63 protein-coding genes and 3 tRNA genes (2 of these 66 running past the window's edge) are annotated in these 54,321 nt (G+C 48.9%); 16 read left to right on the forward strand and 50 right to left on the reverse strand.

All coding sequences use genetic code 11. From position 1 onward, the window contains the following. Positions 1-888: the 5' portion of a phage portal protein gene (locus ROJ03_RS04740; protein ID WP_313725850.1), read on the reverse strand. 1,083 nt of this gene lie to the left of the window's left edge; the window shows 888 of its 1,971 coding nt (coding positions 1-888); it begins with the start codon at positions 886-888; its stop codon lies off the left edge, out of view. Between the two features lie 160 nt (positions 889-1,048). Between ROJ03_RS04740 and ROJ03_RS04745 the strand changes: the two genes are divergently transcribed. Continuing rightward, on the forward strand, positions 1,049-1,762 hold the full coding sequence (locus ROJ03_RS04745) for a hypothetical protein (protein ID WP_313725851.1): 714 nt from the start codon (positions 1,049-1,051) through the stop codon (positions 1,760-1,762). Between the two features lie 460 nt (positions 1,763-2,222). Here ROJ03_RS04745 and ROJ03_RS04750 read toward each other — a convergent pair whose 3' ends face one another. The 12 genes from ROJ03_RS04750 to ROJ03_RS04805 form a co-directional block, all read right to left on the reverse strand. Beyond that, positions 2,223-3,959, reverse strand: coding sequence for a terminase large subunit (locus ROJ03_RS04750; RefSeq protein WP_313725852.1), 1,737 nt, complete (start codon positions 3,957-3,959; stop codon positions 2,223-2,225). Beyond that, entirely contained in the window at positions 3,956-4,375 is a 420-nt protein-coding gene (locus ROJ03_RS04755) for a phage terminase small subunit P27 family (protein ID WP_313725853.1), read from the reverse strand. Before ROJ03_RS04755 ends, ROJ03_RS04750 begins: the two co-directional genes overlap by 4 nt. Continuing rightward, entirely contained in the window at positions 4,359-4,853 is a 495-nt protein-coding gene (locus ROJ03_RS04760) for an HNH endonuclease signature motif containing protein (protein WP_313725854.1), read from the reverse strand. The genes ROJ03_RS04755 and ROJ03_RS04760 overlap by 17 nt, the downstream gene beginning before the upstream one ends. Then, positions 4,850-5,230, reverse strand: a complete 381-nt coding sequence (locus tag ROJ03_RS04765; protein ID WP_313725855.1) for a hypothetical protein — start codon at positions 5,228-5,230, stop codon at positions 4,850-4,852. The genes ROJ03_RS04760 and ROJ03_RS04765 overlap by 4 nt, the downstream gene beginning before the upstream one ends. Then, entirely contained in the window at positions 5,212-5,421 is a 210-nt protein-coding gene (locus ROJ03_RS04770) for a hypothetical protein (RefSeq protein WP_313725856.1), read from the reverse strand. The genes ROJ03_RS04765 and ROJ03_RS04770 overlap by 19 nt, the downstream gene beginning before the upstream one ends. Further along, positions 5,421-5,717, reverse strand: coding sequence for a hypothetical protein (locus tag ROJ03_RS04775; protein WP_313725857.1), 297 nt, complete (start codon positions 5,715-5,717; stop codon positions 5,421-5,423). Before ROJ03_RS04775 ends, ROJ03_RS04770 begins: the two co-directional genes overlap by 1 nt. Next, complete coding sequence (locus tag ROJ03_RS04780) at positions 5,714-6,424, reverse strand: ATP-binding protein (RefSeq protein ID WP_313725858.1); 711 nt, start codon at positions 6,422-6,424, stop codon at positions 5,714-5,716. The genes ROJ03_RS04775 and ROJ03_RS04780 overlap by 4 nt, the downstream gene beginning before the upstream one ends. Next, positions 6,421-7,359 (reverse strand): hypothetical protein, encoded by a 939-nt coding sequence (locus tag ROJ03_RS04785; protein WP_313725859.1) that lies wholly within the window; start codon positions 7,357-7,359, stop codon positions 6,421-6,423. Before ROJ03_RS04785 ends, ROJ03_RS04780 begins: the two co-directional genes overlap by 4 nt. Further along, positions 7,356-7,613, reverse strand: coding sequence for a hypothetical protein (locus ROJ03_RS04790; protein ID WP_313725860.1), 258 nt, complete (start codon positions 7,611-7,613; stop codon positions 7,356-7,358). Before ROJ03_RS04790 ends, ROJ03_RS04785 begins: the two co-directional genes overlap by 4 nt. After that, positions 7,610-8,074 carry a recombination protein NinG gene (locus tag ROJ03_RS04795; RefSeq protein WP_313725861.1) on the reverse strand — a complete coding sequence of 155 codons (465 nt, stop codon included), beginning with the start codon at positions 8,072-8,074 and terminating at the stop codon, positions 7,610-7,612. Before ROJ03_RS04795 ends, ROJ03_RS04790 begins: the two co-directional genes overlap by 4 nt. Continuing rightward, positions 8,058-8,510: a single-stranded DNA-binding protein gene (gene ssb, locus ROJ03_RS04800; RefSeq protein ID WP_313725862.1), complete on the reverse strand. Its 453-nt coding sequence runs from the start codon at positions 8,508-8,510 to the stop codon at positions 8,058-8,060. Before ssb ends, ROJ03_RS04795 begins: the two co-directional genes overlap by 17 nt. Before the next feature lie 21 nt (positions 8,511-8,531). Continuing rightward, a tRNA-Ser gene (locus ROJ03_RS04805) sits at positions 8,532-8,615 on the reverse strand. A gap of 272 nt (positions 8,616-8,887) precedes the next feature. Between ROJ03_RS04805 and ROJ03_RS04810 the strand changes: the two genes are divergently transcribed. Beyond that, entirely contained in the window at positions 8,888-9,136 is a 249-nt protein-coding gene (locus tag ROJ03_RS04810; protein WP_313725863.1) for a hypothetical protein, read from the forward strand. On the opposite strand, the gene ROJ03_RS04815 is transcribed toward ROJ03_RS04810, so the two are convergent. The 6 genes from ROJ03_RS04815 to ROJ03_RS04835 form a co-directional block, all read right to left on the reverse strand. Next, complete coding sequence (locus tag ROJ03_RS04815) at positions 9,114-9,506, reverse strand: hypothetical protein (protein WP_313725864.1); 393 nt, start codon at positions 9,504-9,506, stop codon at positions 9,114-9,116. The two genes, ROJ03_RS04810 and ROJ03_RS04815, sit on opposite strands and share 23 nt — an antisense overlap. Before the next feature lie 249 nt (positions 9,507-9,755). Next, positions 9,756-10,457 (reverse strand): DNA methyltransferase, encoded by a 702-nt coding sequence (locus ROJ03_RS04820; protein ID WP_313725865.1) that lies wholly within the window; start codon positions 10,455-10,457, stop codon positions 9,756-9,758. 32 nt (positions 10,458-10,489) lie between these two features. Continuing rightward, a complete protein-coding gene (locus ROJ03_RS04825) occupies positions 10,490-10,627 on the reverse strand; it encodes a hypothetical protein (RefSeq protein WP_313725866.1) in 138 nt (45 codons plus the stop codon). Further along, positions 10,624-10,812 (reverse strand): helix-turn-helix domain-containing protein, encoded by a 189-nt coding sequence (locus ROJ03_RS04830; protein WP_313725867.1) that lies wholly within the window; start codon positions 10,810-10,812, stop codon positions 10,624-10,626. Before ROJ03_RS04830 ends, ROJ03_RS04825 begins: the two co-directional genes overlap by 4 nt. Positions 10,813-10,909: 97 nt before the next feature. Continuing rightward, a complete protein-coding gene (locus ROJ03_RS13045; protein WP_409530490.1) occupies positions 10,910-11,095 on the reverse strand; it encodes a helix-turn-helix domain-containing protein in 186 nt (61 codons plus the stop codon). After that, positions 11,092-11,322 (reverse strand): hypothetical protein, encoded by a 231-nt coding sequence (locus ROJ03_RS04835; RefSeq protein ID WP_313725868.1) that lies wholly within the window; start codon positions 11,320-11,322, stop codon positions 11,092-11,094. Before ROJ03_RS04835 ends, ROJ03_RS13045 begins: the two co-directional genes overlap by 4 nt. 102 nt (positions 11,323-11,424) lie before the next feature. Between ROJ03_RS04835 and ROJ03_RS04840 the strand changes: the two genes are divergently transcribed. Together ROJ03_RS04840 and ROJ03_RS04845 are read left to right on the forward strand one after the other, a co-directional pair. Continuing rightward, positions 11,425-12,141, forward strand: a complete 717-nt coding sequence (locus ROJ03_RS04840) for a S24 family peptidase (RefSeq protein ID WP_313725869.1) — start codon at positions 11,425-11,427, stop codon at positions 12,139-12,141. Positions 12,142-12,258: 117 nt separating this feature from the next. After that, positions 12,259-14,205 (forward strand): hypothetical protein, encoded by a 1,947-nt coding sequence (locus tag ROJ03_RS04845; RefSeq protein WP_313725870.1) that lies wholly within the window; start codon positions 12,259-12,261, stop codon positions 14,203-14,205. Positions 14,206-14,309: 104 nt separating this feature from the next. On the opposite strand, the gene ROJ03_RS04850 is transcribed toward ROJ03_RS04845, so the two are convergent. From ROJ03_RS04850 to ROJ03_RS04895, 10 genes are all read right to left on the reverse strand, one after another. After that, positions 14,310-15,350, reverse strand: coding sequence for a DUF4238 domain-containing protein (locus ROJ03_RS04850; protein ID WP_313725871.1), 1,041 nt, complete (start codon positions 15,348-15,350; stop codon positions 14,310-14,312). Then, entirely contained in the window at positions 15,350-16,297 is a 948-nt protein-coding gene (locus ROJ03_RS04855) for a BsuBI/PstI family type II restriction endonuclease (protein WP_313725872.1), read from the reverse strand. The genes ROJ03_RS04850 and ROJ03_RS04855 overlap by 1 nt, the downstream gene beginning before the upstream one ends. Beyond that, on the reverse strand, positions 16,290-17,768 hold the full coding sequence (locus ROJ03_RS04860; RefSeq protein ID WP_313725873.1) for an Eco57I restriction-modification methylase domain-containing protein: 1,479 nt from the start codon (positions 17,766-17,768) through the stop codon (positions 16,290-16,292). Before ROJ03_RS04860 ends, ROJ03_RS04855 begins: the two co-directional genes overlap by 8 nt. A gap of 71 nt (positions 17,769-17,839) precedes the next feature. Continuing rightward, positions 17,840-18,670 (reverse strand): DNA adenine methylase, encoded by an 831-nt coding sequence (locus ROJ03_RS04865; RefSeq protein ID WP_313725874.1) that lies wholly within the window; start codon positions 18,668-18,670, stop codon positions 17,840-17,842. Between the two features lie 62 nt (positions 18,671-18,732). Then, positions 18,733-20,238, reverse strand: a complete 1,506-nt coding sequence (locus ROJ03_RS04870; protein ID WP_313725875.1) for a hypothetical protein — start codon at positions 20,236-20,238, stop codon at positions 18,733-18,735. 105 nt (positions 20,239-20,343) lie between these two features. Next, positions 20,344-21,501: a tyrosine-type recombinase/integrase gene (locus ROJ03_RS04875; protein WP_313725876.1), complete on the reverse strand. Its 1,158-nt coding sequence runs from the start codon at positions 21,499-21,501 to the stop codon at positions 20,344-20,346. Positions 21,502-21,639: 138 nt separating this feature from the next. Continuing rightward, positions 21,640-21,723 (reverse strand) — tRNA-Leu (locus tag ROJ03_RS04880). 45 nt (positions 21,724-21,768) lie between these two features. Beyond that, the gene (gene ispF, locus ROJ03_RS04885; protein WP_313725877.1) at positions 21,769-22,239 is read right to left on the reverse strand and encodes a 2-C-methyl-D-erythritol 2,4-cyclodiphosphate synthase; all 471 of its coding nucleotides are present in this window, start codon (positions 22,237-22,239) and stop codon (positions 21,769-21,771) included. Then, positions 22,236-23,045 carry an IspD/TarI family cytidylyltransferase gene (locus ROJ03_RS04890; protein WP_313725878.1) on the reverse strand — a complete coding sequence of 270 codons (810 nt, stop codon included), beginning with the start codon at positions 23,043-23,045 and terminating at the stop codon, positions 22,236-22,238. Before ROJ03_RS04890 ends, ispF begins: the two co-directional genes overlap by 4 nt. A 1-nt stretch (position 23,046) precedes the next feature. Continuing rightward, positions 23,047-23,550 (reverse strand): CarD family transcriptional regulator, encoded by a 504-nt coding sequence (locus ROJ03_RS04895; RefSeq protein ID WP_313725879.1) that lies wholly within the window; start codon positions 23,548-23,550, stop codon positions 23,047-23,049. A gap of 105 nt (positions 23,551-23,655) precedes the next feature. Between ROJ03_RS04895 and malQ the strand changes: the two genes are divergently transcribed. Then, on the forward strand, positions 23,656-25,179 hold the full coding sequence (gene malQ / locus ROJ03_RS04900) for a 4-alpha-glucanotransferase (RefSeq protein ID WP_313725880.1): 1,524 nt from the start codon (positions 23,656-23,658) through the stop codon (positions 25,177-25,179). Here malQ and ROJ03_RS04905 read toward each other — a convergent pair. Next, positions 25,176-26,138, reverse strand: coding sequence for a lipoate--protein ligase (locus ROJ03_RS04905; RefSeq protein WP_313725881.1), 963 nt, complete (start codon positions 26,136-26,138; stop codon positions 25,176-25,178). The genes malQ and ROJ03_RS04905 overlap by 4 nt on opposite strands. Positions 26,139-26,185: 47 nt before the next feature. Between ROJ03_RS04905 and ROJ03_RS04910 the strand changes: the two genes are divergently transcribed. After that, positions 26,186-26,902, forward strand: coding sequence for an RsmE family RNA methyltransferase (locus ROJ03_RS04910; RefSeq protein ID WP_313725882.1), 717 nt, complete (start codon positions 26,186-26,188; stop codon positions 26,900-26,902). Between the two features lie 59 nt (positions 26,903-26,961). Further along, positions 26,962-27,783 carry an FAD-dependent thymidylate synthase gene (gene thyX / locus ROJ03_RS04915; RefSeq protein ID WP_313725883.1) on the forward strand — a complete coding sequence of 274 codons (822 nt, stop codon included), beginning with the start codon at positions 26,962-26,964 and terminating at the stop codon, positions 27,781-27,783. On the opposite strand, the gene ROJ03_RS04920 is transcribed toward thyX, so the two are convergent. Both ROJ03_RS04920 and ROJ03_RS04925 read right to left on the reverse strand, forming a co-directional pair. Next, positions 27,776-28,678 carry a 2-oxoacid:acceptor oxidoreductase gene (locus ROJ03_RS04920; RefSeq protein WP_313725884.1) on the reverse strand — a complete coding sequence of 301 codons (903 nt, stop codon included), beginning with the start codon at positions 28,676-28,678 and terminating at the stop codon, positions 27,776-27,778. The genes thyX and ROJ03_RS04920 overlap by 8 nt on opposite strands. Positions 28,679-28,763: 85 nt before the next feature. Then, complete coding sequence (locus ROJ03_RS04925; RefSeq protein WP_313725885.1) at positions 28,764-30,035, reverse strand: SPL family radical SAM protein; 1,272 nt, start codon at positions 30,033-30,035, stop codon at positions 28,764-28,766. Between the two features lie 59 nt (positions 30,036-30,094). Here ROJ03_RS04925 and uvrC point away from each other — a divergent pair, with 59 nt between their 5' ends. Beyond that, positions 30,095-31,942, forward strand: a complete 1,848-nt coding sequence (gene uvrC / locus ROJ03_RS04930) for an excinuclease ABC subunit UvrC (RefSeq protein WP_313725886.1) — start codon at positions 30,095-30,097, stop codon at positions 31,940-31,942. Here uvrC and holA read toward each other — a convergent pair. From holA to hprK, 4 genes are read right to left on the reverse strand one after another with little or no spacing between them, the layout of a single operon-like run. After that, positions 31,939-32,970, reverse strand: coding sequence for a DNA polymerase III subunit delta (gene holA, locus ROJ03_RS04935; RefSeq protein WP_313725887.1), 1,032 nt, complete (start codon positions 32,968-32,970; stop codon positions 31,939-31,941). The genes uvrC and holA overlap by 4 nt on opposite strands. Further along, positions 32,967-33,587 (reverse strand): transcriptional repressor LexA, encoded by a 621-nt coding sequence (gene lexA, locus ROJ03_RS04940; protein ID WP_313725888.1) that lies wholly within the window; start codon positions 33,585-33,587, stop codon positions 32,967-32,969. Before lexA ends, holA begins: the two co-directional genes overlap by 4 nt. A gap of 2 nt (positions 33,588-33,589) precedes the next feature. Further along, on the reverse strand, positions 33,590-33,853 hold the full coding sequence (locus tag ROJ03_RS04945) for an HPr family phosphocarrier protein (protein ID WP_313725889.1): 264 nt from the start codon (positions 33,851-33,853) through the stop codon (positions 33,590-33,592). Continuing rightward, the gene (gene hprK / locus ROJ03_RS04950) at positions 33,853-34,836 is read right to left on the reverse strand and encodes an HPr(Ser) kinase/phosphatase (RefSeq protein ID WP_313725890.1); all 984 of its coding nucleotides are present in this window, start codon (positions 34,834-34,836) and stop codon (positions 33,853-33,855) included. The genes ROJ03_RS04945 and hprK overlap by 1 nt, the downstream gene beginning before the upstream one ends. Before the next feature lie 235 nt (positions 34,837-35,071). On the opposite strand from hprK, the gene ROJ03_RS04955 reads away from it, so the two are divergent. Continuing rightward, positions 35,072-35,368: an HPF/RaiA family ribosome-associated protein gene (locus tag ROJ03_RS04955; protein WP_313725891.1), complete on the forward strand. Its 297-nt coding sequence runs from the start codon at positions 35,072-35,074 to the stop codon at positions 35,366-35,368. A 64-nt stretch (positions 35,369-35,432) separates the two neighbouring features. On the opposite strand, the gene rpoN is transcribed toward ROJ03_RS04955, so the two are convergent. Genes rpoN through ROJ03_RS04985 form a run of 6 tightly spaced genes read right to left on the reverse strand, consistent with a single transcriptional unit; the run spans position 35,433 to position 40,006 of the window. Further along, positions 35,433-36,815, reverse strand: coding sequence for an RNA polymerase factor sigma-54 (gene rpoN, locus ROJ03_RS04960; RefSeq protein WP_313725892.1), 1,383 nt, complete (start codon positions 36,813-36,815; stop codon positions 35,433-35,435). Beyond that, positions 36,815-37,561, reverse strand: a complete 747-nt coding sequence (gene lptB, locus ROJ03_RS04965; RefSeq protein ID WP_313725893.1) for an LPS export ABC transporter ATP-binding protein — start codon at positions 37,559-37,561, stop codon at positions 36,815-36,817. Before lptB ends, rpoN begins: the two co-directional genes overlap by 1 nt. Further along, a complete protein-coding gene (locus ROJ03_RS04970) occupies positions 37,554-38,186 on the reverse strand; it encodes a hypothetical protein (RefSeq protein WP_313725894.1) in 633 nt (210 codons plus the stop codon). The genes lptB and ROJ03_RS04970 overlap by 8 nt, the downstream gene beginning before the upstream one ends. Then, positions 38,183-38,722, reverse strand: a complete 540-nt coding sequence (gene lptC / locus ROJ03_RS04975; protein WP_313725895.1) for an LPS export ABC transporter periplasmic protein LptC — start codon at positions 38,720-38,722, stop codon at positions 38,183-38,185. Before lptC ends, ROJ03_RS04970 begins: the two co-directional genes overlap by 4 nt. A 59-nt stretch (positions 38,723-38,781) precedes the next feature. Continuing rightward, positions 38,782-39,192 (reverse strand): SoxR reducing system RseC family protein, encoded by a 411-nt coding sequence (locus ROJ03_RS04980; protein ID WP_313725896.1) that lies wholly within the window; start codon positions 39,190-39,192, stop codon positions 38,782-38,784. Positions 39,193-39,196: 4 nt separating this feature from the next. Further along, positions 39,197-40,006 carry a TIGR00282 family metallophosphoesterase gene (locus ROJ03_RS04985; RefSeq protein ID WP_313725897.1) on the reverse strand — a complete coding sequence of 270 codons (810 nt, stop codon included), beginning with the start codon at positions 40,004-40,006 and terminating at the stop codon, positions 39,197-39,199. A gap of 135 nt (positions 40,007-40,141) precedes the next feature. Here ROJ03_RS04985 and ROJ03_RS04990 point away from each other — a divergent pair, with 135 nt between their 5' ends. Beyond that, positions 40,142-42,229, forward strand: coding sequence for a glycoside hydrolase family 3 N-terminal domain-containing protein (locus tag ROJ03_RS04990; RefSeq protein ID WP_313725898.1), 2,088 nt, complete (start codon positions 40,142-40,144; stop codon positions 42,227-42,229). 64 nt (positions 42,230-42,293) lie between these two features. On the opposite strand, the gene ROJ03_RS04995 is transcribed toward ROJ03_RS04990, so the two are convergent. After that, positions 42,294-42,367, reverse strand: a tRNA-Arg gene (locus tag ROJ03_RS04995). A 231-nt stretch (positions 42,368-42,598) separates the two neighbouring features. On the opposite strand from ROJ03_RS04995, the gene ROJ03_RS05000 reads away from it, so the two are divergent. Next, positions 42,599-43,156, forward strand: coding sequence for a hypothetical protein (locus ROJ03_RS05000; RefSeq protein WP_313725899.1), 558 nt, complete (start codon positions 42,599-42,601; stop codon positions 43,154-43,156). Here the strand turns inward: ROJ03_RS05000 and ROJ03_RS05005 are convergent. Beyond that, positions 43,153-43,479 (reverse strand): hypothetical protein, encoded by a 327-nt coding sequence (locus ROJ03_RS05005; protein WP_313725900.1) that lies wholly within the window; start codon positions 43,477-43,479, stop codon positions 43,153-43,155. The two genes, ROJ03_RS05000 and ROJ03_RS05005, sit on opposite strands and share 4 nt — an antisense overlap. 107 nt (positions 43,480-43,586) lie before the next feature. On the opposite strand from ROJ03_RS05005, the gene ROJ03_RS05010 reads away from it, so the two are divergent. After that, a complete protein-coding gene (locus ROJ03_RS05010) occupies positions 43,587-44,498 on the forward strand; it encodes a hypothetical protein (protein WP_313725901.1) in 912 nt (303 codons plus the stop codon). On the opposite strand, the gene ROJ03_RS05015 is transcribed toward ROJ03_RS05010, so the two are convergent. Together ROJ03_RS05015 and ROJ03_RS05020 are read right to left on the reverse strand one after the other, a co-directional pair. Then, positions 44,499-45,428, reverse strand: coding sequence for a YitT family protein (locus ROJ03_RS05015; RefSeq protein WP_313725902.1), 930 nt, complete (start codon positions 45,426-45,428; stop codon positions 44,499-44,501). 37 nt (positions 45,429-45,465) lie between these two features. Further along, the gene (locus ROJ03_RS05020; protein ID WP_313725903.1) at positions 45,466-46,047 is read right to left on the reverse strand and encodes a TIGR00730 family Rossman fold protein; all 582 of its coding nucleotides are present in this window, start codon (positions 46,045-46,047) and stop codon (positions 45,466-45,468) included. A 187-nt stretch (positions 46,048-46,234) separates the two neighbouring features. Between ROJ03_RS05020 and ROJ03_RS05025 the strand changes: the two genes are divergently transcribed. From ROJ03_RS05025 to ROJ03_RS05035, 3 genes are all read left to right on the forward strand, one after another. Beyond that, positions 46,235-47,401, forward strand: coding sequence for a hypothetical protein (locus tag ROJ03_RS05025; RefSeq protein ID WP_313725904.1), 1,167 nt, complete (start codon positions 46,235-46,237; stop codon positions 47,399-47,401). 198 nt (positions 47,402-47,599) lie between these two features. Continuing rightward, positions 47,600-48,352, forward strand: coding sequence for a Fic family protein (locus tag ROJ03_RS05030; RefSeq protein ID WP_313725905.1), 753 nt, complete (start codon positions 47,600-47,602; stop codon positions 48,350-48,352). A gap of 137 nt (positions 48,353-48,489) precedes the next feature. Further along, complete coding sequence (locus ROJ03_RS05035; RefSeq protein WP_313725906.1) at positions 48,490-49,515, forward strand: 2-hydroxyacid dehydrogenase; 1,026 nt, start codon at positions 48,490-48,492, stop codon at positions 49,513-49,515. On the opposite strand, the gene ROJ03_RS05040 is transcribed toward ROJ03_RS05035, so the two are convergent. After that, complete coding sequence (locus ROJ03_RS05040) at positions 49,496-50,125, reverse strand: CpXC domain-containing protein (protein WP_313725907.1); 630 nt, start codon at positions 50,123-50,125, stop codon at positions 49,496-49,498. The genes ROJ03_RS05035 and ROJ03_RS05040 overlap by 20 nt on opposite strands. Before the next feature lie 169 nt (positions 50,126-50,294). Between ROJ03_RS05040 and ROJ03_RS05045 the strand changes: the two genes are divergently transcribed. Continuing rightward, on the forward strand, positions 50,295-50,495 hold the full coding sequence (locus ROJ03_RS05045; protein ID WP_313725908.1) for a hypothetical protein: 201 nt from the start codon (positions 50,295-50,297) through the stop codon (positions 50,493-50,495). Positions 50,496-50,576: 81 nt separating this feature from the next. On the opposite strand, the gene rlmKL is transcribed toward ROJ03_RS05045, so the two are convergent. The 3 genes in view from rlmKL to ftsH are tightly spaced (at most 16 nt apart) and all read right to left on the reverse strand, a layout consistent with a single transcriptional unit that may run on beyond the window. Further along, a complete protein-coding gene (gene rlmKL / locus ROJ03_RS05050; protein WP_313725909.1) occupies positions 50,577-52,802 on the reverse strand; it encodes a bifunctional 23S rRNA (guanine(2069)-N(7))-methyltransferase RlmK/23S rRNA (guanine(2445)-N(2))-methyltransferase RlmL in 2,226 nt (741 codons plus the stop codon). A 16-nt stretch (positions 52,803-52,818) separates the two neighbouring features. Continuing rightward, complete coding sequence (locus tag ROJ03_RS05055; protein WP_313725910.1) at positions 52,819-53,742, reverse strand: Hsp33 family molecular chaperone HslO; 924 nt, start codon at positions 53,740-53,742, stop codon at positions 52,819-52,821. A gap of 11 nt (positions 53,743-53,753) precedes the next feature. Next, positions 53,754-54,321: the 3' portion of an ATP-dependent zinc metalloprotease FtsH gene (gene ftsH / locus ROJ03_RS05060; protein ID WP_313725911.1), read on the reverse strand. Its footprint extends 1,409 nt past the window's final position; only the last 568 of its 1,977 coding nucleotides appear in the window; the start codon falls outside the window, past its right edge; its stop codon occupies positions 53,754-53,756.

Raw genomic sequence — 54,321 nt, forward strand, 5'->3', positions numbered from 1 at the left:
CAGGTCGATCCCGCGTTGCTCTGCATTGGCATAGGTTTCCTTCACCGATCCACCGGCGAAGGCCTCGGGTACACCGAAACGCCTTGCAACCTCGGCTACCGTCCATCTCTGGGCTTCCTGGAATTCGGCGCTCTTGCTGTCGATCTTCACCGGTTCATAGGTCGTGTTGTCGGGGATGACCGCTGTCTTGAATGAGTTGCCGCTTCCCCCAAACCCTGTCTGGAAGGATGTGCGGATCTCATCCTTGGTCTCCTTGCTCGTATTGGCAGGGACCTTGACGATACCACCGAGCATGGTGCCACGTGAAAACCAGTTGGTCTGCATGGTCTTGGCAGCGTTCGAGACAGCGAGGTCCTGTTTGACGTAATCAAGAGGAGCCAAGGGCATGATGCCGTTGGTCGTGAGGTTCATCACCACCAGCATATCTTTTCGGCTGATGTATTCACCTGTTGTCGAATAGAGGTAGCAAAGTGAGCCGTCCTTGACCGTGGGCTGTACCAACGTAGGGGCTATGGGATAGAGGGCTATGGGCTTGCCGGTGGTGGACCGGCCTATCTTGGCATAGGCCACCCCGTAGAGCTCGAAGTTCAGGCTCATGGCGAAACGGAACGAGTAGGGGTTCATGTGGGGGCAGGGATGGCGCAGGAGGATTGCCTCGGCTGAAGCAGTGTCCGTCTTTCGTGACCCGTCACTGTTTCTATTGTAGGTGTGAATGGGAAGCGCCCCGAAGGTCCTGGCAAGGTTTACCAGGCAGATCCAGAAGGCACTGTTCTCCAGCGCCTTCTCGCGGTTGAAGGACATGAGGTCGGTCCAGTCCAGGCTCTTGCCCACTGAGACGGATACCGCGTCCTTAATCTTGTTGAAATGAAACAGCTTTCCCAATCCCATGATGTAAGCATAGAAAAAGTCCTGCTTTCATGCGATTGAAACTAAACGGTATTTTTGGGTACACAGAATCTTTTTGGGAATATATGATCACCTGTGGAAATATTTGTTGACATAATTTTTTTTAGGTAACTATAATTTCTTTAGGTAAAGGGGGATAAAGATGTCATTTATAATTTCAGTATATGTCAATGGAGGTATTGTCTTAGCAAGTGATAGTAGGATTTCTTATAACGAAACAAAAACTGACGGTAATTCAAAAACTGTTCTTGTTGGTGTCCATAATTCAGATACTATGGATAAAACTTTTATATGCCCTAACAATATCGGCATTTCAACTTGTGGAGATGCTTCAATAAAAGGAATACCCATTACTGGATATATCGAAGATTTCATCCGAACCAACATTACAGATCAAACTGATATTGATATTTTACCAAACCTTATTATCCTATATTTTCAAGGACTTGACCCGAATATTCGCGTGCATTTTCTGATTGCTGGATACAAAGATGAAGGTGGTAAATTGATACAAAAAATCTATCAAGTCCATACCAATAATAAAATGATCCTTCCCATTGATACATCAAATCAAGGGGCAAAATGGGACGGTGAAACTACAGTGTTTTCAAAGATAGTTCAACCTACTGCTATACTTAATGCGGATGGTACATATTCAAACCTTCCCTTCTTTGGAATACCTTTTAATTTGTTTACACTGCAGGATGCAATCAATTTTGCTAAATACGCCGTTGACGTGACAATACAGACCATGCATTTCCAAAATATAAATGAAACGGTTGGAGGTCCGATAGATATTTTGGTTATAAAACCTGATGAGTCATTCTGGATAACACATAAGAAACTACACATTTGAGTAAAAACCAAGAAAGTCTTTTTTAAATACTTAAAACAAGAAACCTCTTTGCTTTTCACAAAAGAATCCAAAGAGGTTTTATAAAATTCTTATATTCTAATAAATAAGAGAAAAAGTGAATTAGTAAAATAGAGCGGAGAGTTGGGATTCGAACCCAAGACATTTAACCCTTCTACATTTTAGTTCATCTCATTACTCTTGTGAGGTAACGCTCCCCGCAAATGCCCAGTCCCGCCAAACAAGTACTTATAATAGCAATATTTTTCATCATCTTACCTCCATTAAATTCAAAATCAACCTTTTTCGAAACCACTTTTGAAGGTTCTTTCGAATGGTTTTCCAACCTTTTAGAGTAGGATGAGAATCGTAAAGCCACACAAGATAATAACGAAATCCCCAAAATGCCAATTGAAGGCTACTATACGTTAACAATATGCATCTCATTTTTTCTTTGTGTCAATTAAAAAAACAAAAAATCTTCCTTTGCATTGATATTCTCCTGGCCTTCGTTATCAACTGCGGTATTATAGCTCATGATTGAGGCTATCACCCCGTCAATTCTGGTCTTCGATCGTTCCAACTTCGGCTTGACCAACTTTGTATTACCGTTCGAGTCTGTAGAGCTTTCCACGCAGTCCATCATCCATGTCTGGATAGGATTTCCTCCGCACGTAATCCTTCCAGTAAGATAGGCTTCTTTGTATTGGTCCACAGGAAGGAACATGTTCTTCATCCCCTGGCTGAATTTGGCCGCGATGTTCTCGAACCAATCACCGACCTTGCTGGCGAACAGTTCCAGTTTCCAGGCATCGCAGGCAATGAGCCTGAGGTCATAGGTCCCCATGCAGCCCTGTATGAAATTGCCCACATTTACATAATCAACGACAGGCCCAACCGGGGCCCGCATCAAGCCCTTGGCAACCCAATCCTGCAGGGGTTTTCTCAATTGCCTGGACAATGCCACCACATTGTCCCCAGGGACCCAGAACATGTAGAGCTGCTTCCATTTCTCCCCTTCGGTAATAGGCGGAAACGTGAGAACGAAAGCTGTGAAGTCACTGGTACTTGAGAGGTCGAGCCCTCCGTAACAGGTACGGCCCTTGAGTTCCTCTGTATCGAAGGGATCACAACAACGCTCGAGCCAGATGTCCATGTTCGCCCATCTTGTCGATCCCATGACCCACCGGTCCATGTTCTTGATCCTGAAGTCCACCAGGTCAGATTCAGTGAGTTTGCATTTATCGTAGCGGTCCTGGAGCATCCCTGTGTTGACCGAAACCCCCATGTTGGGGTTCGCCTTCTCCCAGGATACAGGGTCATCGTCCTTGTCCCCATCGTCAGGCTCGTAGATGCTGATCCAGTAGCGGTCGGAAGTCTCGGCCCCCATGAGGATCTGCTTGCACTTCTCATATTCCTGGTGACAGACACCCCCAAGCTCCACTCCAGCAGTGGTGATGATCAGCATCAATGCCGTAGGGTCTGCGACACGCCCAGAGTCGATCGAGTTGTACAATTGTTTGTCCACGTGCTGGTGGTATTCGTCAAGGAGCAGGCCATGGGGGAGCTTTCCGTCCTTCGGGTTCGCACTGATTCCTTTCACGAAGGCCTTGGTACCGTTGAGATCCACCTGCTTGTTGTTCTTTGTATTGGAGACGACTACCTTGCCCTGGTACCAGCCCAGGGTGAGCATGCCACTTGCAGCCCCGAAGGATTCCTCGCACTGATCCATCGAGGATGCGGCTATATAGACACGTGCATCAGGATAGTCATCCCCGAATGCAAGGTAGTCTGCTATACCCCCACCTATGGTACTCTTGCCGTTTTTTCTTGCCACTTGCCAGTAGGCAGTGGTAAAGCGCCTCTGTCGTTTATCAATTTTTGATATCCAGCCGAAGAGGGTAGCAATGTCGAAAATCTGCCAGCCTTCGAGCAACAATGCCTTACCCTGACAGAGCCCTGTGGGGAACTTGAGGTTTGCCTGCATCCAGCAGAGGGTCTTGTGGGCGGTGGCCCAATCGAAAACCCATTCCCAGTCGGTCCTTTCCAGATCCTTCAGATGGCGGTCTACCTTCTGGCGTTCTGCAAGACCCGCATTCCTGGTTCCCGATACCACTGCATTGACATATCCTTCGAAAAGCTCTTTCTGCCGTGCCTCCAGCTTTTGCCTTAGGGCTAGGGTCAGCCGTTTCCCACTCAAAGGCCGAGTTCCTTGCCAAGAGGATCTTCGTCATCAGGACTGCCTTCCCTGGAGGAAAGCTTCATTACATGGCGAGCTGCCGGTGTGGCCCCAAACATCCGGAGAATCTTGGTATATTGGTCAAATGCCTTGTTCAGCGTGGTCAGTTCGCCCTGTTTCTGGCTGTTGCCACCCCGTTCCTCGATGTATTCAGCCATAGTTCTGGTGCCGTTTGCAGTTATTGCATCATACATGTCACGGTATATCCCATAGTTCATGCATGCCCCCTCAACCACATTCAGGTCAAGGGTTGTGACCAGCTTATCTTCAACCAGTATCTTGAGTAATCTTGTCCATTCAGCCTTTGCATTTTCCCCGAAATACTCGGGAGCTCGGGGGATTTTGGCCAGAAGCCCGGCCTTATTTTTCTTGGCCATCGAGCGGGACCCCCTTATAAAAACCTCCGTGTGTGTGGACAGGACTAACCGGCGCGGTCGTGGGTAGGGGGCCGTTTTTTTGACCCTCCCCCCCGGGGTAGCCATTTGCTTTGCGTGCAAAGTATTGCTCTACCTTTTCCTTGTCTTCCTTCGCCTTTCGCGTGTTGCAACTGGTACATAGTGCCTGGTAATTCAAAGGGTCGAGATCAAACCGTCCGTACAGGTCGAGCATGATCTCGGCCGGGGTGTCACGGTGGTCGGTGACCGTAGCAGGGGCACCACATATGGCGCAGGTAGGGTGGAATGCAAGGAACTTCTTGGAAAACTCACGCCACTTGTAGTTGTAACCACGGGTGTTGGATGATTCCCTGCCGTCGGTATAGTCGACTGCATGCTTGCGCGTACAGTCGTCGCAGTAGCCGCTCTTGTTTACATGAAGGTTCGCACACCCGAATGTCTTACATCGTCTTCTGATCATCTCTCACCTTTCCCAGCTCTGGTACCAACGTCTCGACTGCAAGACGTACCCTCGGTGGCAACTGGGCCGCATTGCCTTGCTTCCATATCTCCATCAACTGGGCCCTTGCACATTGGCGCTTCGCCGCCGATCTCTTCCGTCCCGGTCTTGGGACAACTTCCCTTTTCATCCAAACCTCCTATGATGATGCGAGTCCTGTCCAGAAGGACTTCCCTCATGATGATCCGTTTGTCCTCATCCCTACGGAGAAACAGAAACGTACCATCGTGCCTTATCAGCACTGTGGATATCTTCCATATCTTTTCGTCGGTGGAGTAGCGTCTCCCGACCAGCTCACTGCATAGAACCTTGAGATCATTCACTGGATGCCTACCCATTTTCCGTTCCTTTTCCTGACGACCAGGGCTTTCTCCTCACCAATGAGCAGAAGGTATTCCCCCGCCGGTTGTTCCCTGAAACCCTGCCCAACGATCGAATGGATTGTAGCCAGGGTGTTGCGTATCTTCCGCTGGCGGGCACCCCGTACCCTAAAATCCAGCTCTACTACCGTCATCAGATAAGCACCCATCAGTCGTTCCTCCTTATCTCAATGTTCGAGTAGTCTGGCCGTATCCTCGAGATCCCTTTCCTGTGTTGGAATACCATGTACTGTTCCTGGACCCCGGCAATCCTTGCCGTAGTGGCCGTCACCGACAGGCCTACCTTGGCAGCAAGTTCCGGGTAGCTGATCACTTCTGGCCAGAAAGGTATGTTCTCTGCAATCCTCTTGTTGATTCCCTTGGCAACCTTTGCAATCTGCTTTCTCATGGGGGTGGTGCTTCTTGAGTTCACCCGTTCACCCCGTAGCTCCAGTTCCTCGCTCATGCCAATGCCCTCTGCCTGTAGTCCTCACCGGAAAGCTCGATGATTGCACCGTCACCGGCAACCCTTGAGAGAGTAGAGGTACCGATTACTGATACCAGGTCGGCCTCATTTGCATTGGTGATCAATACGGTAGGGAGCATCATGTTGTATCTTTCGTTGACCAGGGCATACAGATAGACGAATTCGGTCTGGCTCCCGAATGCCTTGTCGACTTCATCGATCACAAGATACCCGACTTGGGCATAGCGCTTCATCACAGATGCGGTTGTATCATCCCTGAACGATCGTTTGATCTCAGAGAAGAAATCAAAGGCAAGCACATAGCATGAGCTCACCCCGTGCTCCACCTGGTATCGGATGGATGCAAAAGCCAGGTGGGTCTTCCCCAGGCCGTTCCCACCGTAGATGATGGTGCTCCTTCCGGTTTTCAGATGGGCAACAGCCTCCCGTTGGATTTGGGAGAGGCAGCGATAGTTGTCAAAGCTTTTTCCCGTGAACCTTGGGGGGATGCAGGAAAGTTGCTCAGTCCTCCATTTGCGGAATTCGAAGGCTTTCTTCTCTGCGGCCTCATTCTCCGCCTGACTGTTCTGTGCTGCTTCCAAAGCAATGCGTTCGGCATTGGATAGTTCATGTCCGTACTGCCCGATTTCCCGTTCCCTTCGCTTGGCTTCCAGGTTCAGGATGAAACCCTGTTCAAGTCCGTTCATTTCGTACCCCCGATCTTGTTCCACCCCGAAAGAGGAGCTGCTGCATGACCTTCGCTGTGATAGCGAGCTTTTGTGGATCCTTGACTAGGTCTACCAGTGTTGTTGAGGTTCCGCTTGCGGGCATGCTCCCAGGTGCGGATTGCGGCCTGCCAATCTTTCATTGGGGTCTTGGTGTTTCCCACCAGCCATCCCTTCGTCTCGTTCGAATCGAAGAATTCCTGGGCATCGATGCCGTTTGACCGTTCCTGGCAATAAGCTGCAATCTCTTCGACCGTTGGTTTCATGAACCGAGGTCTTGGGGTCTTGTCCGTTTCTGCACATTTTCCCCCGATGGGGGTAGGGGGTTCTTTAGGAGTCTTATCTGGTAAGTTAGTTCTTCTGGTAAGAGAGTCTTTTGGTCGCCCATTTTTGTCCGACCCCGTCTCCCAATTCTGTCCGACCCCCTCACCCAACTTTGTCCCACCGTAGGACAATTCTGTCCCTTGTCCAGTTATGTTTGTTATGGAAGCTGGGTACCTATCAATACATCCACCATCGTACCCCTCGGACAATTCTGTCCTAGGGTCGGACACTTTTGTCTTTCCCTTTTCGGTTGTGTCTTGGGTATCGGAAACAAGGGCAGTATAGATCTTCTCATTGAGCCTGAAGCAGCTGAAGGTCCCTCCTTCACGTACAGTCAGGTGATCAAGCACCCCGGATGCCTCAAGCTTTGCGAACCTTCTTGCAATGGTCTTCTCGGATCCTCCGGCTATGGGTATGTCCTCAAGTACACCTGCATAGTTGACCCAGTACCATCCCTGTCCATCAACAATCATGGAGCGCATCCTGCCTGAACCCTGGAACGTTACGAACCAATCCAGCACCAAGGCTTCCTCGGTACCTAGCCCAAGCTTGAGCAGCCCCTTTTGGCTGAACCCAAATATCGTATATTTCATGCTACCGTCTCCTGTGCCTTGCCGTTCCGCTTCAATTCCCTGTAATAGAGGCTATCGCTGGGCTTGAGTACCCGCACCCCGTAGATGTTTGCCCTTTCCCGCAATCGTCTGAGAACCGTCGCATCAAGGGGCCTTTTGGTCTCTCCGCTTGCCTTGAGCTTCTTGATCACCATCTTGTGGATCTCATACCCGTAGAGGGCCGTCCCTGGACCCCATTCCTTCAACACTTCGGTCACCGCTTGTGTAGTTGTCATGAAACCTTCTCCTTCTGCAGTATCCTGGTCTGTGCCCTGAATCCCGATGCAAGGGCCTCATATTCGGCCTCGGTCCTTTTCCTTACCGTTGACCGCCTATCTTCCCCACTGAGCCTCTGGTAGGCTTCCTCGTCGCCCTCTGAGGCATTGGCAAGGTCCTCTATCCTTTGTACCCGTACCACCCCGATGAGCTTCACTAGGTTGGAACGGTATGCGATCACATTCCCTGACAGGGGACCGTTGCAGCGAGGGCATTGGGGCCAGACGTTATCCGGTTCAAGTTCTGTTGCCCGTACCCGTCTGCTAACCAGATGTCCTCCCTGGGCTTCCTTCACATTCATGAGCTTCCCGCAGGATATGCACTTCACATACCCGTTCGGGGTGGCTGCCTGATAGCGCCTCAGTTTCTGGAATGCCGTCAGGGCCTTTTCCCTTGGTTTTGCCTTAGAATGGAATTTCATCATCATAGTAGCTCTCCGGGCCTTGGGCTGGCTGGGGTGGGTTTGAACGTGTCTGCGGCTGTTGCTGGGGAGGCTTGCTGGTATTGTTGGTCTGCCTGTTCTGGTTCTCGTCCTTGGAACCCATAAGGGAAAGGGAAGATACCACTACCACGACCCGGCTGTAGTTCTGTCCGTCCTGGGTCCAGCGCTCTTGGCGCATCTCCCCCGAAAGGGCAACTTGCTTTCCCTGTACAAGGTATTGTGCAAGGGCTTCTGCAGCCTTCCCGAAATAAGCACATTCGAAGAACGATGCTTCGTCCACCCATTTGTCACCCTGTTTCTTGTTTCGGTTCACTGCTAGCGAGAATTTCCCGATAGGTGAACCAGAGGAGGTGTACTTGAGCTCCATTGCCCTGGTCAGCCTCCCGGTAAGGGATACGATGTTGATGTCTTTCATTGCTACTCCTTTCTTGATCAACGGAGAGTGGGGGATTCGAACCCCCGGGACTATTCGTCCTCCCGTTTTCAGGACGGGTACCTTCGGCCACTCGGCCAACTCTCCAAAATGCCCAATCCCGCTCAGGCTAAGGATTGGACGCTCCCGACTTGTGCCATTTCTGGCTATGGGACTGGCAGGAATCGAACCTGCGTCCAGAAGCTCTTGCTTACCTGTAGGACTCAAACCACAGCGTTTACCATTTCGCCACAGCCCCTTAAACCTGCTGTTTGAAGGGACAGCAGAACCCTTTGCCAACTAATTACTGAAACCCTCCCCCAACTTGTGATATGCTCTCTGTAACTTGAAACAAGGCTTATCAGGCCGAAGGAAAATTGATGGAAAAACAAACTAAAGGTCTCTTCTTCTGCGATGCTGTCGCATGCCCCCACTGCGGTAAAATTCTTGAACCGGTAACTGTAGACTATCTGGCGGATCGTATCACCGAGTGGAAAACGAATGATCAGGATGAGTGGATGATCAAAACAGCCAATGATGGCAAATATACCAATTTCACTGCTATAGTCTGTCGAGATTGCCTCAAGGTCGTCGGGATCTTGCCGTTCACTCCTCCTGTGGAAATTTGATCTTGTCACAGACCCAGATCATCTTCTCGTGACCTGCAGCATCCCGAATGATTTCCTGATGCTTTGTACTTATCTGTTGTATTTCATTAATACGGTAGATGGGCTTCGAGGCATCAGGAATTATCTGGTATCTCCGGTCGGGGAGTATTAAGTTTATGAAAAGACTCCCGTCGGAAGATAGCTTAACTCTGCATTCACTCCCTGACGTGAGGGCATTGGCTTTTGCTAAGAACTCCTTGAAATATTCGGTGATTGCCTCTGGAGGCTCTATTGCTACTGAACAAAAACCACTGAATGGGGTATTCAGAGAGACCATTCTTGTCTCTGGCGCCGATTGTTGAAGATGATCCAATGCTATAATAGTAATCATTTAAATCCTTCCTTGATCTTGGGCAGGTCCCATTATTCTTTATCTGAACAGTACGTCCAATTCTTGATTGGACCCGGTAGGATTCGAACCTACATTCGGGATGCTTGGTATTCACCCCGCGCTACCGTTGCTTACGGACCCGGCTTGCCACTCGACTGTGTAGCCCAGGGCTGTTTCGCGATCTCCCGGGAACCATCCGGTCATCAAGGAGGAGGAGTAACCCCCTGCCGCTATATCTATAAGCAAGGCTCATGCTGCCTGCTGATTTACATGGTTGGAAAATCTCTTGTCCTGGGATTCCCAGTAGATCCTGTCGATCTCACATCCTTCGAACTCGAATCCCATGTCGTGGCAGGCAATCCTACTTGACCCGCTTCCTACATGTGAATCAAAGATCATGTCTCCTTCCTTGGCATATTTCCCAAGCAGCCACTTGTATAGTGAAACGGGCTTCTGGGTGGGATGGATCCTGGGGTTCTTCTTTGTTCCCTGGGGAGCAGCATCAAAGACCTTTGCGTTGGAGTTGAAACTCGTCCAGGCATATTCGGCCATTGCCATTGAGAAGGTTTCGCTGATAGTGAGCTTTCTCCAGACTACGAAACAGCGGGTAGGGGGAAGTCCGAAGTAATTCCCTCCCCATATGATCTGATTTTGGGAAATTCTGAATAGTTCATCGAAATATTCCGAACTCGGTGCATAATCCCAGTTACTAATATCAGTGCCAGGCTCGCCTTTAACCTTGTGTTTGTTTACCCAGTCTCCACCAGTCCGATGGACTTTGATTTCAGGAAAACCAGGGGCCCCCTGCATATCGTCGGTAGTGATATGATATCGATCAAAGTGTCCACCAAACCGTCCGCGTTTCTTTCCCGCCCAGGTATCCTTTCCACCTCCTCCGTACGGAGGATCAACAATGGCGAGCTGATAGTGGTTGTCTGGAATCGCTTTCATGAATTCCAGACAATCACCTAAATGAACGATATTCACCTTCGTCCCTGTCCTTTCGGCCCATGGCCGTATTCCTTTCGTTTTTCATCGCTCATGCCCTGGACTCCAGCGACTGCAACAATCGCCATCAGTAAAATGGCTGCTACGATAACCTTCAAAATAGTTCCAATCATCCATGACCTCCTGTTCCTTTGACATTGATTTTCTTATCGGCAATCCATTTCTCTAGATCGTTATCATCAATCCGCCAGCATCCTGAAAACCTGTAGGCAGGTATCCCTCTTGTTTGGATCCAGAGGAGCACCGTCCTTCGATTTACTCCAAGGCGCTTGGCGGCATCAGCAGTTGTTATGAGCATGAACCCTCCGTCTCTTGTGAATGGATGGTGCGGTTTCCCGCACCACTCAAATTGCAAACCTTTGTATTATTAAAAATCAACCGGCCATGCCGGAACTCTACCGTTGTGAAAGCCATTCCTTTATTTCTTCAGGATCAAGAACAACCTTTCCACCAATATGATGAGAGGGTAGGTGGTCATGACTGGTCTTAGGGCGGGCAATAAGATCCCTTACTTTGCGATCTGAAATTGAAAGTAGTTCAGCTGTTTCTTTGACTGTTATGAGGCGGTTTGGAAAAGTCATTTGGCATCCTTTGTTTTTATTCTGCTATTTTGGGAGTCGATGATTGTTGTCGGAGTGATATTCTCAGTTTCCGATTGTTCAATTAAGAAACCACGCAATGCCTTGTCATACAATTTATTTAGAGTAATTCCGTGTTCTGCTGCATACTTTTTAACTGCTATGTGGGTCTCCCTTGGGAGTTTTCCACCAAAATGGACAAGTAATTGTTTGTTAATTACGGTATTCATACTGCTATTATACCTTAAACAACATAATAGTCAATCAACAAATCAAATTTTGTACTAAATATATGTTAAACGCGGTATCATATGTTATATGAGGGGTAAACTATGTTAATGATAGAGTTTTGGAATCGAGTTGAGAATCTTAGAAAAGTTACTAGCCTTACCCGAAAAGAACTTGGGGTAAAAATCGAGGTGAGCCCAAAAACAATCGACAACTGGGTAGCAAGAAACATCGTCCCTGCGGGTGATAAATGCTTTGCTATAGCATGCGCAATGGATACAACTGTTGAATACCTTTTCACAGGTGAAGAATTACCATTACCTGATGATGATTATGTTAATGAGAAAAAAATTGAAACAATTCAAACTCCAAACGGCCGGACTTTTAGCCCTCATAATAACGAAGAACCAACCCTACTAATTCCTATAGCCCCTCAGAGAGTTTCTGCTGGACTTGGACAAGAATTCCTACCTCCTTCGGAATATGTCGGCTATGTGCGCATCCTGGAGAGAATGGCAAGGGGAATAGATCATAGTTCCTTGATAGCCGTCTCTGTAAAAGGAGATTCCATGACCGGGGTGCAGATATTCGAGGGAGATATGGTTATCTTCGCTCAGGGACATATCAGTGAGAATGGGATATATGTGATTTCCCTCTACGGTGACTTGAAAGTTAAACGCCTGGAATTCAGATCCGGGGAACAGATGATATTCATTCATAGCGAGAATTCTCGCTATTCAACAGAGACAATCCCAATGGATAATGATAACTTGACGATTATGGGTAAAGTCGTAGGATGGATACATTGCCATCCATACTAGTTGAAGCACCCTGAGAGAATTGGGGTGCTTACTCATAAGCCCTTTTCGGTAATGTTTTCATTGATATTCGGCCACAGTCAATATAACTAATGTATTAAGCTGAAAAGGATAATATTCATGATACAAGATCAAGACATCCGAGTAAGTTTCTTTTCTAAATCAGACCTTTCCTGTTCTTTTTTTTTATCTCCTATTGAATCAATTCTTAACAACTCCATTTCAATAGATGATTTGTCTGATGCTATTGAACTCTTTAATGTAAAAAAATTTATTGATGCTGGTGTTTTTTCATTAATTTGGACTCAACAAGTGAATGATAATTATAAATCAATAGTAAGCACTTTTCCTAGACTGATTTCATCATTCATGAAGAACAAGAAATATGGTTCCAATGATCTTGATAATTTAGGAGGTATCTATAAGGGTATATTTTGGGAATTAATAACAACATATAATTTATTTAAAAATTGGGACAGTCAATATTTTATTGAGCTTTCAAAAACTACGGATACAGTTATACTCTTAAAGCACCGGAATTTGATCAATAAGTTTAATACTGAAATCTCTGAGCGGCTAATTTTTGAATTTGATATTACTGCTGAATTGATAATTGAATTATATTTTATATCTAATTATAGACAATTAGTTATTTATTTTCCTTCTGATTTTAATAATATTAAAATAGAATTAATTATCCAAAAATACATTTCTGATTCAATGGATCCAAATTTAAACTACTTAAGAGCGCTGTTACTTAACAAGAATGCTGGTGGACCAGCTCTATCTACAAAAACAAAACTTGCAGCTAAAAAAAAATGTGAAGCGATTGAGTCGCGTATTACTGAATCTGGTTTACCTACATTTAATAGAAGAATAGAAGTTGCCTTTAACCCAGCTCAACTAAAAAAAATCGAAATCACCAACGATTATGAAGCTTTAATATCAAAATTCTCATATAGTTCAAAATGGATCACCGATCACTTGAATCCTAATACTATCCTTAGTAACTTTAGAAATTTGTTTAGTTTTGTAGATGCACAATTCAGAATTGCTTTGACTAATAAAAAATCTCAGAAACTCCTATTCGAAAGGTATATTTTCCCTGAATATAAAAATTCGTTTGCTCCAAGTCATAACTTTAATGATTTATTGGCATTGGAAAAGTTGCAGATGCAAGGATATTGCGAAACCCTTGAAAAAAACGGAATTCGGCTTGAGGTGTTACTAAAGAATTTTTATGAAGAAGGCCTTGAAACATTATTTTCTATTAAAGGATTTCAGTTAGATATTCCTTCTGCTAATACAAATTATTTTGAAAAATGTCGAACGATATTACCAGAAATTGATAAGCTGCTAAAGCAATTTAATATTTTTGTAGAAGATGGAATGGTCGACCAAGAATTGATCCAAATGGAATCTGAAACAACTGGAATTAGTGATGTTAAATCATTGGTTCCCAAAAAATATTTTATAGCTGATGAAAGAAATTCTGACATAAAAAAAGCGATCCATAGTATGTTTTCTGATCAGTGCATGCTACATTATGTACAAAGATTTGAGAAATCATATAAAAGTTTTTATTTGCTAGTTACCAATGAATTTGTTACGAAAACAGACTATGTGGATATACCTGAGATTATTCTACTTCTAGATTGGCTTATTGATCGTGCCTTTATTACGGCTGAAACTAATGGACAACTTAGGATTACCGATAGGTCAAGGGTTCTATATGATCTATACCAAAATGAAATAATTTGTTTTTGGTATAATTCAGCTGGAGATCAAAAGGTAATCGATGAGTTGGAGGCTGAAGGTCTTTTGCAGAGTGAAGAAACTCTTTTTGCAAAATCTGAAAGAGATATGTTCAACTATCTGTTAAATCATCAAATTTTTTCTGATAGTTTACACTTAAGGAATGATTATGCGCATGGAACACAAACGGGCGCGTCAAAAGATGATTTAATTCACAAGGAAAACTATCTAATTTTCTTAATCATAATTGTTGATATTACTCTCAAGATTACTGAGGAGATATATCTTAGCAGAAAAATTCAGAATATGTAGGAGTATGATTATATAGGTGGCTTTCGCAAAATTGTACTAGCCTGTTTTTTTATGCTTCCAAGCTGTCAGAAACAGCTTCTTTGATTGAAAATATAGAGTTTGTATCATTTTTGTTTAGGAGGTGTGATTAGTGTTTCTCTAGAAATATCTGCACCGATCTCGTTTAGAAATGCATTTTCCAATAATCGGATAAAATTAAAACGTTGTATGATTGGAAGGTCTATTGTTCCCTTCCTAGTTAATTTTTCGATAATGATGCCCTTACTATTTTTTTTCTCTACTAAGGATTCTTGAAGTAATTTTTTGCCATGTCTAAAGGTGGCAGATTTGATTGTAAATTCTCTCAATTTCTCGATATCCATAAAATTAGAAAAATAGACACAGTCCTTTGTTTTTAAAAATTGACAATAGTTAAGTTTGTTTACATCGTCTTCGGATATTTGACTTCCCTTTAGTATCCTATATCGACTTTTATCATAAAGAACTACAGCTTTTTGGGGAGATATTGGCATAATAATTACTGTACCTTTTTGCCCGAGAGCCTGCTTCGATCCGTTGTATTTTTTCTCGAATAAGTAAGGATTTAATAAGATAACAGGGTGTTCTCCCATTAAAAATTCTTGAGTCCTTGGGGCTTGAATCAAAACAAAATGTAAATCTTTGATCATGAAGAAATATTCTTTTATATCTAAAAAAAAGAATTTATAGGGGTCTGTAATAGAAATAGAAATATCATTTGAACAAAGATTTGCTTCATCAAGCGTGTCTTTAAATTTACTATCTAAATCAAAGAGATCTTTGAAGCTATTCGCAAATTCATTAAGTTGGCTCACCATAGTTGGGGTTCGAAACATTTGGGTGACAATGAATAGTTTCAGATAGGAATCATCCTCTTCTGTAAGTTTTAATTCTTCTGCACATAGCTTACTGATAAGCGGTGCGACAGAACCTTCAATTTTCGAAAACCTACTCTCAAGTTTTTGGTCTTTTCCATAAAGATATTGTCGTTCAGCTTGATTCCGGATTTTTGCATAAGTGATAATTCTTTCTTCTTTTAACAAGAAAAGATTGAGATGCAAACTATCACTATCAGTTGCAAAATTCCTCAGTAAAAATTGGGGGATGAAATGTTGTTTAATTACCATTATGTATATGGACCCAGAAATTTGTCCCCATTGAAGTGAATCATATGTGATGGATTATCCGCAACCCACACTTCAGTTTCCCATGCAATTGAAGGAAGAAATCTTGAGAAAGTAGTTTTATCAGGGAACGCCGTTATGAACACTTTTGGAAGGAGACATGCACTGAAAAGTTCATTGAGCTCCATAATACGTTTCCCATCCATCGGCCCAACGCTTGTCACGGATTCGACCAAAATTAACCAATTTTTATCTTTTTTGTAGAATATCACATCAGGCATTTTCCCGTGTATATCAAAATCGATTCCGATCTCTTGAGCTGTTTCAGTATCAAAATAGCCGTCTTTCTTTCCAGTATCGCCAACATAAATCAATGTGCTGTTGGGAAGGAAACGCGGTGCAAGTTCCTCGATAATCTGTTTTATTAACTCGCTATGAGTTCCTCGAGATAGGTCAATGTTCATCGTTCCGTTAATTTGGACGGAGACTCTATTCTGGGTTCTTTCAGCAGCATAGGTCTTGGCAAGACTTGGTTTGATTTTGAGATACTCGTTGAGCTTTTCATCCCATTCAGAAGATCCATATTTCTTGATCAATTCAAATGCCTCTGGTGCAATTTGGTAGCACCATTTTGGACTATTGATTGGTCTGGTTGGATCATCAGGGTTTTGCAGTACCAGTCCTGCCTGGACAAATAAATGCATGCTTTCCTTTCGAAATGTTTCACGTGAATTTGGGGCATACGTCTTTTTGTAAATCTTTGAGGTAAAATCCATGATTGGTGTGATACCAATAAGTGGGTTCTCGATTTCCTGCCATGAATTTTCTGGTTTCAAGTTTAGCAAAGCTAGAAGGCAGTAAGCAGTTCTCTCGTTTTGTTGTGCCTTCGGAAGTCCGAGCTGAGCAATTACATCCTGAGCTTCTTCAATTTTCTTTTCAATATTAATCATTTGATTTAACCGCCTTTTGAAAAATCATATCGAATATTGCTTGGTTGAAATCATCTTGATTCAAGGCAACCTTTCCCATCCCTATGAGAAAATTTCTTGCAGGATAATTGAAATTTTTCAGATCCGTAGCATTCACCTGCGTATGCCCACTAAATATTCGAAAAAGTTCATCAGCATACGAAGTGTTCAGATATACGAATAACCCATATGCCAATTCTTTCTCAAAACCTTGCTTATTGAAATGAAAAAAATTGAGATGGTTTTCAATGGTGAAGAACTCAGTAGGGAAGGACTCTTCCGTAATGATCGAAGCAACAATTCTTCGAGGTTCTTCTTTCGAGGAAAAACGTTTGACTACGACATAGTACCCGGAAGGAAATAGGTGCTTCTTAACAGAAGGATCTTCAAGTATTGCGTTTGGTTTCTTACCAGTCTTCGGCCAATTCAGTTTGAAATCCTTAAAATGAGTAGGATATAAAAGAGGGTAGGTACCCTTCCTAAACTCTGCCTGGAGTAAATCTCGCATTCTGAAATCAACGATGGGCCCGGTAGAGATTGAAAGGCCTAATTCAATGAGCGTTGTATAAAAATCAACTTTTGATATTTGTTTTCCAGGAATAGGAATATTTATTACTTGGGAGATATCCTTGGGATTTACTATCTTCGAAAAAGGAAAATATTGCTTTTCTATTTTTTCCAGGTTTGATTTGCTGGAGTAGGAAATCAAAACTTCTTTTTGTTGGGCTCCTTTCTGTAGATGTATGATAATATTTTCTTGAAGCACCGATTCTTCTTTGAATGTATCTTTTCTGCTTTCAAATAAGTGAATCTGTTCTATGCAACATCTCTCAAGCAGGTATTGGCGGAAAGGTTTGAAATATACGCCATTACAAAAGCTTCTGGGTATGATTGCAACTATATGCCCAAGCTCCTCAGTGACGTGTATGGCCGCTGCAAGGAATCCAGAGTATAAATTGCCTGTTTCCACACCGATGTTTCGAAGAAGAAGCCTTTCATTTGATTTGGAATTTATCTTTGCGTAAGGTGGGTTCATAATTACATGAGTGTATTTTTTGATATCATCAAAGAGTATAGGCTGGCAAGCAGATTCTAGGAAATTATTTGAGGATATCTGTATGCTTGAAGCGATACCCAAAGTTGCTAGTTTAAGGTTCTTTCTAAGAGGCCCGGTGAGATCTATGTCGATATCATAAGCTTGTATTTCCAAGTCTAAAATTGGCCACTTTTCATTCTTGATCCTTTCGATTAGGCAACATGCCAGAATACCAATACCAGCTCCCGGATCCAGAATTCTTATTGATTTTTGAAAACTCTTGGGGAACATTGATGCCATGAAGCGGGATATTTTTACAGGAGTAAAATATTGTCCTAAAGCTTTCTTGTGTTCCTCTCCAATATGCTGAATGTGATTATTCCGCTCATTTTCTAAATTGTATTCCATTGTTGTCATAGAAAAATCATACCTGATTTTGGTATTTTCTGAAAGGTAAGTTTGGAACAAGTATGCATAAAAAAGTGAGATTATGGCTGGGAAATATGGTTTGAAAAAATCAATAATTCATTTCCAGCCTTTTTTGTCCCAGCTCTATAGTTTAATTGGATTTGTATCTTTGAATATTCTTGATATAAATCATTGATGAGCTCACAATCATCATATGTAAGTACCCATTTGTAGGTGAGGGTGCGAATCACATTTGAAAGTTCAACATGATCGCTCTCACTATAATAATTCTCGTAGAGTAATGCACCTTTTTTAACATATGGAGGATCAATATTGAGTAGAGTATTTTCAGTATCATAATTATAAATTGTTTTTGATAAAAATACTGACGCATCTTGATTGAATATTTCTATATTATTTTTTTGATCACCGATAAGTTTAATTCGATCAATAAGTGTAGATTTATTAAACCTAGCATTGATTTTATATTTTCCAGTTTGGTCTGCTCCACCTATTGGACCTCCTTGAATAATGCCTGATACATTAGTTCTGTTAAGGAAAAAAGTAGAGAAACCAACTTCAAGTATCGAATATTGGCTAGGGTTTTTATAGTATATTTTTTGGATATTTCGTGTATCAATACATACTTCACATGCCTCGATAAGTTCTATGAATTCTTCTGTATGGTCAATACAAGATTTCCAGAAACAATAGATATGGTAATCGAAATCATTTAGGATAATTTTTGAAACTTGCTTATTAAACAAAAGTTTAAGGGCTAAGCCTGATCCTCCCGCGAAGGGTTCAATGTAGATTCCATTGAAGGCATTTCTTTCAACGATGGGAAGGATCTTATGATATAAAGCTGATTTACCACCGGGATATCTCAACGGGGAAAGAAAAGATGCCATACTAACCTCCTTGTTGCGCTAGTCTATCATTGAAAATGTAGTATGGGTATAGAAACTATGTGTTATGCGATAAAATAATTGATTATAGCAAGTAATCCATGCCTTGGAAGCATTATTAAGCTCTCAGAGGAAAGAAGGAAGCTGCTTGGATCATGAACTACCCAATTTAGCGGGTTTGCTGTAAGGTTATAGTCAGAAAAAATATTTATAAAATATTCTTGTATCCTTTTGTCAGAAACATAATTAGATATAGAACTTTCTTTACAAAAACGCTCAATGATTACACTTAATTTCATATTGTCATGGGTAGCAATTTCTTGCCAAATAAATTTGTCAGAATTGAGGATCTTATGTGTTTGAGAATAATATTTTATAGAATATTCTAACAAACTTCTTGTTAGGAATGCTCCACAAATTGGAAAATCTTCAATCATGCGTTTTCGCGAAATAATTGCAATTTCCTTACAAATCTGTATTAGCCCATGGCAAAGTTGATTCGTTCTATCTAAATGAGAGGGATCAAGACCTTCAAAGAAATAGGGCAATTGTTTGCCTGAAGGTCGTAGTGGAGGATTACTACTTTCCGTTGGGCTTAAAGTCCTTGATTTATTTGTTGAATCAGTTTGCGGGGAGGCGTTAACCTGGGCATCTGGTTGGAAAATTTCAGTAGAATCCTTAGTTTGTGAATCATCTGCTGATTGAGTTAAATGTAGTTGCTTCAACTCGGGTATGATTTCTTCGATTAATGTTTTGATGTTTTTGTCCTTCAAAGAGGACCTTGTATTTAAAGTATTATCAATAAATGCTTTTCGAGTAAACTCAACAATAATCTTATCTAATTTTTGTTTTGTAATATAACTTGTATTTGAGACAAGATTGTAGTCATCATCAAATGAGAGATTTAGTAAAGAGGTGGCTTCTCTGGTTCTCAATATTCGAATTAGCTTATCTGGTTCAATAGTTAGTAAAGTCAATTTCTTTTTTTCATCATCTTTCCAGATATTGGATGAGATACCTTGATTAAGTATTTTATAATTACAGATAAACTTTTTAGTATCTGAAGAAGACAACATCAATATATCTGCAATCTCTTGAGATGATTTGCCTTGAATATAATAATCATATGATATTCTCCATTTGGAAACTGATGACCATTGTTTAACACCTTCAATATGTCGTGCTGCAAGATAAGGCATGGCTTGCTCGCGTGATTCTACAAGATCTATGGGAATGGTGGTAATTTCATCAAGTAAAGCTGCGCTCGGATGTGGGAATATTCTCTCATAAGACTTAGGTACTAGCTTTCTATCGAGAAACATCTGATAGATAGCTGTACGTCTATTTCCTTCTAGAACGATATTCTCATTATTTTCCTTGACTACTACTATTCGCTCTCCTGGTAACAATACCCCCATGTCATTGATTTTTTTAGACAATGAAATGAGGTCTTCATTAATCAACATGTATTCACGAATATCTTTTTGGCTGGAACTCACAGATACTTTGAATCTAGGATTCTTTTCGTCAAGCTTTAGTTGTAAAGGAGAGAAAGACGTGATTTTGAACATGATTAATACCTCCAAACCTAGCCACTTATATATACTTATAGCAATCATGGTTGATCATGAATGCCAATAAGTCAAACAAAACCTATAAAAATCATGAATTATGAGTCAATTTTTTTCTATGGTTGTATTTTTAACTATTATTCCTTCTGTAACTTGCAGTACATCCCTAAAATCTTCCACAAGAAAATGAGAATAATGTTCTGTCATCGATGCAGTTGCGTGGCCAGTTATCTTTCTGGTCTTTTCTGCATTCACCCCTTGTGAAAGGAGCTGGGAGTTCAGAAAATGACGCCACGAATGGAAAGTGATGTTTCTTTTTTCACGTTCCTTTTCGCTGATTCCTTTAGCGATTAGTGCCTGGTAAAGGCCATTCCTGATCGTCTTTGAGCTCAATGGGATTCCTGCTATAGAAAAAACTCGATCACATTTTTCAACATGCCTACATAGTTCTATAAGAGTAGCCATCAGGCGAGGGGGTAGGGGAAGATCCCTTGAATCTCCTGTTTTTGTGTCTTTAAGAGCTCCTTGAAGATCCACACTGTGTTGAATATGAATATATCCATCTTTGATATCTGAAGGCCGTAGTGCCCTGATTTCACCTAATCTCATTCCAGTGCATGCAGCCAGCAAGGAAGCTGCATAAGCAACCGGATTATCCCAATATGCTAGATTTGTCAGGAGGTCCTTTGCTTCCTCGAGTGTCAGGATCCCTCGAGCTTTGCTGTTTTTTGCCAATGTCCTTACCTCGCTGCATGGATTGGTTGGGATAATATTTTGGCGTCTGGCCTCATCCATCATTACAGAGAGGATTGAGAGGATGTTGTTTGCGCTTTTTGGTGCTAGCTTTTTTTTATCCAGGAGATAACGCTGCCAGTTTTCAATTTTGTTGGTAGTGATCTCTGATAGTGGTGAAGGGCCAAAAGTGGGAAGGATATACTTCTCCATAAGCTGTCGGTTGGTCTTGATATATTGTTGTGTGAGGACCCTTCCACGAAGAGCCTCAGCTTTGATATAGCTACATCCCTCTTTCCACCAAGTTAGGGTGTATTCTTTGAGCGTCAAGGCTGGAGCGGGTTTCTTCCTGTCTGGGATAAGTGAGTTTGTTCTATAGAGTTCCATGACATAGGCCATCGCCTGGGTCTTTGTCATGCATCCTGTAGAGAATTTTCTCCTACAACCAGACTCATCATACACCACGTAATAAAAAACAATCTTGTTTCCCATTTTCCTTTTGTATAATGTAAACGGTTCTCTTGCTCTCATAATCAGCCCCTTCGGATTCTTACTGTGCACACAACTGTGCACAGTAGTAAAAACTGTTCCAAAAATTGCTGGGTTATGCGAAACAATAAAAAAGGCAAACCTGAAGCAATTTCTTGCATATCAAAGGTTTGCCAATAGTGCCCAGGAAAAGACTCGAACTTTCACGACCTTGCGGCCACTAGGACCTGAACCTAGCGCGTCTACCAGTTCCGCCACCTGGGCGCAGTGCAAACTATAGAGTATTTTTGGATTGTATGTCAACAGAGTTTATTTTGAAATCAGCACTGTTGCCTGTGCTATGATCGCTTCCCCTTTTCCCACTTCGTTGAGCATCCCTTCAGCAGTCTTGGCCTTTACGGAAACCTGGTCAACGCTGATTTCCAGGAGTTTTGCGAGGTTCATGCGTATTGCATCAATATGTTCCCGCAGCTTTGGTCGCTGAAGGATGATGGTGGTGTCGAGGTTCTCGATGGAGTAGGGGGGCAGATCCTCCTTGAGGACCCGTTTGAGGAGTTCCTGGCTATCTACATCCTTGTAGGCAGGGTCTGTGTCAGGGAAATGGGACCCTATGTCCCCTTTTGCAAGGGAGCCCAGGATGGAATCGATGATTGCATGGATCAGGACATCGCCATCGCTGTGGCCGGCCTCTCCCTTGTCATGGGGGATGTGACAGCCTCCCAGGATGAGCTTCCGGTCTTTGACCAGGGGGTGAATATCCCATCCACTGCCAATTCTCATGGTTGGGCTTCCTCTCTCTTTACCTGGCTCATCGCCTGTTCAAGGGCAATTGCGGCCTTTGCCTTTCTCTTGCCTTCCTCAAGGTTCGTTAGATATTGGTCTATCTGCTCTTCAGCATCAGGGATATCTTCGATGTAGGTAATCTTGCGATTGGCGCGATCCCCTTCACAGATACCCACGCTCATGCCAAAATCGGTAAAGACCTGGGTATCATCGACATAGCTCTTGCCATTTGTGCTGGCGCTCTGGTGGGCTGTAAGAATCTCAGGATAGTGGAAGATCTGGGGGGTCTGGACAGCTACCGTTTCTGCCCTTGCAATGTGGGAGACGATGATGCCATTGGCATCAATGCTCTTCAGTGCATCGGTAGGGGGAAGGGCAGGGACTGCCCCTCCAAACACCGTAGCTGTTGCCAGGGTGCGTATGATCAGGTCAGAGGTAACGAAGCAACGTGCCCCATCATGGATCGCTACATAGTCGATGGGAAGGGACATGGTTCCAAGCATCTTCAAGGCGTTGAAGACAGACTGCTGCCTGTCCTTCCCCCCTTGTACCAGGATGATTGGGATAAAATTCTGCTCAAACAGATCTTCCAAGGCAACTGCGCACTGGTCCTCCATCCCTTCGGGGTGGGTGACCAGGATGGCCCTACAGTTCGGGATCTGCAAAAAAGGCTCTATCGACCGAAAGAGCACCGAGTGCCCATCGATGGAGAGATACTCCTTCTTGACACCATGGCCTTGCTTGTTGAACCTATCGCTGCTGCCAGCAGCCGTCACGATTACCGCATGTTCTGGAAAACCCATGCTATTTCTCCAGACGGGAGAAGACAAGCAGTTCGATCTCCTTCTTGTCCCTGTCCATAGAGTAGGCTGTCTCATCTATGAGAAGCCTCAGGGCATTGTCGTACAGTTTGCGTTCCTGGACAGGCAACTCCTTGATCTTGCTACGGTGGTAGAGGGCCTGCACAACCTTGGCTATGGAGGCTATGGAACCCTGCCTGAGCAGGTCGACATTCATCTGGTAGCGGGCCTTCCAGTCAACTGGCATAGGCTCGTACTTGCTTGAAATGGTGTCGATGGCAGCCTGTGCCTCTTCCTGGGGAACGATAGCCCTGATGCCCATCTCATCTGACTTGTCCACCGGTATCATGACAGTCATGTCGGAGATATCCAGATAGATGACATAGTAGAGGGTCTGTGCACCTCTGAAGATGCGCTCTTCAACGCGCTTAATGACGCCTACACCTTGTAAAGGGTAGACAACGTGGTCACCAACTGAAAACTGAACATAATCCTGCAATGAACTCATAGGCCCATTATACCCTATTTTTACGCTTAGAACAAGCAAGGCCAAAGTAATTGCAATACTGCGACCAATAGCCACAAACCTCATGAATAGGGTATAGTTACAACCATGGAACACCTAAAACGAAGATGTGGCGTGCTGCTGCACCCTACATCGTTGCCCTCTACACATGGAATTGGATGTTTTGGCGATGAGGCCCTTGCCTTTGTCGACCTACTTAAGAGCGCCAAGGTAACACTTTGGCAGATACTTCCACTCGGCCCTACCGGCTATGGGGACTCTCCCTATGCTGCCCGTTCGACCTTTGCCGGGAACGAGCTGCTCATCGATTTGAAGACCCTCGCCTATGATGGCTACCTGGAAGTGGAAGATGTCCTGGTCGCCCCAGAATTCCCTCTCGACCGCATCGACTATGAGGCGGTGAGGAAGTTCAAGGAGCCGCTGCTTGTCAAGGCAGCAGATGCTTTCTTGGCCGACAACGAGCCGGAGATAACTGCCCAGTATGAGGCTTTCTGCAAGGAAAACGCCTGGTGGCTTGACGACTATGCCCTCTATCAGGTGTTGTGTGGGGTGTATAACGACTCACGTTGGTACTCGGTATGGCCCGAGGCCTTGCGCCTTCGCGACAGCGAAGCGCTACTTGAAGCCCGTTCTACCCATGCAATTGAGATAGAGCGGTTCAAGGTCCTGCAGTTCCTCTTCTTTTCCCAATATGCAAGGGTCAAGGAGTATGCCAACCAGCACCAGGTCTCCATAGTTGGGGACATCCCCATATTCGTGGCTCCTGACAGCGTCGATGCCTGGGCGAACCGCCATCTCTTCAAGATGGATGCCCAAGGTGTGCAGACCGCCTCCAGCGGTGTCCCACCAGATGCCTTCTCTGACGAAGGCCAGCACTGGGGAAACCCTGTCTACAACTGGAAAGAGCACGAGAAGGATGGATTTGCCTGGTGGATCAAGAGGATTGAGAAGACCCTTGAGGTATGTGACATCATAAGGATCGACCACTTCAGGGGCTTTGCCGCCTACTGGGAGATCCCCAAGGGAGAGCAGACTGCCATCAACGGCAAATGGGTTCCCTCTCCAGGGAAAAAACTCTTTGCTGCGCTGAAGAAAGCCCTTGGTGATGACATCCCCCTCATTGCCGAAGACTTGGGGGTCATCACAGCCGATGTGGAAGAGCTGCGTGACTCCAACAACCTGCCGGGGATGAAGATCCTGCAGTTTGCCTTTGGCCTGAAGGATGGGGCACTGGATACCACCAACCTCTATCTTCCCCACAACTGCCAGTACAACAGCGTCATCTACACAGGAACCCATGACAACAACACCACCCGGGGTTGGTACTCTGCCCTTGACCCTACGACCAAGGACAAGGTACGCCGCTATCTTGAGGCACCCGATGACCAGATCGTTTGGCAGATGATCCGTGTCATGCTGCTCTCTGCATCCAAGGATGCGGTGCTTCCCATGCAGGACCTGCTGGACCTTGGCGCCGAGGCCCGCATGAACGTACCCTCGACCTGTGGGCAGAGCAACTGGAGCTGGAGGCTGAAGAGTCTGGATATCGAAGAGTGGCGGATCGATCGCCTGCGCGGCCTTATTGAGATATACGGGCGGGAAGGGCTCTAGAACTGGCTTACAAGGTAGGTGAGCAGTTCCAGCACATCCTCCTCCGTGCATCGATCCATTACCATTTGGAGGGCTTGCCTATCGTAGGTGACGCCCTCCAATGTTTCTACCATCCTCTCAGCAATAGAGGTATCCAGTGAATCGGTGAAGAGGTGCACCTTGACTATCATCTTCCTGTCGACATCGAGGCTGAGTGTCCCTTCACCCCAGCTGAACCGATGGTTCAGTGAGTGGGTGAACTGCGGGGTCTTCTCCAGGATCAGGTCCCTGTCCCCAAAGAGCCTGTAGTTGGCCTTGGCCTCTTCGAGCTCCTTGAAATCGATCTCCACGACAGGTGTGGTCCCATATTTTTCGCAGAAGGCATCGATGAGGGCTTTCTGTACCTCTTCTGTGGTGATGTCCTTCTTTGCCTCACTGAGGTTGCTTACCCGGGAAGCTACCGATTTTACCGCCTTTGAGGCCAGTTTGGTTTCGCTCGGGGTAAGGTAGTTGGCCATCACACTAAGGTCGCTGGTAATGAGCAGCGTCCCATGGTGGCAGAATCGGGTGGCGGTGGTCTGGAAGGCATTGCCCGAGATCTTCTTGCCGTCAAGCAGGATGTCGTTTCGCCCTGAGAGCGTGCACTCTATTCCCAGATTCCTGAGACCCTGGAGGACCAGGTTGAAGTTCTCCTCTTTCGTGGAGGACTCCTTTTTCCCAATCAAGGTAAAGCAGAGGTTCCCCCTGTCATGGTAGACAGCCCCGCCTCCGCTCTTCCTCCGTACCAGCTGGACGGAGTCTTCCTCCATCCTCTCTAGATTGCACTCGCTATAGGGGTTTTGGAAGCGCCCGATGACGATACACGGGTCATTCACCCACAGGTAGAGGATGTGGTCTATATCCTGGTCAATGAGATAGGCTTCTCCTGCCAGATTTGCCGCACAGTCATGTGTTGTTGCAAGGTATATGGCTCTGTTCATAAACCCACTCTATCTTTCTTGAGGGCCACTATGCTATAGTCTTGACCATGAATATCATCCTTTTTGACCATTTGGAGGGGGAAAACGCCCTTCCTCTCTCTGATTACCGAGCCTCCCACATACAGAAAATTCTGAAACTTGGCATAGGGGGACAATTCCTTGCCGGGGTGGTGAACAGAGCAAAAGGGGTTGCGACCATCCTCAATATTGACAAGGAAAACCTCTGGTTCAGCTTTCGGGAAGGGCCCTCATCACATCCCTTGTATCCAATAACCCTTCTGGTAGCCCAGGTCAGGCCCATCTGCATGCGGAGGATCCTGAGGGAAGCTGTAAGCCTGGGAGTAGAACGGATCATACTCAGCGGAAGTGATACGACAGAGAAATCCTATGCGGATGCCAACCTCTACAAGAGTGGGGAGTACCGGTCCATCCTCCTCGACGGAGCGATGCAAAGCGGGGAGACGGGGGTGAGTGAAGTTGTCTTTGCCCCTTCCATCGAAAGTGCCATCACTCAGGTTGATCCCTCATCGCTGAGAATCTTCCTGGACAATGTGCTGCAGGGCAGGCCCCTTTCGACGTTTGACATCCCCATCCAGCCTGCAGTGCTGGCCATCGGGGGTGAAAGAGGGTTCACCGACCGTGAGCGTTCCCTATTCGTTGCGTCTGGGTTTGTTCCAGCCTCGCTTGGCAAGCGGATCCTCAGGACCGAAACCGCCTGCACCTCAGGCTTGGGCGTCCTGATGGGAAGGATGGGATTGTTGTAGGCCCTTGCCCTTGGGCGCCGTTGTTTGCATAATGGGCAAAGTAGAATAAGGAGTTGACCATGGCCCACTGTATCGTACCTGAAGCTGAAGAGATCCTCGATAAGGAATTCCCTGTCCTCGATCACGGTTTTGTCCGCCTTGTAGACTATCTGGGAAGCGATGAACGCATCGTCCAGAGTGCCCGTGTCTCTTATGGCAGTGGTACAAAGACCTACCGGCAGGACAAGGGCCTGATAACCTACCTCCTACGGAACGACCACACCTCTCCCTTTGAACAGGTCAACTTCACCTTCCATGTCCGCATGCCCATCTTTGTGGCACGGCAGTGGATCCGTCACAGGACAGGAAGGGTCAATGAGATCAGCGGAAGGTACAGTGTCATGAGTGACGACTGCTACCGCCCCGATCCCCAGCACATCAACTTCCAGAGCGAGGACAACAAGCAGGGCCGAAAGCCCGAGGCTGTCGATCCTGCAGTAGCCCAGCAGGTCCTTGACCTGCTCGCTGAAGACCAGAAGAGAAGCTATGAAAACTACCAGAAGTTGCTGGATATGGGAATTGCACGGGAACTTGCAAGGATCGACCTACCACTCAGCCTCTATACCGAGTGGTACTGGCAGATGGATTTGCACAACCTCTTCCATTTCCTGCAGCTGCGCCTCGATCCCCATGCCCAGTATGAGATCCGCATCTACGCCCAGACCATCCTTGAGATGATACGCAAGGTCTGCCCGATAGCAACCGAGGCCTTTGAGGAGCACAAGAGGGGGGCAAAGACCTTCAGTGCAAGTGAACTTGAAGCCTTGAAGGCAGTGTTGAAGGGTGAGGAGAATCCGCTGAAGGGCAGGGCCAAGGACCTCTTTGACGAGAAGCTTACCTAAGCTTGCTCGCCTTCCTTTTCCGCTTGTACTCTTTCTTGGTCAGCGGTGGAGGGGGAAGGGTGGGTTTCATGGTCAGCAGGACAGGCTCATTCAAAAGATCCTGCAACAGCTTGATCGACTTGGTGAAATAGAAGCCGTCGGTGATCCTCTCGTCGACGGTAAAGCCCACCTCCATCGTGTCGGAGTGTGTCTTCACATCCCCCACCGTCTTGTGGACCCTTCTTAGGATTCCCATGGTTGCGAACAGGCTGGTGGTACCCCATTCATAGAGGTGGTGGTGGGGGCTTCCCCCGCCAAGGCCAATGCTGCCCATGTTGCTGATGAAGATGGTGGTATGGAGCCCATCGGCATCCCTAAGGGCCTTGGGTGCATTTCCTTTGCGATCGAGAAACCCTGCCAGACCGACCAGCATCTTGATGAACCAGTTGGGAAAGCCCATGAAAAAGAGGATTGCCTTGTCGGTAAAGTTTTCGTTTGCCGGTTCCCTCTGGGCGATGATAGCATCGTCGATGATCTTCGAAATTTCGGGCAAGGTCATCTCAGGGGTAAAATACAGGGGCATGCTGTGTTCAGGGGCATCATCCTTATAGTCTTCCTTGACGATGAAATTGACAGAGAGCTCGGTGCGTTGCCAATACTTGTAGTTTGCCACAAACCTGTTCAGTTCAGGCCTAAGGGATATGGTCCGCATCAAGGCTGCAATGAAGAGTTCGAATATCCTATAGGTAGAACCATCGGGACGCTTGTTCTGCTTGATGAATGCCACTGCATTGGTCAGGTCCAACACCATGTTCTGATAGACCAGGGAATCACACCTTTTTGGCATGATATAGGGAAAGATCTGCTTATAGGTTGGAACCTCATAGATTCTGATGGCATCGTTGCGTTTGCTCATGAATTAGCACCCCTCCGGTAACAATGGTTTGAGTGTACTCCATGGGTATCTACCCACGCAAGTCAACAAAGAGAGGAATAGCCACTCATTCTTGTTTGTCTAGCGGTTTCTGCATCCTATTACCTGCAATGAGGGCCACCCTTTTCTGATAACTCTTTTTCATGGCAGCCTCAAAGCTCTTGTCAGTGGGGTAGCTGTAGCCAAAAGTTGGTTCCCAGAGCGAAGGATCTTCCATGCAGAGGTAGAAGAAGGGGCCATCTTCTTTCCACCTTTCTGGAAAGCAGGAGTAGGCGAATGAGAAGAGTTCCCTCTTCGTTTCGAGAGGATAGGAGTATTTCCCCGCGGCCGGGGTCAGCTCCATGTCCAGGATACGGCTCTCCCTCTTCTGGCTTCTCAGTTCTCGAAGCACTGCCTTGGTAAAGGTCAGGGTGCCGAAAGAGAACATCACCAGTTCCTCTGGCCTGAAGGTTGCACACACCCTCTCTATAAGGGAGCGGTACTCCTCTTTCCATCCAACGAACCAGACCATGGGGTGGAGGTGGAAGCCAATGGGAATCCCCTTGTCTGCCGCTGCCCTTGCAGCGCCAAGGCGTTGGTCGAGCGTTGCGGTAAGGTGTTCTTCCTTTTCGATGATGGTAGGGGCGTTGAGCGACCAGGTGGCAACGATGTTCGGGCACAGCTGCATATCAACCCAGTCGGTACGATGGCTTTTTGTCTTGAGCTCTATGATTGTCTGGGGATAGCGTCTGGCCAAGGTCTGTAGTGCATCAAGGGTACCGAAATCATTTCCCCACAGGAGTGAGTCGCTGCTCTGCCCTGTGCCGATATGCCAAACGTCCTCTTCCAGCTCAAGGCTCTCCAGCCGTTGCTCTAGATTTCCCACCACCTGAATCTCATGGCTATTGTAGAAGGACTGGATGGAGCAGTAGGAGCATCCGAAGGCGCACTGCTGGACTGCATCGAGGGTCCTGAGGTTGCAACAGCGAGTCTTCTCCCCCTCCACCGGGCAAGGGCAGCGTCCCATCAGCTTGTCATTCTGGACGATGACGCTCTGATACTTGTCGGGCATTCGTTCTGCCGGAAAGAAATGTGCGTACTGTGTGGGTTTTTTCCTTTCCAGGTCAACCTTTTCGATGAGGTCGGAAAGCAGGGCCTTGGCCCTCCTTTTCCCCTGTTGCTTTGCATACCGGCCTTCCTCTATCCAGAGGGAGAGGGGACCCATCTTCCACTGCAGGAGGTCACATGCCGCCTCAATGAGCTGCCTTTGTTCCTGAAAGCTAAAGGAGTAACGGCCATCCAGCTCTGTAAGATATGTTTGTTCACTCTGAGGCAGGCTTTTGAAGAGGATATGTTCCATATGGGCCATTGTACCGGTTCCCGATTGCCAAAACAAGTTCGTATGATTATGCTAGGTGCATGAAACGTGATGATGACAAACCCTACAGCACCGAAACCGAGATAGAGAGTTTCGGCAGCGAGGTCAGAGAAGCCCTTCCCCCTGCCGAGCAGGCTAAGGAGCTTCCCCATGCCAGCGGTGTCTATCTGATGAAGGACAGCAGTGGGACCATCATCTATATCGGAAAGGCCAAGGACCTGCGTAAGCGTGTGGTAAGCTACTTCCTGGCCAACCGCAGTGCCAAGACTGCGGCCCTGGTCAAGAAGATCGTCACCATCGAGCACATCATCACAGGCAATGAGTTCGAGGCCCTCGTCCTGGAAAACAACCTCATCAAGAAATACTCCCCTCATTACAATATCTCCCTGAAGGATGGAAAGAGCTACCAGATGATCCGCATCACCAACGAGCCCTTTCCCAAGGTGTTCAAGACGCGGAGGATCATCAACGACGGATCGCGGTACTTCGGCCCCTTTCCCGATGGGGGCAAGCTGGATCTCTATCTCGACCTCATCGAAAAGCTCTTTCCCCTGCGTCGGTGTGGCATACCCCTGCGTAAGCGCGACAAGCCCTGCCTCTACTACCATATCGGGCTTTGTAGCGGACCCTGCGCTGGCCTCGTCACCCAAGAGGAGTACGCCCGTTCGGTCTCAGCTGTAGTCGACCTGCTGGAAGGCAAGACAGAGGCCCTGGTCAAGAAGCTCAAGGCCGAAATGGCCTCTGCTAGCAAGGCCCTGAACTTCGAGGAGGCTGCTGTCAAGCGTGACCAGCTTGCAGCCATAACGACAACCTCAAGCGAACAACAGGTGCAGGATTTTGTGCAGGAGAGCCGTGATTACGCTGCCATTGAGATGCGAGGGCCCCTGTGTACCATATCGCTGATGCAGATGCGTGACGGACGGCTCATCGGCCGTGCCCTGTACAGGGCCGAAACCCTGGGCGAGGAGACTGAGACCCTACTCAACTTTTTGGTCCAGTACTATGCCGACGGGATGAAGCTACCCCAGTTCCTCTATGTCTCCCACGAGATAGATGTTGACCTCATCAGGCAGTACTTCGAGCAGCAGCTTGGTGGACGCCTTGAGGTGAGCCTTCCCCTGGATGGCAAGCACTTCAGGATACTGAGGATGGCAAGGGAGAATGCCTCCAGGGATGTGGAGAAGCGACTGAAGAGCAAGGACAACAGCCAGGCTCTCGTCGAGCTTGCCCAGGTGCTCAACCTCAACGCACCCCCCTCCCTGATCGAGGGGTTCGACATTGCACAGCTCTCAGGAAAATATACCGTTGCCTCCCTCATCTCGTTTAGGGACGGGAACCCCGACAAACCCAACTATCGCAGGTACAACATCAAGAGCCTGCATGGGAAGATCGACGACTTCGAGTCGATGCGTGAGGCAGCTGCCAGAAGATATACCAAGATACTCAACGAAAAGCTTGAGAGGCCGAACCTCCTCATTGTCGACGGAGGCAAGGGCCAGGTCAATGCGGTACGTGAAATCCTGGATGACCTGGGGATGTTCGACATCCCCATCATCGGCCTCGCCGAGAGGGTGGAGACGATCATATTCGATGATGATCGTCCACCTCTGCTGCTTCCTGAGCATAGCGAAGCCCTCCGCCTGGTCATTGCTGTACGTGACGAGTGCCACCGGTTTGCTACCAGTGCCAACCAGGCTGCAAGAAGCCACGAGGCGTCCTTCCAGTTGCTTGAGTCTGTTGAGGGGATAGGCAAGAAGCGTAGCGTTGCACTGATGAAGAAGTTCGGAAGCCTGGAAGCGATGCTCAGCAAACCGGCAGAAGAGCTGGCAAAGGAGGGGGAGATACCCCTGCCTGTTGCCCAGCGCCTGCTCAAAAGCCTCAATCTCTAGAGGGATGCAAAATTGACTGTGGTGAGTTTTCTCCCCTTGGCGGAAATGATGCGGTAGAGCATCCTCTCCAGCATCAACGGAAGCATCTCGCTGCCCGCTTCCTTGCTCTCCAGGTCGGCATCGGCGCACACCGTTATGATGGCCCTACACTCATCCAGTGAGTAGTTGATCACAGCCTGGTGATAGACACCCTTGTCGCGTGGGTTGCGTATGGGGGAACCCTTGCCGAGGACATTTGCCCCGTTGAAGGCGTCGTACTCGCTAAGGCCATCCTGCATCAGGGTCTTGATGGAGAGCAGCCTTCTGAACTGCCAGAGCAGACCCGATACCAACAGGATTCCCGCTGAGCTGTCGCCACTTCCAAGAATTGCGTGCAAGGAGGCAATGCTCTGCTTGAGGTCCCGTTTGGCTATGAAGGGAAAGAGGGTAAAGGCATCCTCCTGCCTGCTGTGGTGGATGTAGGTCTGGATATCCTCTTCCGTGATGGGGCGGTTCTTGTCTCCTGTCTGCCAGAAGAGGGTGAGCTGGCTTGCGATGGTTCTCAGCTCCTGGGTATTGTTCTCCACCAAGGAGAGCAGGCTATCGATCGCTTCGCTGGTGATGACAAGCCCGTACTTCTGGAAGAAGTTGCGGACCCAGTCAAACTTCTGGTTTTCGAACAGTTCATAGAAGATCTTGGTGTTGTCTTTGGGGACTGCCTTCATCAGCTTGGCCGAGAGTGAGTTCTCCGCACTTATGATGACAAGCGTCGCCGTATCACAGGGGTGGGCAAGGTAGTCGGCGAGGGAAGCCGTCATGGATGCACTGAGGTTTTCAGCCTGGCTGAGTATTACCAGACGATGGTCAGAGAAGAGGGAGTTGTTGTTCAGTGCAACAAGAATCTCCCCATTCTCGGTTTCGAAGGGGTAGAAGCGATGCATCTCGAGCTCGTCACCTGTCTCCTTTTTCAGGGAGTTTCGGATCTCCTTGAGCATCAGTTCCTTTTCCCCGGTTTCGGGACCGAGCAGCAGATAGGCCCTGGCGGTCATGCATAGTTCCTTATCAGGAGGTGCAGTTTCCCGTGGATCTTGCAAGAGCGGGTAATGATGGAGCCCAGGGAGGAGTTTGCGGGGCGCAGCTCGATGTTCCCGTTGGAAGGGTAGTAGAGCTTGAGGGTAATCCCAGGTTCCTCTTCCCCGACGGAAGCCGCCACGATGTCCCCGGTGTTTGCCACATCACACTTTCTCAGGATGGCTACATCGCCATCGAAGATCCCCGCCTCGATCATGCTTTCTCCACGGATCTTGAGGGCAAAATAGGTGTTGCGTGTCGATTTGAGCATGGAAGAGGGGATGTTGAGCAGATACTCGGTGTTCTCCTCGCTCATCAGAGGCAAGCCCGCTGCAATGGTTCCGAGCACAGGGATGGCGATCATTTCCTCACGGGGAAAGTACTCCTCACCGATGACCTCTATGGAGCGGGAGATCCCATCGGTGGTCTTGATGACATTCTTGGTCTCCAGGGCCTTGATGTGGTCATGAGCCGCCTTTACCGAGAAGTTGAAGTGCTCCGCCACCTCCCGTACCGAGGGTGCATAGGTGTTCGTCCTGATAAACTGGCTGATGAACAGGGCCACATCCTTCTGTCGTTCCGTCAACTCTCGCATGGTTACTCCTCGAACCGGTTCTTGAAGAGCGTGTCGATGGCTTCAGCCATCTCCTCTTCATCAGGTCCTGTACAGATCATGGTGAGCGTACTCTGATAGGTAGCCCCCAGGGTAATGATGCCCATGATGGACTTGCCGTTGATTTTCATGGTGCCTTTTTCCAAAAACAACTCACTTTTGAATTTGTTCGCCACTTTTACGATATTTGCAGCGGGCCTTGCATGGATGCCTGCCCTGTTGCAGACCTTGATTTCTCGTGTGACCATCAGTGCGTCTCCTCATTGATGTAGTATGTTTTTCTTGCAGATTCACTCTCCAGCCATTTGAGTACGCTCTGGTCGAATTCTTTTGCAGAGTAGTAGCCGAGTTTTTTCAGTCGTTCATTTCGTGCTGCAGTCTCTATGATGACGGGGATGTTACGTCCAGGCTTCACCGGGATCAGGACCATGGGGATGGAGATGCCCAGGTAGGTATCATGGAGGCTGTTCTCCCCAACGCGGTCGTAGTTCTTCTCAGAATCCCAGGGTTCGAGCTTGACCGAAAGCTGTACCTGTTTGCGGTCCCTGATGGCCCCGACCCCGAACAGGTTTGCAAGGTTGAGGATGCCAAGGCCCCTGATCTCCATATGGTGTGCCAGCATGGGGTTCTCTCCCATGCCAATGAGGTAGTTGTCGCTGATGTTCCTGAGCCTGACCGTATCATCGCTTATGAGCCTGTGGCCCCGTTCGATGAGTTCCAGGGCAGTCTCGCTTTTCCCTACTCCGCTCTCCCCGGTGATGAGGACCCCTATCCCGTAGACCTCCACAAGAACGCCGTGGATGGTCTCCGTAGGTGCAAACACCTCATCGAGGGTCTGGTAGAGCCTTCTGGAAAAGTCAGAGGAGAGTAGTTCTGTCTTGAGTATCGCAGTCCCTGCGTCTTCGGCAAGGGATGCAAAGCGGGGGCTTGGGTTGCCTCCATCGCAGAATACACAGCAAGGAATATCGTAGCTGAACAGTTTCTCCACGCTTGCAAGGTTGTGTTCATTCTCCAGTTTGTGCAGGTACACCTGCTCCCCACGGCCGAATACCTGGATGCTGTTATTGCTGAACTCCTCAAAGAACCCGCTGAGGGGGAGTCCTGGGCGGCTTAGCTTGCTGGTGGTTATTTTCCTGGAAAGCCCGGTCCTTCCTGCAATGCAGGTGAGTCCCAGGTGGTTGTGTTCCTTCAGATCGAGGTCAAGAAGGTCAAGAATTGTAAATTCCGACATCGTAATCTCCTTAGGAGACAAGGGCCCCCTGATGGGTTTTACTATACAATTGTTACTTTTGTTTCGCAACCCCTGGTTTGCTTTTGTTCCTCCTGTTGCACTCGTTTGTACATCGTTCATAGCTCAGGCCCAAACCTTTCAGCTAGAAATGAATTCCATGGCGGCGATATTTGTCCATTGACGTATTGGCCTGGAAGCCTTATCTTTGAGGTAGGACCTAGTCGAAGGAGGGCTTATGAATTTAACAGTCAGAGGCATCCGTTACAACCCGAGTGACGAGACCCGTGCGTTTTTGGACAAGAAACTGCAGAAACTGCAGTTTGCCGAAGAGTACCTTCATGATCTTGACATTGTCATCACCCGAGAGACAGAGGGGCAGGGTTTTCACTTGGATGCAAAAATCCATTTTTCCTGGGGGACGTTCAGAATGGTCAGCTACGACTGCTACGAGTTGTATGAGGGCATTGAACTGCTGGTAGACAAAATTGAGGCTACAGCACGAAAGGAGAAGAGCAAAATCAAGGAGCATTAAGAACATTGCAATAGATCCCAAGGGGCGCGAAAGCGCCCCTTGTTTCTGTCTTATGCCCTGTCCGTCAGTTTGTTCCCCTGATGAAGGAGGGGTCGATGTTGAGCTCGTTACGGTATTTTGCCACGGTCCTTCTTGCGACGGTGATGCCCCTTTCCTTCAATAGGTCCGAGATCTTCTGGTCGGAGAGGGCCTTCTTGCCCTGATGTTCCTCCAGTATCTGGCGGATGATCTCCTTGGCGGCACTTTTGGAGACCTGTTCGCCCTCATCCCCCACAGCACTGCTGAACAAGCGCTTGATGGGGATGATCCCCCAGTCTGTGTCTATCCATTTGGCTGTGGAGATACGGCTGACAGTGGTTTCATGTACCCCGATCTGGTCAGCCACACTTTTCTGGGTAAGGGGTTTGATGAATTCAGGGCCATAGAGGAAGAACTCCCGCTGGAACTCTGCCAGGACCTGTGCAACCTTGTAGAGGGTCTGGTTGCGAAGCTGCACCTGGAATATGAGGGAGTTGGCCCGTTTGAGCTGCTCCTGGACATAGTTCATGGCCTCTTTGGGCACATCCTTTTCCTGGCTGAAAGCCTCGAAATCACTGTGGATCACGAGATCTGGCAAGGAGGAGCTGTTCATGCGCAGCATGAGGTCCCCCTCTTCCTTTCGTATGGAGAGGTCAGGGATGACAAAGAGCTCAGGCCCGCTGGCAAAGCCCTGTCCTGGATAGGGGGTAAGTGTCTTGAGGAAACCATAGAGGTCCTCAAGGTCCTCAAGGGTGATCCCGAGGTTCTTTGCCACCTGGGCCTGCTTGTTTGCCCGCATCAGCTCAAGGTTATCCTCAACGAGCAGGGTGAACTGTGCAAGTTCTTCTCCCTTGAGACCTTTTGCCTCTGCCTGGGCGATGAGGGACTCCCTCCAGTTCCTGACCGCAACCCCTGGTGGGTCAAAGCTATGGAGTAGGTGCAGCATGGGTTCAAGCAAGGGTTTTTGTTCTTCGTTCAGTAGCTCAAGGGGTTCTTCTACATAGAAGCCGTTGGAATCGAGGTTGGTGATGAGGATCATCCCTACCTCATACTCCAGCTCGCTCAAGGCTTCGCATCCTAGTTGGCTGAGCAGGTGTTCCTGGAGGGTCTCCTCATCGCTGAGGGCGTTCTCCAAAAAGCTCTGCTGCCTGTCGGATGCCTCATCGTCATAGCCTGACCGGTCGCTTCCATAGCTGGAGGAGTCGGAGTAGGTGTCAGAGACCTTCTCGCTTTCACGGCTTTTTTCTGCAAACACCTCATAGGAGGCCTCCCTTCCTGAAGGTATCTCCAGTGCAGGGTTTGACTCTATCTCGGCCTTGATCTTCTGCTGCAGCTCGGCAAGGGGAAGGGCCATCAGCTCAAAGGACTGGAGAAGCTGGGGGCTGAGCTTGAGCTGTTGTTTCTGTGATAGGGAGAGGGAGAGTGCCATCAGTTTTCCCCCTCGAAATCTTCGCCGAAGTAGATCTCCCTTGCTATGCGGTTTGAGAGAAGCTCATTCTTTCCACCAGAAACCAGGATGCTCCCTTCGTTGATGATGTAGGAAGAGGATGTGATGGAGAGGGTGTCCCGAACGTTGTGGTCGGTCAGGAGAACACCGATTCCCCTCCCTGCAAGGGCTCGGATGAGTTGCTTTATCTCGTAGACTGCCTTGGGATCGATTCCTGCAAAGGGTTCGTCAAGCAGAAGGAATCGGGGGTTGCACCCCAGGGCCCTTGCGATCTCGGTCCTACGGCGTTCGCCTCCGCTGAGGGTGTAGCCCTTCTGTTTTCTCAGGGCCTCGATACCGAACTCATCAAGCAGCTGTTCGACAAGCTGCTGCTGCCCAAATTTGGTCAGGTCGGTCCTGGTCTGCACCACAAGGCGGATATTGTCCTCCACACTGAGCTTGCGGAAGATCGAGGGCTCCTGGGGGAGGTAGGAGAGTCCCCGTTTGGAACGTACATACATGGGAAGGGCTGTGATGTCCTCGCCATCGAGCAGGATGCTCCCTCGTTTGGGTTTGAGAAACCCTACGATCATATAGAAGGTGGTGGTCTTTCCTGCCCCGTTTGGGCCAAGGAGGCCGATGATCTGCCCGGCTTCCATCGAAAAGGAGATGTCCTTCACCACCTCTTTCTTTCCGTAGGCCTTTGCCAGGTTTACGATGCTGAGGATACTGTTCTTCTGTTCAGCCATGGATGGTCCCCTTGATGGAACCTTCCATCCTGATCTCGTCAGTCTTGAGGTTCACGGTGATGCTCTCTGCACCATAGGCATCCGGCTTCCAGTCTATGGTCGCCCTTCCCTTGAGGTCCAGCATCTCCTTGTCCCTGTTGAAGGTCATGAAGTCGGCGCGGCAGACCATAGCCCCATCGTCAGTACTCTTAAGTAGCCTGGCCTGGACCTGCAGGATGATGATCCCCTCCTGCAAGGAGAATTCCATCCTTCCTGCGGAGGCTATGACCTGGTTGGTGGTATCCTCAAGTTCTACCCAGCTGTCGATCATGATGGTCTCTTCTGTCCGATCGAAGAAGAGTGAGCTGGTTATCAGGGATATCCCCCTGGCCTCATCGGTGAGCGAGACGTTTCCGTTGCACTGGACATAGCGAAAATCCTTGCCATAGAGCTCTATGGTTGTCGATCGGAGGACCAGTGACCCTACCTGGACCTCGGCATTGTTTTCCAAGGTTATGGCCTCCGATCCCTGCTGCATCTTCATGCGGGTGGAGCCGCCCTTGAAGGAGATATCCTCGGAGAAGAGGGGTAGCGGAAGGGAGAGCACAAAGAGAAGGATCATGGGGATGGCAAGGGTTTTTCTCATCTGTGCAGTACTCCCTCTTCCAGGCTGGTGAATGCATAGGTGGCTGTCCTTAGGTTTCCTTTGAAGCCACTGCCTTTGATGGTCTGTCCCCCGTCGAAGTTGATGAGCACCGAACTGTCGCCTTCGCTGGAGAGCACCTGCTCGTCATTGAGCCAGAGCAGTTGCTCTGCCTCGATGGAGAAGTCTTCGTCTGCCCGCCTTACCTGGATGTTTCCCGATAGCTGTGCATCATAGGTTTTTGTATCTACCTGGGCCTTGTCGGCCCTTCCCGATAGCAAGAGATTCCCTTCAGCATCCTTTTGTGTGAACACAAGGGTATCCAGGATGGCCTGGTTGGTCTTCTCATAGATGGCAATCTCTTGTGCTTCGATGGAGAGGGGAGTCTCACCGCTTCTTCCCAACACATAGGTTGCTTCGGTTAGGCGGACATCGGGAAACTCTGCAATGCGTCCAGACGGAGGGGTCTGACTATCCATCGTACAGGAAGAGAGGAGAAATAGTGCAAGAAGTATGCCAAGAAGGCTTTTGGTACCCATATCGTTGAGTATACCTGTCCTGCCTGCTTTGGGCAATTGGAAAAATCTTGTGAAGAGAGTCATACTTCCTCTTCTATGATCCTCTGTACCTGGGGGATATACCGAGCTTTGTGGGCTTTGAAGAATGCCCAGACAAGGAGAAATCCCACCAGGATTCCGCCCAGCCCCACGAACATGCTGGACCCTTCCCCCAACCCCGTCCATTTTGCGAGATAGTAGGCGAGGGGAAAGAGTGCGAGGGGAAAGAGCAGGGTAAACAACGTGCTGAAAATGGTGGAGGATGGCTTGAGGTAGAGCTCGACCACCATTCCTTCCTGCAGGTGCAGGCCGGTGTTGTTGCTGGCTTCAAATACCTTGCCCTTGGTATTGCAGAATGCCGCTCCCTTGCAGCCGTTGCAAGCCGAGGAGTCGCAGGAAACCTCGATGCTCTTGCTGCTGTGGATACGCTTTATGGTTACAGTCTCGTACATATAGTTATTCCTCTCTCTCGTCTGTTGGCTTCACCGGAACCTGTATGGTTGTGATGCTGGTAGCCTTTCCACTCTCCTCGAGGTCCACGATGACCCCAACGAGGGCAAGATCGTCCCAGCACTCATTCGATCTGGTGGGGACCTGGCTGATCTGCTTCAGGATCTCGGTCTCCTTGTCAAAGCCACCGACACTGGTTTGGCTGCCACATCTGCCGTTGTCGGTTATGTAGGCAGTCCCTTTCTTGAGAACCCTCGCATCGGAGGTGAGAACCTTGGAGTGTGTCCCGATGACAGCCCCCACCTTGCCGTCGAGCATGAAGCCCATGGTCAGCCCCTCTGCTGTGGTCGATGCATGGAACTGCACCAGGGTGATGCATCCCTCCTCCGTAGCCTTGTCCGTCAGCATCTGTGCGAGGCTGTAGGGGTTGGCGAGGTGGGTGCGTGGAAAATTTGCATTGCCCAGAAGGTTGATGACACAGATCTTTGTATCCTTGACCGTAAGGTAGCGCACACCCCTGCCGGGATTCTGCTGAGGATAGTTTGCGGGTCTGAGGATGCTGGGATTCTTTGCTATGAACTCCACCATATCCATCTTATAGTAGATCTTCTCTCCCCCGGTGAGGATGTCGACACCCAGTTTCAGCAACTGCATGGAGTGGGCCCGTCCGAGGCCGAAGCCTCCCGTTGCACCTTCGCCATTTGCTATGACAAGATCTATCTGTTTTTCTTCGCGAAGTTTCTTCAACGCGCTTTTTATGGTTTGGATGCCAGGCCTGCCGACAATCTCCCCCAAAAAGAGTACTCGTATGCTCATGCCTACAGAGTAACGATTTTTTCCATCCTGTGGCAAGGCTTGGTATGGTACAATTGCCAGAGAAAGGCGGAGGACCCGGACATGAAATGGTTTCAGGTGGCATGTAAACGTTTGGTTCAAAAGAGGATGCGGCAGATGCTCAGTCCAAATCCTCCTGTTGTGGACGGGGGGACAATGAGGCTCAATCTCCCTGCATCGGATGAGCCTTCCCTGGCAAAGCGGCTGGTTGCAGAGCTTACCGATGAGGAGAAGCTCTCCTTGCTGTCGGGCATAGAGGAGTTTTGCATTCCTGGGGTTGAACGCCTTGGCCTGAAACCTGTCTGGATGAGTGATGCCAGCATGGGGTTGCGGGGGTGGCAGGCTCCAGTCACGGATTTTCCTGCCATGGTTGCCATGGCCGCCACGTTCGACACAGCTTTACTGCATGAGGTGGGAACGACCCTTGCCAGGGAGTGCCGGGCCCTTGGCGTCGGCATTCTTCTGGGCCCCGGGGTGAACATTGCACGGGTCCCCGTCTGTGGACGGAACTTCGAGTATTGTGGAGAGGACCCCTTTCTTGCCGGCGAGATCGCAGCCTCCTACATCGAGGGGGTGCAAGGCGAGCAGGTCATCGCGACGGTAAAGCACTTTGCTTGCAACAATAGCGAGTATGACCGGCACAAAAGCAACTCGGTCGTCGATGAGAGGACATTGAGGGAGATCTATCTGCCGGCTTTCAGGCGGGCTGTCGATGCTGGGGTGCTCGCCCTCATGACAAGCTACAACCAGGTAAACGGAGCCTATGCCAGCGAGCATCCCTACCTGTTGGAGAGTATCCTCCGCAATGAGTGGAAGTTTGAAGGCCTGGTAGTATCAGACTGGGACTCCCTCTACAGTACGGCACCTGCCCTTGTCGATGGGGTCGACCTGGAAATGCCCGCCGCCAAATGGTTTTCCCCGGAGAGGGTAGGCAAAGCGATAGCTGATGGGTCTGCTTCCTTTTCTGATATCGATGCAAAGCTGGTGCACCTGTTCACTGCCTATGAACGTTCGGCACTCTTTACCCGACCTCTTATCGACCACACGATTGTCCTGGGGTGCGAACAGCACCGGAGTGTTGCCCTACAGGTTGCCAGGGAGTCGGTGGTGCTGCTGAAGAATGAAGGCTCTTTGTTGCCGCTCAAGAAACAGCCGGGCATGACTCTCTGTGTGGGAGGGGTAAATGCCTATAGGGTTGCCTCAGGAGGGGGCTCCTCCATGGTCGTTCCCGTCACCGAGCAGCTCTCCTTTGCAGAGGCATTGCTCAAGGAGGAGGGGGTGCGCGTGGTGTTGCTCCCTGCAAACTGGCAGAGGAAGAAGCGCTACCGCTCTTCTGTTGCCTCTTCTGATGCCGTCATCATGGTCACGGGCTTTGACCACATCCAGGAGAGTGAGGCATACGACAAGCCTTGGGATTTGCCAAGAAGTGAAATTTCGGCGATAGAGAAGGCCAGTGAGTTGAACAAGCACTGCATAGTGGTAGTGCAAAGCGGTGGTGGTGTCAGGCTCAAGGGTTTTGTCGATCGCACCCCTGTCATGCTCTATGGCTTCTTCCTGGGCTCCAGTACGGCCCAGGCCCTTACCGACCTGCTCTTCGGAAGGTGCAACCCCTCAGGGAGGCTCCCCTTTACCCTGGCAAAGGAGATAGAGGACTACCGGTCCATGAAGAACTACCCTCGCGATTATGCCAAGATTACGGTGGCGAGGATCAAGGGAGGGCAGGGCGACCCCAGCAAGCGTTTTGTATGGGACTTGCCCTACCGTGAGGCCCTGATGGTAGGGTACCGGCAGTTCGATACCGAGAAGCAGGATGTCCTGTTCCCCTTTGGCCATGGGCTCTCCTACACCTCCTTTGGCTATAGTGACCTCAGGATAGAAGGAAAACCTGACAAGATGGTCTCTGTCTCCTGTTGGGTGGAAAACCAGGGCGAGATTGCAGGCTCTACCGTAGTCCAACTCTATCTCCACGAACTATCCCCGGCTTGCTTTCGTCCTTTTCAGGAGCTGAAGGCTTTTTCCAGGATCGAGCTCGCTCCAAAGGAGAAAAGAAGGATCACCTTCTCGCTTGCTGATGATGCCTTCAGCCACTATGATACCGAGCAGTGGGGCTTTGTTGCCGGAGACGGTCAGTTTGAGGTGAGGGTGGGGCAAAGCAGCAGGGATATCCGCCTCAGCGGAGTGTTTGTGCGATCGCAGGATAGGTAGCCCATTTTTTCATGGTTCCTGGCTGCAAAGAGAAAGGGGAAGCCTGTGAAGACTTCCCCTTTGATGAGCCCGGTGGGATTCGAACTCGCGACCTTCTCCTCCGGAGGGAGACGCTCTATCCATCTGAGCTACGGGCCCATAAACTGCTTTATCGTAAAGGTAAGGTGTGTACGATGTCAAGGGGAATGTGTCTCTTAGCCTATGACATCAGAGAAAACACTGATAAATACTTATGATATATCATTATATTGAAATATATTGATTTATTTATATTCTTGTACCAAAACTGATATGATTACTCTTGACACTTGTTTTGCAGGTTATTACACTATCGTCAGGTAGTGTGAACACTATCTGAAGGAGTTGCATATGAAAACAAGGCATTTGATTATGACAACCCTCTTGCTTATGCTTGGGGTAGGCCTTGTGTTTGCGACCCCTCTCTCCTTTACAACCATGCAATTGCAAGGGCGTATGCCGATAACTGAAATCTTTCGTGTTGAACAGTCTGACGAAGCTCTGAACTTTAATCTGGTAGATAGCAGGAACACCACCGTCCGTGTTGGTTCCTATACGATAACTTCCAATGATTCCACCTCGCAGTTCCATCTCTACATCAATCCTGGTGAGGATGGCAAGCAGGAACAATTTGCATTCACCCTCGATTCCGGGTTCACTCCTGCTCCTGGGCAGCAGACCCAGCTTCCGATAACGGTTCGGGTGGTCAGCAGCACATCAGGTGCAGTAAGCGTATCCGGAGCCGATAAGGTGGAGAAGACTCTGGGCGTCAGGGGCATCTACGCCGGCAATGATGACATTCTTTTTGAGAGTGGGGATATTTTGGCGGAGATTCCCGATTTTGATCCAGACCTGTTTGCAACAGGGTGGTACTCTGCGGCTATTCAGCTGCAGATCCAGGTGCTCTAGATAAGTTCGTCATCCATAAAGAATGAATCAACGTCGTTTTCATCATCCTCAAACTGTCCTTTGAGCAGGTCCTTCAACCACTGGTTGTCTGAGACATCCTCTGCAGCTTCCATTTCTGAACCCGATTCCGAAAGCCAGAGGGAGAGATGCTCAAGTCCTTCCTTGGATTTGAAACACTGCCTTTCCTCACATGTTGTCTCTGTTTCCTGCAGCTGCAGCAGATAGAACGGGCACTCTTTGCAGGTTGTTGAAGCTTTGCAAAAGAGTATTACCTTTGTATACCAGTCAAGATTGTTCACACGGTACTCCTTATTGGCTAGCATACCCCAAGAGGGGCCTCCCTGCCAACAAAAATGCCCTCCCATCATTTGACTTATTCTTGCAAGAAGAGCTACACTGACAGTACTGAATAAGGTATGAGGAGTTGCACATGAAAAAACCGACACTGATGGTGCTGGCAGCTGGAATGGGAAGCAGATATGGCGGAGTCAAGCAGATCGATGCTGTAGGAGTACATGGGGAGACCCTCCTTGACTTTGGTGTATATGATGCCAATAAGAGTGGTTTCGGCAAGGTTGTATTCATCATCCGCAAGGACATCGAAAAGGATTTCCGCGAACGGCTCTTTGACCGGATCGCCAAGAATATGGATGCCACCTATGTGTTCCAAAGCAAGGATGCACTGCTTACCCAGGAGCAGATCCAGCTTTCCAAGGAGAGGACCAAACCTTGGGGTACCATCCACGCAGTGCTCTGTGCAAAGGAAGCTGTCCATGAACCCTTTGCCGTCATCAATGCAGATGACTACTATGGGCGGGAAGCCTTCTCTATCCTCGGCAAGCACCTCTCCTCCTTGGAGAATGACAGCCGGGAACATGCGATGGTCGGTTATGTGCTCGATCATACCATGAGCCTCAGCGGAACGGTATCCCGGGCCATCTGCACGGTAAAGGATGACTATCTGGTGAGCATGCAGGAAAATACCAAGATTGGGTACTCCGGGGAGAAGATCATCAGCCAGATCGACGGGAAAGATGTTGTGTTGACCGGCAAAGAGTGGGTATCGATGAATTTCTTTGGCTTCGCCCCTACCGCCTTTGACAGCTTCTCCACCTACTGGGATGATTTCATCAGGGAAAATGTCCAGACAGAGAAGGGTGAGTGCTATCTTCCCAATGGTGCGAGCAACCTTGTTACGAAGAATGAGGGCAAGATGCGCTTCTATACGACCCAGGAGACCTGGTTCGGTATGACCTACAGTGAGGACAGGCAGATCGTGAAGGATGAGCTTGCCAAAAAGATCATCCGTGGATATTACCCGGAGAAACTCTGGAAGTACTGATCAGGACCTTTTCTTGGGCTTGCTTTGCGTAACATCCGAAAGGCCGGCCCAAGTCTCCTCTTCAATGGGGGAAAATCCTTCCCCCAGTACCTTATATGCTTCTTGTACGATCATGAAGGCCCGCTTGTCGGCCTCATGCACGATGTTGGTCAGCTGTGCCACCTTATGGTTGGAGACAACTGTCATGATGACCGGCCTGTTCAGGCCGGTATACATACCCAGTCCGCTGAGGATAGTTCCTCCATGGCCAAGCTGTTCCAGGATCTCCTTTTGGATGACCTGCAGCTTTTCACTCACAATGAACACGGTCTTGGCAGACCTTGTGCCAAATGAGAGCAGGACACGGTCGATGACCGTCGCCGTGATGTAGACCGTTATGGTTGCATAGAGCGCCATTTCCAACGAGAAGATATAGGCACTCGCCCCAATTACCAGGGCATCGACCAGGAACAGCGAGGAGCCCATCGATAGTGGGGTAAACCTTGCCAGTATCTGGGCGACAATGTCAGTTCCCCCCGTATTTGCTCCGCTGCGCAATACCAGGCCAACCCCGATTCCCATCATGACCCCACCAAAAATTGCCGAAAGCAGGATGGACTGGGGGTTCTCGTAGGAGAGCACCCCTCCATAGCCAAAGATCCTGTTCAGAAGGGAGGTGAAGAGTGCAAGGAAGAGGGTGCCTGCCAAGGACCTGATGCCGTACTCCTTGCCAAAAATGGCAACGCCTATCAAAAAGAGAGGCACTGACAATACCAGGATGGAGAGTCCTGTGTCAAAGCCGAAGGAGTGGAAGAGGATGGTGGCAATGCCGCTGACCCCTCCACTGGCTATTTTTGCTGGAGTCGTAAACAGTGCTATTCCTACCGCGGTGAGGAAGGAACCGGAAATGATGTAGAAGAGTTCCAGAAGATGGTATTGTCGTTTGGTCATGTGTATAGCATAGCCCTTTCAGCCTAATAATTCCACATCAGGGAGCCAGTTTGTCTTTCAGCGAAATGCTGATGGTTCGTATGCGCTCCAAAAGGAGGTGCTCATCCTCCTCAACGATAAGTGCATCGAGCAGGTCCTTGTGCACAAAACCTTCTTCACAGCTCTTCTGGAGAAATGCAAGCAGGGGGTCGTAGAATCCGGCGATGTTCAAGAGTGCCACTGGCTTGTGGTGGTAGCCTAGCTGCAGCCAGGTAAAGACCTCCAGGATTTCCTCGAAGGTCCCAATCCCCCCAGGAAGTGCTATGAATGCATCGGCAAGGGAGTACATGGTGGCTTTCCTCTCATGCATGGTAGGTACAACGATCATTTCGCTCTCAACGACCTCTTTGCGTACGCTAGCCAGGTTCAGGGCTTCTGGCAGTACTCCGATAACCTTGCCTCCAAGGCTGTAGACTGTTTTGGCAAGGATCCCCATCAGGCCTCGGTTCCCCCCTCCATATACAAGCCCGATCTGCTCGAGATGCATAGCCTTTCCCAGTGCTATCGTTTTTTGTTCATAGAGTGGGTTTGCACCCATGTTGCTGCCACAAAAGACAGCGATTGTATTGATCGTATTCATACAAAGGAGCTTACTTTGAATGCCCTGTTGCTTCAAGTTGGTTGAGGGCTAGTTTTAGGCTGGTTTTTATTGCCTGGAGTGCAACGTCTTAGCTATTCACTTGTTCTTTTGATGTGGGAAGTGTATGATATGTCATAGTGAATCTGGTTTCTTATTACCATTGAATGGTCAAAATAGGAGTTTTATGATGAAGAAATGTTTGATGTTGCTGGTCGCGCTGGTGCTGTTTTCAGCAACCTTATTTGCTGCACCAGTTGTAGTGACTTGGGAGTGGATGCTTGATGATCCCATGGTAACAACCTTCCGCTATCAAATCGATGGTGAAGAGCCAAACAATTGGGAAGTCGTTGATGCTTCCGTCACCAGTTATACCGTCAAGGGCCTAGATGGCTCCAAATCGTATACTCTCTATCTCCAACAGTCCTATGACGGAGAAAACTTCAGCGGAAGCGCTGTTGCAAAGTCTGAGCCGATCTTCCCAGCCGAGCCAGAAATGACTGTAGCGGAAGCTCAGCCAGCAGTTGCAGAGATTGCACCTGCCGCAGAGCCAGTTGCCGTAGAAGCTGTCGCCCCAGCTGCCGAGGAAGTGATTGCCGTCGAACCAGTTGCCGAGGAAGTGATTGCTGCCGAACCAGTTGCCGAGGAAGTTGCCCCCGTTGTGGTTGCAGAGCCTGTGGCCGAAGAGGTCATGGCCCCTGTTGTAGAGGAAGCTGCAGTTGTAGAGGCAACCCCTGTTGTTGTTGAACAACCAGCACCGGTGGTTTCTGCCCCAGTTGTTGCACAGCCTGCCCCTGTTGTTGAAAAGAAGGCTAAGGCTGACAGCCGCTACAAGACGACCATCACCCTCGGTGGTGGCATCAATTACCAGTTTGTTACCATCCCTTCCTACACTACCCTGAACTTGCAGGCTGAGCTTGGCGTGCAGCTGAAGAACCTGATGACCTTCAACGATACCTTGGGTCTTGGTGTCGATCTGGGCTTTGCCTATAGCCCATATCTTGCCGCTTCCCACTCATGGCGCACTGCGCTCTCGGAAGTTGTCGGCGGAGACTTCAACCTGTTCTGGAATGACCTGACCCAGGCTGTTACCTTCTCTGTCGCCCCGATGCTGAACATGGAGTTTGGCAAGGTCGAGGCTGGACTTGGTCTTGGTGGTTTCGTTACCTACGGTCCTGCATTCAGCTCTTCCAAGAGTGAGAAATACATGGCAGGTGCATTTGCCAAACTGGGTCTGGCGTATCAGTTCAACAGCTGGTTCTCCATGGGCCTTGATGCCAAATACAACTTTGTACTCACCGATTCCTCTTTCCCGACATTTGTTGATGCCAAGCTCTTCCTTGGTTTCACTTTCTAGGGAATCCTCAGTATTTTTGAGAAAGGGCCCAGCGATGGGCTCTTTTTTTGATACATAACCTTGACCTCTCAACTTTGGTATGGCTATCATAGTCAATAACGTTCTGTACTGGCGAGGTACTTTTTTCATGGCCTTTGCCACTATGGTTTCTTCTGGATGGATTTGCCTGGAGTTGGCAAAAGGATGGTTAGCTTTTTTATGAAATCAGGCCGAGTGCAAGCATGCATCGACTACATTAAGTTCAATCAGGAAGCAGAGGGGTTTGAGCTCTCAGCTTCTGAAGAGGCATATTTGCGGGAACTGCTGGAAGGGGACCTTTCTGCTGAAGAGTTGATCCAAGCGCTCATTCAGGCGGAGGCCCTTAGCACTGATCACCCGTTGCCGAAGGATGTGGGTGGTTTTATCCCCCGGACAAAGAGTCTGGTCAACTATTTCGCCATCAAGGATAGGGAGCGCCTGCGCTCCATTGAGATGAAGATTTCCAATATCAGGACAGCTGAACTTCTTTCTGATCCTGTTGACCAACCTTTTGATTTTGCCTACCTGAAGCGAATCCATAGCCACCTCTTTGGGGACATCTACCCTTCGGCTGGCCAGATCCGGACTGTGATTGCGGCCAAGCGCACAGAATTCTGCAGCCCTGAGTTCATCGAGAGCACCGCAGAGGATATTTTTGAGAGACTGCACGCCGACAAGTACCTCAAGGATATGGACCGTGAGGAGTTCATCAACGACCTGGCCTTCTACATGGGGGAGGTGGAGACGCTCCATCCGTTCCGTGATGGAAACGGTCGTACCACCAGACTTTTCTTCTACCAGCTTGCGATGCAGGCAGGGTATGACATTGACTGGTCTATGGTTGACCCTGACAGGCTTCTGGAGGCAGACATCAGCGCCATCGATGGCGACTACCAGCTGTTGATCGATGTGTGGGAAGAGGTCGTGATCTAGGATTCCTGCCAGAGTTGCCAGAGAGGATGGGTTTTTGCCTATCCTCCTTTTTTTTGCTATTTGGGCATAAAGCCGGTCGGTAAATGGAACCTTTGCCATGTCTGTGATACCATCCTGGTATATAGAGGAGATGTCGAATGACAAGAGTAGCTTTTTTCGATACAAAGCCTTATGACAAAACCTGGTTTGATCAGCTGGTTGGCCAGTATGATGTACATATTCACTATTTCGAATCGAAACTTAACGAGAATACCGCCCCTCTTGCGAAGGGCTACGACGTTGTCTGTGCCTTCGTCAACGACCATATCACCAAGGACGTCATCGAACGTCTATATGAGGATGGGGTGCGCCTCATCGCGATGCGGTGCGCTGGATACAACAACATCGATTTCAAGAGTGCCTTCGGCAAGATCCACGTGGTGCGTGTCCCCGCCTACTCACCCTATGCCGTGGCCGAGCATGCCATGGCCCTGCTCTTGAGCGTGGTCCGTCAGATTCACCATGCATACGTGCGGACGCGTGAGTTCAACTTCAGCCTGAATGGGCTGGTGGGGTTTGACTTGCATGGCAAGACGGTGGGAGTTGTGGGTACCGGCAAGATAGGGAAGATATTCATACAAATCTGCAAGGGCTTCGGGATGAAGACCCTTGCCTACGACCCCTATCCAGACAAGAACCTGGATGTGGAATACTGTTCGTTTGAGGAGATCTGCAAACGTTCGGACATCATCAGCCTGCACTGTCCGCTCACGCCCGAATCGGAGCACCTGATCAACAAGGAGACCATCAATCTGATGAAACCGGGGGTGGTGTTGGTAAACACCTCCCGCGGAGGCCTTGTCGATAGCCAGGCACTCCTGGAAGGGATCAAGAGCAGGAAGATAGGCTCGGCTGCCTTGGATGTATATGAGGAGGAAGGGGAGCTCTTCTATGAGGATAGGAGTGCCACGCTCTTCGACGATGATACGCTGATGCTGCTCATCGCAATGCCCAATGTGCTGGTTACCAGCCACCAGGCATTCCTCACCGAAGAGGCCCTGCGAAATATAGCCCAGACAACTCTGGAGAGCATCGGTGAATTTGCAGAAGGGAAGGTCATGCCGAATGAGATCTGCTACCAGTGTGCACTATGCACCAAGGAACCTAATTCGCGCTGTTTTTGATCTGGGCATAGGCCCAGGCGGAGTTGACACGAACAAACCATCCTTGTTTTACTGGGAATGATTCCGAGGTTTTCAACAGCTGGAGATAGAGGCTATCCGGGTACTGGATGGTCTCTTCCATCTCGCCCTTTTCATTGAAGATGGTAAAGAGCATCTGCTCCTCAAGGACCTGGTGGGAAGCATAGAGAAGGGTGTACCCCGGTTTTTCCATCTGCATCAAGATGTAGAGCTTGGCAAGCTCTATCGCCTTGTCGTCAAGGCCTGCGTCCAGCAGGAGGATCTTCTCCTTCAGCTCATCCGAGCTGCTTACCAGCCTCAATACCCCACACTGCCCTACTTCGGAAGCCGTTGCCTCCACTTCATCCACGTTACTCTCAGGTGCAAGCAGGATGGCAAGGGAAGCCTCCTTGTCCAAAACAAGCATCTCATGCATGACGGAGAACTGGTTGTTGCACTCTCTGCAACGGAGAGTGAAGAGCGAATCTGTGAGGATACCAAGCTTGAGGGAGGGGGTCTTCTCAAGGTCGACAATGGGGTAGAGGTTGTGCTTTTGTTCAGTCTTGCAGAAGGGGCAGCTTATGGTTGCCTCCTGGACCTTTGGTTTGTTCATCGTCTGAGTCTAGCACAGGCAGTGAAAAGAGGGGAGAGGGGAAATAGGGCTGTGTCATTGTTCAGGGAAAACAGTACCCCCAAACTGTCCAGGGAAAGCAGTACTGGAATACTCCAATATCTAGAGCGCAAGGAGTATAGTGTAGTGTATATACATTGGAGGAGAGTGGATGATGACAAGGTTTTCGACAGAAGAATTACAGCAAGCCCTACGGGCTCTTGCCTCTTTGACAGGCAAGTGCGAAAAAGCCCAGGAGAAATTGAAGGAACCCTCTTCCCAGTTTACGCTTATGCAGCATAGGGTCGACTCCCTTCGTATTGCCTGCTCACTGATAACAGACCAATTGGAAGCATGGGAAAGCGCCGAATGAGCAAGCGATCCTCCCTGCACAAAAAGAGCGGGTTTCATCCCGCTCTCTCTGTCTAGGTTTCAGGGTATTCTGAGTTCCCCGCTATTTTTTCAGCACCAGCTTCATTTTGGGAGCCGCAATCTTGACCACAGCCCTATGCCTGATGAGGAAGCAGTAGTGGATCTTCTGGTCCCTGGCAAAGTCATCGCCGATGGTCCTCTCGGTGATGTTCTCAATGTCGAACTCTTCCAGAAGACGTTCATCCATCTTGAACTTGCGGTAGTTGCAGCTGAAGATCAGCGTTCCCTTCGGGTCAAGGTGCATCATGCATGCCTTGATCAGCCTTACCTGGTCACGGTCAACATCGAAGCTATCCCTTCCCTTGCTGTTTGAGTAGGTCGGGGGGTCACAGAAGATGAGGTCGAAGCGGTCGTAGGTATCGAAGAGGAACTGGAGGCTGTCACTGCGGTAGAAGAAGTGGTTCATCTCCGTGTACCCGTTGAGCTCCATGTTCTTCACTGCCCAGTCGAGGTAGGTAGAGGAGGTGTCGACGCTGACGGTGCTCAGAGCCCCTCCTTTTGCAGCCTGGACCGTTGCAGAGCCAGTATAGCAGAATAGGTTGAGGAACCTCTTTCCCTCTGCCATCTGGGCTATTTCTGCCCTGATTGGACGGTGGTCAAGGAAGAGACCGGTATCGAGGTAGTCGCTGAAGTTGACCATGTACCTTGCCCCATTCTCATTCACCAGGTAGAACTTGTCGTCCTTTCCCAGCTTCTCATACTGGCTGTCACCCTTTTGCTGGGTCCTCTGCTTGACGAAGATCATGTCACGGTCAATGAGGGTTGCCCTCTCGGTTGCGTCAATGAGCTCTTTCAGGCGCTTGAGGGCGTCCTCCACCTCTATGGTCTCCGGTGGGGCATACTCCTGCAAGCTGATGTACTTGTTCTCGTACATGTCGATGGCGGCGCTGTACTCAGGCATATCGGCATCATAGATACGGTAACAGGTAACCCCTTGTTTTTTCATCAAGGGCTGGATCTTTTCAAGGTTCTTCTTGAGCCTGTTGTAGGCCATCTGGGCCCCATCACTCAAAGGCTGGGCAAGGCGTTCTGCCTTCCTCTGGATGGCTCGTTCGATCATGGCCTGACGTTCCTCGGTGGTAAACACATAGTAGTGGGCTATCTGGCATGGGATGCCACCATTGTTTACCGTGTTGGTACGATCGGGTTTCATGTCCACATAACTGAGCAGTTCCTGCTGTCCACAGAGGATGGCAATGTTCCAGCCTCCAAAGAGCTCGTTGAACTGCTTGCCCATGGCACGGTAGAGGACTTCCAGTGGCTGGTTGGAGGCGGTCCTCATCCCGTAGGGTGGGTCGGTGACAACATAGCCGATGGTCTTGGGAACATCCTCTACGGTGATCTGGGTGAAATCCTTTACCTGGAAGTCAATGAACTGCTCTACATGCGCCAGCTGTGCATTTTCCCTGGCAATGGCAATCGCTCTGGGGTCGCAATCCCAGGCATGGATCTGTATGTCGCGTTTGCACCCGAGCTCAGCCGAGGCAAGGGCTTCATCCACCACGTCATCCCAGATGTCAGGATCGTGGATGGGTAGGTTGAGGAATCCGAATCTGCGCGCTGTCACCAGCCCAGGTGCCTGGCCGCTTGCCCAGAGGGCAGCTTCAATCGCCAAGGTCCCGGCTCCACAGAAGGGGTCAAGCAGTACAGGAACAGTTTCAGTATTTTCCAGAGTCCTTCTCCACTCGGTTCGGTACAGTACCGAAGCGGCGAGGAATTCACTGAGGACAGCATCTGTCTGTTCGGCTCGGTACCCACGCTTGTGCAGGCCCTTTCCAGAGAAATCAACATACCAACAGACCTTGTCCCCATCGACATGGAGATGGAATACGACGTCGCTATCTTCCTTGTCTACCATTGGCCTATTGTCTTCAAATTTCTCCCTGATACGGTCAACGACAGCGTCCTTGAGCCTGATGGCCCCGAAGTGTGAGTTCTTGAGATAGGGACAGTTCTTGACTGACTCGGTGATGGAGAAGGTCATCTCAGGATTGACCCAGTTTTCCCAAGGAATCTGTACTGAGGCTGCATAGAGCTCATCAGCGGTCTGGATATCATCATCCTCAAACAAGCCAAGCAAGAGCCGGGTAGAGGTCCTGGACCAGAGGCAGAAGCGATAGGCCGCTGCAAGGTCAGCTTGGAATTCGACCCCCCCACTGACGATACGGACATCGGTGCAGCCGGCCTTGGTGGCTTCGGCCTCGATGATGTCGTTCATATACAAAGCAGATATTGCAAAAAAAATCATTGAGTCTCCTGGCCTGTCATGATAACAGGCTTTCTAGTTCTTCTTTTTCGAAATCATAAGTGGTGTTGCAGTTCAGGCAGTTGAGCTGTAACGGGAAAGGACCATCGGCGAGAATCTCGCTCTTGTCCTGAGGGTCCAGTTGCTTCAGGTACTGGGAGTACTGCCTTCTGTCGCAGGTGCAGGAAAAGCCCAACGTCTGGAGGGCCAGATGCTTTACATCGAAGTCGGCAAACTCTGCCTCAACATACTCTCTGATGCTTTTCCCTCCAGCAAGATAGGCCCCAAGGGAGGGCAGGGTCTCGCTTTTTACTTCCAGCCTTTCCAAGATCCCTTCGCTGCAGTCAGGCATTGACTGGAGGAAGAGGGCACCACTGCCCACAACCCGGCCTTCCTTGTCGAAGTGGATCGAGAGGGAGAAGAGCGAAGGTGTCTGTTCAGACTGCAGGTAGTAGAAGGCGAGGTCCTGTGCAAGGGAGCCGTACTGCATCATAACCTGTCCGGTGAAGGGTGTCTTGTTGCCTTCCAGCACCTTGGTGATGGACAGGAAGCCAGGCCCATAGAGCTCGTTCAGGTCCAGGCTCTCCAAAGGTTTGGCCAGGGGGATGGGAACGTGCTTGAGATAGCCCCTGACAGCGCCGCATGCCCACGCCTCGATGGAGATGCCACCGATAGGGCCCCCACACTCGATGTTGAGCTGGATGCGGTCATTGCCCTTGACCGTGGCACTGAGTAGGCCTCCTGCGAGGTATGCCTGGCCCAGTACATAGGTTTCCAGAAGTCCCAACTCGAAGTTGGCACGCATCTGGTTTATCATGGTGGTGGCGCTGATGGCTGTCAGGCGAACCTGGCCATTTTGCAAAATAAACACCTCCCGTGCATCTTCTGGCAGGGAGGTGAGATGTTCTAGTAATGTTTCGTCTTGAATCTTCTTTTTGATCATACAAAAGCAGATTAGACAATGACCTCACTTTTTGCAAGTGCCTGGAACTCTGTTCCGGTAATTACTTCGTTTTCCAGCAGCTGTTTTGTGATGGTAATGAGGGCATTCTTGTTCTTCTCAAGGTTCTGCCTGACAATGGCATACCGCTCGTTGACAATCCTTGCAGTTTCGGTATCGATGTACTCCTGGGCTTTCTCCGAAAACTCCCTGGATCCGGCAACCCCTGCAATACCGCTCTGGGTAGTCGGCAACGTTATGTTCCGGTACCGCTCACTCATACCGAACTCCTGGATCATCCTCCGCACCAGGTCGCTTGCACGGCTGATGTCGTTTCCGGCCCCGGTCGAAATCTCATTGAAGACAACCTCTTCAGCCGCACGTCCTCCAAGCAAGGTGTCTATGTTTCCGAGCAACTCCCGTTCAGAGAGCAGGAAGCGGTCCTCGGTCGGGTACTGCAGGGTATAGCCCAGTGCACTCAACCCTCTGGGAATGATCGAGATCTTGCTCACTGGCTCAGAGCCCTCTGTCATGTAGGCGGTCAGGGCATGGCCTGTCTCATGGTAGGCAACCCTTTCACGC

Source organism: Sphaerochaeta sp. PS, from assembly GCF_032144095.1.
Lineage (GTDB): Bacteria > Spirochaetota > Spirochaetia > Sphaerochaetales > Sphaerochaetaceae > Sphaerochaeta.

Bases quoted from the DNA above. Each gene is read 5' to 3' on its own strand.
- ROJ03_RS04990 (WP_313725898.1), top strand. From the start codon at position 40,142: ATGCTCAGTCCAAATCCTCCTGTTGTGGACGGGGGGACAATGAGGCTC.
- ROJ03_RS04835 (WP_313725868.1), bottom strand. From the start codon at position 11,322: ATGAATACCGTAATTAACAAACAATTACTTGTCCATTTTGGTGGAAAA.
- rlmKL (WP_313725909.1), bottom strand. From the start codon at position 52,802: ATGATTTTTTTTGCAATATCTGCTTTGTATATGAACGACATCATCGAG.
- uvrC (WP_313725886.1), top strand. From the start codon at position 30,095: ATGAAACGTGATGATGACAAACCCTACAGCACCGAAACCGAGATAGAG.
- lptB (WP_313725893.1), bottom strand. From the start codon at position 37,561: ATGGCTGAACAGAAGAACAGTATCCTCAGCATCGTAAACCTGGCAAAG.
- ROJ03_RS04980 (WP_313725896.1), bottom strand. From the start codon at position 39,192: ATGTACGAGACTGTAACCATAAAGCGTATCCACAGCAGCAAGAGCATC.
- ROJ03_RS04785 (WP_313725859.1), bottom strand. From the start codon at position 7,359: ATGAAATATACGATATTTGGGTTCAGCCAAAAGGGGCTGCTCAAGCTT.
- ROJ03_RS04985 (WP_313725897.1), bottom strand. From the start codon at position 40,006: ATGAGCATACGAGTACTCTTTTTGGGGGAGATTGTCGGCAGGCCTGGC.
- ROJ03_RS04855 (WP_313725872.1), bottom strand. From the start codon at position 16,297: ATGATTAATATTGAAAAGAAAATTGAAGAAGCTCAGGATGTAATTGCT.
- ROJ03_RS05000 (WP_313725899.1), top strand. From the start codon at position 42,599: ATGAAAACAAGGCATTTGATTATGACAACCCTCTTGCTTATGCTTGGG.
- ROJ03_RS04875 (WP_313725876.1), bottom strand. From the start codon at position 21,501: ATGAGAGCAAGAGAACCGTTTACATTATACAAAAGGAAAATGGGAAAC.
- ROJ03_RS04955 (WP_313725891.1), top strand. From the start codon at position 35,072: ATGAATTTAACAGTCAGAGGCATCCGTTACAACCCGAGTGACGAGACC.
- ROJ03_RS13045 (WP_409530490.1), bottom strand. From the start codon at position 11,095: ATGACTTTTCCAAACCGCCTCATAACAGTCAAAGAAACAGCTGAACTA.
- ROJ03_RS04850 (WP_313725871.1), bottom strand. From the start codon at position 15,350: ATGGTAATTAAACAACATTTCATCCCCCAATTTTTACTGAGGAATTTT.
- ROJ03_RS04905 (WP_313725881.1), bottom strand. From the start codon at position 26,138: ATGAACAGAGCCATATACCTTGCAACAACACATGACTGTGCGGCAAAT.
- malQ (WP_313725880.1), top strand. From the start codon at position 23,656: ATGGAACACCTAAAACGAAGATGTGGCGTGCTGCTGCACCCTACATCG.
- ROJ03_RS05035 (WP_313725906.1), top strand. From the start codon at position 48,490: ATGACAAGAGTAGCTTTTTTCGATACAAAGCCTTATGACAAAACCTGG.
- ROJ03_RS04825 (WP_313725866.1), bottom strand. From the start codon at position 10,627: ATGATTGGAACTATTTTGAAGGTTATCGTAGCAGCCATTTTACTGATG.
- ROJ03_RS05045 (WP_313725908.1), top strand. From the start codon at position 50,295: ATGATGACAAGGTTTTCGACAGAAGAATTACAGCAAGCCCTACGGGCT.
- ROJ03_RS04780 (WP_313725858.1), bottom strand. From the start codon at position 6,424: ATGAACGGACTTGAACAGGGTTTCATCCTGAACCTGGAAGCCAAGCGA.
- ROJ03_RS04895 (WP_313725879.1), bottom strand. From the start codon at position 23,550: ATGAGTTCATTGCAGGATTATGTTCAGTTTTCAGTTGGTGACCACGTT.
- ROJ03_RS04775 (WP_313725857.1), bottom strand. From the start codon at position 5,717: ATGAGCGAGGAACTGGAGCTACGGGGTGAACGGGTGAACTCAAGAAGC.
- ROJ03_RS04890 (WP_313725878.1), bottom strand. From the start codon at position 23,045: ATGGGTTTTCCAGAACATGCGGTAATCGTGACGGCTGCTGGCAGCAGC.
- ssb (WP_313725862.1), bottom strand. From the start codon at position 8,510: ATGAAAGACATCAACATCGTATCCCTTACCGGGAGGCTGACCAGGGCA.
- ROJ03_RS04810 (WP_313725863.1), top strand. From the start codon at position 8,888: ATGGAAAAACAAACTAAAGGTCTCTTCTTCTGCGATGCTGTCGCATGC.
- ROJ03_RS04830 (WP_313725867.1), bottom strand. From the start codon at position 10,812: ATGCTCATAACAACTGCTGATGCCGCCAAGCGCCTTGGAGTAAATCGA.
- ROJ03_RS04790 (WP_313725860.1), bottom strand. From the start codon at position 7,613: ATGACAACTACACAAGCGGTGACCGAAGTGTTGAAGGAATGGGGTCCA.
- ROJ03_RS04820 (WP_313725865.1), bottom strand. From the start codon at position 10,457: ATGAAAGCGATTCCAGACAACCACTATCAGCTCGCCATTGTTGATCCT.
- ROJ03_RS04845 (WP_313725870.1), top strand. From the start codon at position 12,259: ATGATACAAGATCAAGACATCCGAGTAAGTTTCTTTTCTAAATCAGAC.
- ROJ03_RS04755 (WP_313725853.1), bottom strand. From the start codon at position 4,375: ATGGCCAAGAAAAATAAGGCCGGGCTTCTGGCCAAAATCCCCCGAGCT.
- ROJ03_RS04815 (WP_313725864.1), bottom strand. From the start codon at position 9,506: ATGATTACTATTATAGCATTGGATCATCTTCAACAATCGGCGCCAGAG.
- ROJ03_RS05025 (WP_313725904.1), top strand. From the start codon at position 46,235: ATGAAGAAATGTTTGATGTTGCTGGTCGCGCTGGTGCTGTTTTCAGCA.
- hprK (WP_313725890.1), bottom strand. From the start codon at position 34,836: ATGTCGGAATTTACAATTCTTGACCTTCTTGACCTCGATCTGAAGGAA.
- holA (WP_313725887.1), bottom strand. From the start codon at position 32,970: ATGACCGCCAGGGCCTATCTGCTGCTCGGTCCCGAAACCGGGGAAAAG.
- ROJ03_RS05005 (WP_313725900.1), bottom strand. From the start codon at position 43,479: ATGCTAGCCAATAAGGAGTACCGTGTGAACAATCTTGACTGGTATACA.
- ROJ03_RS04910 (WP_313725882.1), top strand. From the start codon at position 26,186: ATGAATATCATCCTTTTTGACCATTTGGAGGGGGAAAACGCCCTTCCT.
- ROJ03_RS05030 (WP_313725905.1), top strand. From the start codon at position 47,600: ATGAAATCAGGCCGAGTGCAAGCATGCATCGACTACATTAAGTTCAAT.
- lptC (WP_313725895.1), bottom strand. From the start codon at position 38,722: ATGGGTACCAAAAGCCTTCTTGGCATACTTCTTGCACTATTTCTCCTC.
- ROJ03_RS05055 (WP_313725910.1), bottom strand. From the start codon at position 53,742: ATGATCAAAAAGAAGATTCAAGACGAAACATTACTAGAACATCTCACC.
- lexA (WP_313725888.1), bottom strand. From the start codon at position 33,587: ATGCGAGAGTTGACGGAACGACAGAAGGATGTGGCCCTGTTCATCAGC.
- ispF (WP_313725877.1), bottom strand. From the start codon at position 22,239: ATGAGAATTGGCAGTGGATGGGATATTCACCCCCTGGTCAAAGACCGG.
- ROJ03_RS05040 (WP_313725907.1), bottom strand. From the start codon at position 50,125: ATGAACAAACCAAAGGTCCAGGAGGCAACCATAAGCTGCCCCTTCTGC.
- ROJ03_RS05020 (WP_313725903.1), bottom strand. From the start codon at position 46,047: ATGAATACGATCAATACAATCGCTGTCTTTTGTGGCAGCAACATGGGT.
- ROJ03_RS05010 (WP_313725901.1), top strand. From the start codon at position 43,587: ATGAAAAAACCGACACTGATGGTGCTGGCAGCTGGAATGGGAAGCAGA.
- ROJ03_RS04865 (WP_313725874.1), bottom strand. From the start codon at position 18,670: ATGGCATCTTTTCTTTCCCCGTTGAGATATCCCGGTGGTAAATCAGCT.
- ROJ03_RS04920 (WP_313725884.1), bottom strand. From the start codon at position 28,678: ATGAGCAAACGCAACGATGCCATCAGAATCTATGAGGTTCCAACCTAT.
- rpoN (WP_313725892.1), bottom strand. From the start codon at position 36,815: ATGGCACTCTCCCTCTCCCTATCACAGAAACAACAGCTCAAGCTCAGC.
- ROJ03_RS04760 (WP_313725854.1), bottom strand. From the start codon at position 4,853: ATGATCAGAAGACGATGTAAGACATTCGGGTGTGCGAACCTTCATGTA.
- ROJ03_RS04840 (WP_313725869.1), top strand. From the start codon at position 11,425: ATGTTAATGATAGAGTTTTGGAATCGAGTTGAGAATCTTAGAAAAGTT.
- ROJ03_RS04870 (WP_313725875.1), bottom strand. From the start codon at position 20,238: ATGTTCAAAATCACGTCTTTCTCTCCTTTACAACTAAAGCTTGACGAA.
- ROJ03_RS04745 (WP_313725851.1), top strand. From the start codon at position 1,049: ATGTCATTTATAATTTCAGTATATGTCAATGGAGGTATTGTCTTAGCA.
- thyX (WP_313725883.1), top strand. From the start codon at position 26,962: ATGGCCCACTGTATCGTACCTGAAGCTGAAGAGATCCTCGATAAGGAA.
- ROJ03_RS04860 (WP_313725873.1), bottom strand. From the start codon at position 17,768: ATGACAACAATGGAATACAATTTAGAAAATGAGCGGAATAATCACATT.
- ROJ03_RS04795 (WP_313725861.1), bottom strand. From the start codon at position 8,074: ATGAAATTCCATTCTAAGGCAAAACCAAGGGAAAAGGCCCTGACGGCA.
- ROJ03_RS04765 (WP_313725855.1), bottom strand. From the start codon at position 5,230: ATGGGTAGGCATCCAGTGAATGATCTCAAGGTTCTATGCAGTGAGCTG.
- ROJ03_RS04925 (WP_313725885.1), bottom strand. From the start codon at position 30,035: ATGGAACATATCCTCTTCAAAAGCCTGCCTCAGAGTGAACAAACATAT.
- ROJ03_RS04945 (WP_313725889.1), bottom strand. From the start codon at position 33,853: ATGGTCACACGAGAAATCAAGGTCTGCAACAGGGCAGGCATCCATGCA.
- ROJ03_RS04770 (WP_313725856.1), bottom strand. From the start codon at position 5,421: ATGGGTGCTTATCTGATGACGGTAGTAGAGCTGGATTTTAGGGTACGG.
- ROJ03_RS05015 (WP_313725902.1), bottom strand. From the start codon at position 45,428: ATGACCAAACGACAATACCATCTTCTGGAACTCTTCTACATCATTTCC.
- ROJ03_RS04970 (WP_313725894.1), bottom strand. From the start codon at position 38,186: ATGAGAAAAACCCTTGCCATCCCCATGATCCTTCTCTTTGTGCTCTCC.